This window comes from Streptomyces sp. NPDC047886, from assembly GCF_043204435.1.
Lineage (GTDB): Bacteria > Actinomycetota > Actinomycetes > Streptomycetales > Streptomycetaceae > Streptomyces.
The window spans coordinates 277,453-334,954 of the sequence record NZ_JBIDCF010000006.1 but is presented as its reverse complement, the minus strand read 5'-3'; the positions used below and the strand labels follow the sequence as shown (position 1 = coordinate 334,954).

Below are 57,502 nucleotides of genomic sequence, written 5' to 3'. Positions count from 1 at the left end.
GACGCCGGCAGGGCGTCCAGTTCGGCGGCGGTCTCCGGCGCGTCGAGCAGCACCACCGGTACGCCCGCCACGTCCGGGATCTTCCCGGCGACCGGCTCGGTGCCGACCACGAGGGCCGCGCCCGAGTCCTCGATCATGTACGTGAGGCGGTCGCCAGGGTGGACCAGGTCGAGCGGCAGGAACGCGGCGCCCAGCTTCAGCGCGGCGACCACCGTGGCCACCATGTCGACGGAGCGGGGCACGGCCACGCCGACCACGCTCTCGGCGCCCACGCCGCGCGCGGCGAGCAGCCGGGCGATGCGGTCGGCCCGGGCGTCGAGCTGGGCGTACGTCACCGAGCGGGACCGCTCGACGACGGCGACCGCGTCGGGCCGCTCGGCGAGCCGCTGGGCGAACAGGGCGGGCAGGGACGCCTCGTCGACCTGGCGGGGCGTGCCGTTGAAGCCCTCCAGGACGAGCCGCCGCTCGTCGCCGGCGAGGATCTCGGCCTGCGACAGCGGCTGCTCGGGCGCCTGGACGAGCGCCGCGGCCAGCCTGCGGAGCCGGTCGCCGATCCGCTCGGCGGTCTCCTGGTCGAACAGCTCGGTGGCGAACTCCAGTCGGCAGCTCAGGGAGCCGGTGTCGCCGTCGGCCGACGTCTGCTCCGTGAAGCTGAACACCAGGTCGAACTTGGCCGAGCGGATCCGGAACGGCACGTGGTCCACCCGGAGTCCGGGCAGCTCCAGTTCGCCGCCGGTGCGGGCGTGGTAGCCGACCATCACCTGGAACAGCGGGTTCCGGGAGAGGGAGCGCGTCGGGTTGAGCTTCTCCACGACCGACTCGAACGGCACGTCGGCGTGGGAGAACGCGGCCAGGTCGGTCTCCCGGACCCGGCCGAGCAGCTCGGTGAAGCTGGGGTCGCCGCTCAGGTCGGTGCGGAGCACGAGCGTGTTGACGAAGAAGCCGACCAGTTCGTCCAGCGCCTCGTCGCTCCGCCCGGCGATGGGCGAGCCGAGCGGGATGTCCGTGCCGGCGCCCATGCGGTGGAGGAGCGCGGCGACGGCCGCGTGGACCACCATGAACATGCTGGCGCCGGTGTCGCGGGCGAGCCGCTTCAGGCCCTCGTGGACCTCGGCGTCGAACGCGATGTCCAGTTCGGCGCCGGAGAAGGCGGGACGTGCCGGGCGCGGCCGGTCCGTGGGCAGCTCCAGCTCCTCCGGCGCGCCCTCCAGCGTCGTACGCCAGTACTCGAGCTGCCGGGCGGCGAGGCTGCCCGGGTCGGCGGGGTCGCCGAGCAGCCTCTGCTGCCACAGGGCGTAGTCGGCGTACTGGACGGGCAGCGGCTCCCGGTCGGGGGCGTCGCCGGTGCCGAGCCGGGCCGTGTAGGCGGCGGCCAGGTCGCGGAGGAACGGCCGGTCCGACCACTCGTCGGTGGTGATGTGGTGCAGCAGCAGGACGACGACGTGGTCCTCGGGCGCCACCTCCACGAGCGTGGCGCGCAGCGGCAGTTCGCGGGACAGGTCGAAGGGCCGGTTGATGGCCGCGTCGACGATGCCGGGCACCTCGTCCTCGGTGGCGCGCAGGTGCTCCACCACGGGCCGTGCCTCGTCGGCGGGGATCACGCGCTGGTACGCCTGGCCGTCGCGGGCGGCGAAGACCGTGCGCAGGGCCTCGTGGCGGGCCGTGACGTCGGCGAGGGCGGTGGCCCACGCCTCATGGTCCAGGGCGCCGCGCAGCCGCATCACCAGCGGGAAGTTGTACGCGGCGGAGGTGCACTCGATCTGCTGGATGACCCACAGCCGCTGCTGGGCGTGGGACAGCGGCAGCTCCTCGGGCCGGTCGCCGGCCGTGAGCGCCGGGCGGGCGGCGCCCGCGGAGCGAGCGGCGCGCTCGACCAGTTCGGCGACGGTGGGCGCCTCGAACAGGTCACGGATCGCCAGTTCGGCGTCGAGGGCGGTGCGGGCGCGGCTGACCAGGCGGGTGGCGAGGAGCGAGTGGCCGCCCAGTTCGAAGAAGTCGCTGTCGATGCCGACGCTGCCTCCGGGGAGCCCGAGCACCTCGGCGAAGAGCGCGCAGAGCGTCTCCTCGCGCGGGGTGCGGGGGGCCCGGCTCGGGCCCGTACCGCCGAAGTCGGGTGCGGGGAGCGCCTTGACGTCGAGCTTTCCGTTGACGGTCAGCGGCAGCGTGTCCACGGCGACGAGCGCGGACGGGACCATGTAGTCGGGCAGTAGGGCCTTCAGGTGGTCGCGCAGCCGCTGGAACAGTTCCTCGGAGTGTTCCGTGCCGTGCCGGGGCTCCTCCGGGACGACGTAGCCGACGAGGCGCTTCGTGCCGGTGCTCTCCGCCACGACGACCGCCGCGTGCGCGACGTCCGGGTGCGCGGACAGCGCCGTGGAGATCTCGCCCAGCTCGACGCGGTAGCCGCGGATCTTGACCTGGTCGTCGGTGCGGCCGAGGAAGTCCAGCAGGCCGTCGGGGCGCTGGCGTACCAGGTCGCCGGTGCGGTACATGCGCTCGCCCGGTGAACCGAACGGGTCGGCGACGAATCGTTCCGCCGTCAGGCCGGGCCGGTCGTGGTAGCCCCGGGCGAGGCCGGTGCCGGCGATGTACAGCTCGCCGGGGCAGCCGGGCGGGACGGGCCGCAGCATCGCGTCCAGGACGTAGGCGCGGGTGTTGCGGATCGGCACGCCGACCGTGGGGGTCGGGCTGTCGGTGGTGGAGCCGCCGAGGGTGTTGATCGTGTACTCGGTCGGTCCGTACAGGTTGTAGCCGTAGGTGCCCTCGGTGCGGCGCAGCCGGGTCCACACCGTGTCGGAGACGGCCTCGCCGCCGAGCAGGACGAGGGCGGGCCGGTGCTTGCCGGCCGTCTCGTCGTGGTCGAGCAGGCCCTCCTCGATGAGCAGCTGGGCGTACGTCGGCGTCACGTTGACCACGTCGACGCGGTGGCTGTCGCAGTAGGCGACCAGGGCCTCGGCGTCGCGGCGCAGTTCCTCGTCGCAGACGTGGACCTCATGGCCCTCGACGAGCCAGAGCAGCTCCTCCCACGACATGTCGAAGGCGAAGGACACGGTGTGGGCGATGCGCAGCCGCCGCCCGCCCGCCGAGGCGATCGCCGGGTCGAAGATCTCCTTCTGGTGGTTGAGCTGCATGTTCGTCAGGCCCCGGTACGGGGTGACGACGCCCTTGGGCCGGCCGGTCGAGCCGGAGGTGTAGATGACGTACGCGGGGTACTCCAGGCGGCCCGGCACGTCGTGGGCGAACGCGGGCCGCTCCGCGTCGGTGATCTCGTCGCCGGGCAGGGCGGCCAGTTCGGCGGCCACCGCCGTGTCGTCCAGCAGGAGTTCGGGAGCGACGGGGCCCTCGTCGCCGCGCAGCGTCGGGGCGACGGCGGTCGTGGACAGCAGGCACAGGGGCCCGGTGTCCTCGACCATCAGCCGCAGCCGGTCGGCCGGGTGGTCCAGGTCGAGCGGCAGGTAGGCGGCGCCGGTGCGCAGCACGGCGAACAGCGCGGCCACCATGTCGATGGAGCGCGGCAGGGCGAGCGCCACCACCTTCTCCGGGCCCGCGCCCCTGGCGAGGAGCAGCCGGGCCAGGCGGTTGATGTGGGCGTCGAGTTCGGCGTACGTGAGGGCGCGCTCGCCGAAGACCAGCGCCACCGCGTTCGGGGTGCGGGCGACCTGGGCGGCGAGCAGGTCGGCGACGGTCTCGTCCGGGACGGGCTCGCGGCTGCCGGCCCACTCGGCCGTGAGGGCGTCCCGCTCGCCGGGGAGCAGCAGGTCCAGGGCGCCGACCCGGGTCGTCAGGTCGCCGATGAGCCGCTCCACGAGGGCCCCGTAGCGGTCCAGGGTGGCCTCGGCCCGCTCGTCGTCGACCAGGTCCGGCCGGTACTCCAGCTTCACCTGGACGGTCTCGGCCGGGTTGACGATCAGCGTCATCGGGTAGTGCGTGGCGTCCACGCTGCCCACACCGGTGATGCCGTGCCGCTCGGTCAGGCGCGTGAACGCGCCCTCGTCGGCGAAGTTCTGGAGCACGTACAGGGTGTCGAAGAGCGTGGTGTGGCCGCCGGCCCGCTGGAGTTCGGCGAGCCCCAGGTACTCGTGGTCCATCAGGGCGACGCGCTCGGTCTGGACGCGGCGCAGCAGGTCGCCGACCGGCTCGGCGGGGTCGAGGGTGATCCGCTGGGGCACGGTGTTGAGGAACATGCCGATCGTCGTGTCGACGCCCGGCACGTCCGCGGGGCGTCCGGCGACCGTGGCGCCGAAGACCACGTCGTCGCGGCCGACGGTGGAGGACAGGACGAGCGCCCAGGCGGTGGAGAGTACGGCGTTGATCGTCAGCCCGTGCTCGCGGGCGGAGAGGCGCAGGCGGTCGCTCAGCGCCCGGCCGAGGCTGAGGGTGCGCCGGTGCGGGATGGTCGGTTCGTCGCCTCGGTCACGGGCGACGAGCGTGGGCTCGTCCAGTCCCCCGAGGGCGCGCCGCCAGGTCTCGCGGGCCGCGTCGATGTCCTGGCCGGCGAGCCAGGTCAGGTAGTCGCGGTAGCTGCCGGGGGTGGGCAGGGCGCTGTCGTCGCCGGCCGTCGCGTACAGCTCCAGCAGTTCGTCCAGGAAGACGGACTGGGACCAGCCGTCCCAGGCGACCAGGTGGTGGCTGAGCATCAGCCGGTCGGTGGTGTCGGTGAGCCGGATCAGGGTGAGCCGGAACAGCGGGGGCGCGGCGAGGTCGAACCGCTGCCGCCGGTCGGCGTCGGAGATCTCGGCGAGGCGGGCCTGCCGCCGCTGCTCGGTCAGACCGGTGAGGTCGACCTCGGTGAGCGGTACGGGGAGTTCGGCGGCCGCGCAGAGGAACTGGACCGGCTCGGGGAGGCCGTCGCTGGTGATGCCCGTGCACAGGCTCGGGTGCCGGCGCAGCAGTGTCGCGCAGGCGGCGCGGAGCCGGTCGGCGTCGAGCCGGTGGTCGAAGTCGAAGGTGTCCTGTGCGGTGTAGACGTCCAGCGCCGACGTGTCGTAGCTGGCGTGGAAGTAGATGCCCTCCTGGAGCGGGGACAGCGGCCAGATGTCGGCGACCGGGGCCTGGCCGACCCGCTCGATCAGGTCGATGTCGGCCTGGGTGAGGTCGACCAGCGGCACGTCCGACGGGGTGAGGGACGGCAGGGCGCCGGGCGTGGCGGTGCGGGCGACGAGCTCGCGCAGGACGTCGGCCCAGGCGCGGCCGAGTGCGTCGACGTCGGCGGCGGTCAGCGTGTCGCCGTCCGGCCACGTCCAGGTGGCGCGCAGCTCGGGTCCGCGCGGGGTGTCCGCGCACACGGCGTTGACCTGGAGCGGGTAGGGCATCGCGAGATCGGCGTCGGGCTCGACGGACAGCGCGTCGGACTCGACGGCGGGCGCCCAGTCGCGGGTCTGCTCGGCGGGGAGCCGGCCGAAGTAGTTGAACAGCACCTGTGCGGTGGACAGCTGGGCGAACACCGGGGCGAGCTGCGGGTTGAGGTAGCGCAGCATGCCGTAACCGGCGCCGGAGTCCGGGGCCGACCGCACGGCCTCCTTGATCTGCTTCAGCGCGTCGAGCGGGTCGTCGGCGGCGGGCAGGCGTACGGGGTGGAGGCTGGTGAACCAGCCGACGGTGCGCGACAGGTCGGCGTCGGTGCCGTCGCGGCCGTGCCGCTCCAGGTCGACCAGCAGGTCGCCGTCGACGGCGGTACCCCGGTCGGCGCGCCAGCGGGTGACGGCGAGGCGCAGCGCGGCGAGCAGGACCTCGGTGACGTCGGCACCGGCCGCCGCGGGCACGGCGGTGAGCAGGGCCCGGGTGTCGTCGGCGGGCAGGGTGACGGTGTGTTCCCGCGCCGCGCCCGCCGTGCCGGTACGGGTGGCGCCGGCCACGAGCTCGGCGCCGGGGGCCAGCGTCTTGGCCCAGTAAGGGAGTTCGGCCTGCCGCTGCGGTGAGGTGGCCTGCTCGGCGACGTCCCGGGCGAACCGGCGCAGCGAGGTGGGCACCGGTTCCAGGGCGGGCGCCTCACCGCGTACGACGGCGTCCCAGGCGGCGGCGAGGTCACCGATGAGGACGCGCCAGGACACGCCGTCGACCACCAGGTGGTGGACGGCCAGCAGCAGCCTGCCCGGCCGTTCGGTGCCCGCGTCGAACCACACGGCCCGCACCATGGCGCCGTTGTCGGGGTCGAGGCGGTTCGCGGCGGCGTCGGACTCCTCGGCGACGGCCGCGCGGAGGGCGGCGTCGTCGAGGTCCCGTACGTCCACGCGGTGGAGCAGCGCGGAGGCGTCGACCGAGCCGGGGGCGGTCGTCCGCGCGGACCACAGGGCCGGGATGGCCGGGCCGAGGTCCATGCGGGTGAGGGTGAGCCGGAGGCCGTCGTGGTGGTCGACGACCGCCTGGAGCACGCGGGTCAGCTTCTCGGTGTCCGCGTCGGCGGGCGCCTGCAGCAGCATCGACAGGTTGAAGCGCCCGATCGTGCCGCCGTCCTCGCGGAGCTGGTGGACGATCGGCAGGAGCGGCACGTCGCCGACGCCGTCGGAGTCGGCGGCCACCGCCGGGGCGGTCGGCTCGGTGCCGGTGACGGCGGCCGCCAGGGCGGCCGGGGTGCGGTGCTCGAAGACGTCCCGGGGGGTGATCCGCAGGCCCGCCTTGCGGGCTCGGCTCGAGACCGCCATGGAGAGGATGCTGTCGCCGCCCAGCACGAAGAAGTCCTCGTCCGGTTCGACGGCGTCGATGCCGAGGACGTCGGCGAAGACGGCGCAGAGCCGCCGCTCGTTGCCCTCGCGTGCCGTGGGGCCCGAACGGCTGTGCCGCCTGCGGGCCTCGGGCGCGGGGAGTGCCTTGTGGTCGACCTTGCCGCCCGGGGTGAGGGGCAGCGCACCGATCCGTACGAGGTGGCTGGGCACCATGGGCGCGGGCAGCGAGCCGCTCAGCGCGTCCCGTACGGCGTCGACGTCCAGGTCCGCGCCCGCCGCCGGCACCAGGTAGGCGACCAGCTGCTTGACTCCCCGCTCGTCCTCGCGGGCCACGACCGCGACCTCGCCGACGGCCGGCTCGTCGCGCAGCCGTGCTTCGATCTCGCCGAGCTCCACCCGGTTACCCCTGATCTTGACCTGGTGGTCGGTGCGCCCGAGGTAGGTGAGCACACCGTCTCCACTGAACTGAACCATGTCTCCGGTGCGGTACATCCGCCCGCCCCGACTGCCGAACGGATCGGCGACGAAGCGCTCCGCGGTGAGCGCGGCGCGTCCGTGATAACCGCGGGCGAGCTGTCCGCCCGCGATGTAGAGCTCGCCCGGCTCGCCCGCCGCGACGGGCCGGAGGTAGCGGTCGAGGACGAACAGCCGCGTGTTCCACACCGGCCGTCCGATGGGGACGGTGCCGCCGTCCTCGGGGCCGGAGCCCGCCTCCCAGCTGGTGACCTGGATGACGGCCTCCGTGGGGCCGTACACGTTGAACAGCGGGACCCCGGTGCGCTCGTGCCAGCGCCGGGCGAGCGGCGCGGGCAGCGCCTCGCCGCCGCTGAACGCGCGGCGCACGGTCGTCCACCACTCCCCCGCCTCGTCCTCGGCGAGCAGGGCGCCGTAGAGCGAGGGCACGAGGTCGACGCTGGTGACGCGCTCGCGGCGGATCAGCTCGATGAGGTACGCGGGATCCCGGTGCCCGTCCGGCCGGGCGATCACGACGGTGCCGCCGGTCAGCAGCGGGGTGAAGATCTCCAGTACGGACGGGTCGAAGCTGGTCGAGTACTGGTGCAGGACCCGCTCGTCCGGGCCGTATCCGAACCGGTCGGCGGTCCAGGCGAGCTGGCCGGCGACGGCACGGTGGGTGACCACGACGCCCTTGGGGCGGCCGGTGGAGCCGGAGGTGTAGATGACGTACGCGGCGCTGTCGGGGTGGACCGGCACGGCGACGGGCGACTCGGGCGCGGGGGCCCGCTCCTCGCCGGGCCTCTGGTCGTCGGGGGTCTGCTCGTCGAGCACGACATGCGTCACGCCGTCGAGTGCGGGCAGCCGGGTCCGGGACGCGGCGGTGACGACGACGGTCCGCGCCCCGGAGTCGGAGAGCATGTACCGCACCCGGTCGGCCGGGTAGTCGACGTCGACCGGCAGGTACGCGGCGCCCGCCTTGAGGACGCCGAGCAGGGCGACCAGGGTCTCGGCGGAGCGCGGGACGGCGACGGCGACGACGGACTCGGGCGTCGCACCGCCCGCCAGCAGCCGGTGGGCCAGGGCCTCGGCGCGCGCGTCGAGTTCGGCGTAGGTCGTCCGCCCGGCCTCGTGGACCAGCGCGGTCGCGTCCGGGGTCCGGTGGACCTGCCGGGCGAAGGCGCCGTGGACGGTGTCGTCGGGCAGCGAACGGTCGGCGCCGGTCAGCGCGGCGAGGGCGGTGCGCTCCTCGTCGGCCGTGTTGATGGCGAGCTGGGCCACGGGGCGCAGGGGGTCGCCGACGAGCTGGTCGACGACGCCCGTGAGCCGGTCGGCGAACCGGCGGGCCGCGGCCGAGTCGAGGCGGGCCGGGTCGTGGTCGAGGCGCAGCTGGAGCCGGTCGCCGGGCAGGACGGTGAGGGCGAGGGGGTAGTGGACGGCGTCCCTGATGTGGGAGCCGGTGATCCGGACCCGTCCGGCCGGGTCGGACGGTTCGCCCGCGTCGGGCAGGTTCTCCACGACGACCAGCGCCTCGAACAGGTCGCCGCGCCCCACGGCCCGCTGGATCTCGGCGAGCCCCACGTGCTGGTGGTCCAGCAGGTCGGCCTGCTCGTCCTGGAAGCGGGCGAGGACGTCCGCGAGCGACTGCTCGGGCTGCCACCGCAACCGTGCGGGGAGCGTGTTGATGAGCAGGCCGACGAGGGTCTCGACGCCGTCGACGGCGGCCTGGCGGCCCGAGACCGTGGTGCCGAACACGACGTCGCGGGAGCCGGTGACATCGCCGAGCAGCAGCCCGAACGCTCCTTGGAGGACGCTGCCGAGTGTCAGTCCGAGCCTGCGGGCGCCCGCCGCGAGGGCGGCGGTGTCCTCGGCGGACAGTTCCACGGTGACCGTTCCGGTGCGGTGCTCGCCCGCGTCCGCGCGCACCGGGAGCCGGGCGGGGCCGTCGTGGCCGGCGAGGGCGTCGCGCCACGCGTCGAGTGCGCCGTCCCGGTCGCGGGCGGCGAGCCAGCCCGCGTACGCCCGGTACGCCGGGTCGCCCTGCGGCCTGGGCGCCTCGGCGCCGGGCAGGTAGCCGTTCAGCAGCTCCCGCATGAGCAGCGACACGGACCAGCCGTCCACGACGATGTGGTGCAGCGTCAGCACCAGCTGCGACCGGTCGGCACCGTGGCGGATCAGCGCGGCCCGCAGCAGCGGGGCGGCGGCGAGGTCGAAGCCCTCCGCCCGCTCCTGGGCGGCGATGTCGTCGGCGGCGGCCGACCGGCTTTCGGCGTCCCGGCCGGAGAGGTCGGCGAAGCGCCAGGGGACGGTGACGCGCTCGCCGACGAGCTGCACGATCCTGCCGTCCGGGAGCTGGTGGAAGGCGGCGCGCAGCAGCGGATGGCGGTCGAGGAGGCCCTGCACGGCGGCCCTCAGCGCCTCGGGGTCGACGTCTCCCGCGAGTTCGACGGTGTCCTGTACGGCGTAGCCGTCGGCGCCGCCCTCGTCGACGGACGCGTGGAAGTAGAAGCCCTCCTGGAGCGGTGTGGCGGGCACGGCGTCGACCAGGTCGGGTACGGCGTCGACGCACTCGGCCCGTTCGGCGTCGCTCAGGGCGACGAGCGAGAAGGGGGCGGGCAGGTCGGCGGCCGTGGCCTGCGGGGTGTCGGCGGAGGCGTCGCCGGCGAGGCGGGCGAGCGCGGCGACCGTGCGGTGCCGGAACACAGCGCGCGGGGTGAGCGCGATGCCGGCCTCGCGGGCGCGGTTCACCAGCTGGATCGCGACGATGCTGTCGCCTCCCAGCTCGAAGAAGCTGTCGTGGACGCCCACCGACGGCAGGCCGAGTACGTCGGCGAACAGCCCGGCGAGCGCCGCCTCGGCGGGTGTGGTCGGCGCGTCGTCTCCGCCCATCGCCGTCCACTGCGGCGCGGGCAGGGCACGCGTGTCGAGCTTGCCGTTCGGGGTCAGCGGCAGGGGGCCGTCGAGGCGTACGAGGGCGGACGGCGCCATGTAGTCCGGCAGCGTCTCGGCGATGCGGGCGCGGGCCGCCGCGACGGCGTCAGGTCCGGTGTCCGTACCCGCGTCCGGTCCGGCGTCCGGTCCGGCGTCCGCGACGAGGTAGGCGACGAGCCGCTTCACGCCCCGGTGGTCCTCGCGGACGAGGACGGCGGCCTGGGCGATGCCGGGGCACGCCATGAAGGCGCTCTCGATCTCGCCGGGTTCGATGCGGTGGCCCCGGATCTTGATCTGGCCGTCCGAGCGGCCGAGGAACTCCAGGTTGCCGTCGGCGCTCCAGCGGACCCGGTCGCCCGTCCGGTACATGCGGGAGCCGGGAGCCCCGAACGGGTCGGCGACGAACCGTTCCGAGGTGAGTCCCGGCCGGCCCAGGTAGCCCCGGGCCAGGCCGCGCCCCGCGACGTACAGCTCGCCCTCGGCGCCCGCGGGAACGGGGCGCAGGGCCGAGTCGAGCACGTAGGCGCGGGTGTTGGGGTCGGGGCGGCCGATCGGCGCGGGCCCCGGGCGTTCGGCGTCGGCGATCCACAGCGTGGAGTTGACGGTCGCCTCGGTGAGGCCGTAGGCGACGACGACCTGGAGCCGTCCCGCCCAGCGTGCGATCAGCTCGCTGGGCACCGCCTCGGTGCCGACGATCAGCACCGCGCCGTCGGGCAGCTCGCAGTCCTGGGGCAGCGCCGAGACGAGGGACGGCGGAAGGATCATGTGGGTGGCGCGGTGGCGCGCGATGTAGTCGGTGAGCGCGGGCCCGGCGACGCGCCGCTCGGTGGGGACGACGATGATCCGGCCGCCGACGCACAACGACATGATCAGGTCCCAGACCGTCACGTCGAAGCCGACGGACGCGAACTGCACCACGCGGCTGTCGGCGGTGATGCCGATGCGGTCGGTGGCGGTGGCGATGAGGCTGCCGACGCCGTCGTGCGAGACCACGACGCCCTTGGGGCGGCCGGTGGAGCCCGAGGTGTAGATGACGTACGCGGCCTGGTCCAGGGCGACCGCCACACCGGGGTCGGAGGCGTCCAGGGCGGCGCACTCGGCGGCCGTCGACGGCTCGTCGAGCAGCACATGGGTCACACCGGGCGCGTCCGGCAGGTCGGCGGACAGGTCCCGCGTGGTCACGATCGTCCGGGCGCCCGCGTCGGACAGCATGTAGGCGATCCGGTCCTGCGGGTGGTCGGCGTCCAGCGGCAGATAGGCCGCTCCGGCCTTCATCACGGCCAGCAGGGCGATCACCAGCTCGGGCGAGCGCGGCAGCGCCACCGCGACGACGTCCTCGCCGCCCACGCCGCGGGCGGCGAGGAGCCGGGCGAGGCGGTTGGCGGCCGCGTTGAGCTCCGCGTACGACAGCTCACGGTCCTCGCACACGAGGGCGGTGGCGTCCGGGGTGCGCGCCACCTGCCGTTCGAAGGCGGCGGGCCAGGACAGCTCGGGCACCTCGCGGGGCGCCACGCCGAACTCGCCGAGGAGGCGGTCGCGTTCGGCGCCGGAGGTCAGCTCGACGCGGGCGACGGGGCCGCTCAGGTCGTCGGCGAGGGAGGTCAGCAGCATGAGGAGGCGCCGCTGGTGCTCCGCCAGCGTCGGCTCGTCGCAGACGTCGGCGTCCGCGTCGACGAGGACGCGCAGGCCCTGGCCGTCCCGGAAGTCGCTGATCGTGATCGCCAGGTCGCTGACCGGGCCGAGCCACTGCGGGACGAGGTCGGCCTCGTGGTCGCGGAAGCGGATCCCGTCGCCGATGGGCAGGACGTTGACGGTGGGACCGACGAGCTCCTGCACGCCGTCCACCAGTCCGAGGTCCCTGGCCAGGTCCTCGGCGCGGTAGCGGCTGTGCGCCACGGTCTCGGCGATCGCCGTGCCGACCGCGTCCAGCAGGCCGGCGCCGGTCATGTCGGGGCGGACGGTGAGGCGCAGCGGGAGGATGTTGGAGACCATGCCGGGGACGTGCCGGCTCGCGGGGTCCTGCCGGGTGGTGACGGGCAGTCCGAGGACGAGGTCCTGTTCGCCGGTGACGCGGTGCAGGTAGGCGGCCACGGCGGCGACCAGGAGCCGGGAGGGCCTGGCACCCGCGGCGACGGCCGCGGCGCGGAGCCGGGCGGCGGCGGACGCGGGGATCTCGGCCGTGCGGCGCAGGCGCCGCTTCGTCGGTCCCGACGAACGCTCGACGAGGCGTACCGGCTCGGGCCGGTCGGCCATCCGCTCCAGCCAGTACGCGCGGTCCTCCTCGTACCGCCGGGACGCGCGGTAGGCGGTGTCCGACGCGACCAGCCGGGACAGCGCCCATTCGGGGGCGGCGGTCGGCCCGTCGACCGTGTAGAGGTCTCCGGCGCGGCCGGTGATCTGGGCGATGCCGGTGCCGTCGATGACGATGTGGTGGTAGCGCTGGTACCACCAGAGGCGGTCGTCCGCGAGCCGGATCAGGACCTGGGCGAAGAGCGGGCCGCAGGCGAGGTCGGTGGGCCGGTCGCGGTCGGCCTCCATCCACCGGCGGGCGGCGGCAGTCGGATCGGGCTCGTCCCGGAGGTCGACCACCGGCACGTCGACGGGGAAGCGGGTGGGCACCTGGCGCGGGGCGCCGTTGTCGGTGACGACCCGGACGTGCAGGGATTCGGCCTCCTCCGCGGCCTGCCGGACGGCGGCGGTCAGCCGGTCCAGGTCGATGTCGCCACGCAGGTCCATCACGAACGAGACGTTGAAGGCCGAGCTGTCCGGCTCGATCTGCTGGGCAAGCCAGATGCCGGATTGCCCGCCGGTGACGGGTATCCCGGCAGCGGGTGTCCGGTCCGACTCGGCGTCAAACATCGTTCGCGTGGCCTTTCCCTGGTGGTGCGTCAGTGATGGGTTGTCGGCGGCTTCGGCCGTGGGCGGGGGTGCGTGCCGCGCCCGCCCGGCGGGACGGTCACCGGGCGGGCGCGGTCGTGCGGGCGGGTCGCCTTACTTGATGGCCTCGAGCATCGGCACGACCTGGTCGATGGCGTACGGGATCGACAGCACGGTGTTGAAGGAGAGCGCGGCGCCGATGTCCGGGCTGTCGTACGGCAGGAACAGGTCCCGCTTCTCCTGGTGCACCTTGGTCTTCTGGTACAGCGGGTCGGCCTTCATGGCCTTCTCCGTGTCGGGGGTGCCCAGCCACACCGTCCGGTCGGCCTCCATGACGTCGAACCGCTCGGCGCTGAGGTCGGCGATGTTGTCCTTGCCGAGGGCCTTGCGGTACGTCTCGGATGTGGTGAAGCCCATCTCCGCCAGGAAGATGACCTTCGGGTCCTTGGGCGAGAACGCGGAGAACTTGCCCGGCTCGTAGGGCTCGCCGACGGTGACGGTCTTGCCCTTCCACTCCGGGTGCTTGTCGCGGACGGCCTTGAAGCGGGCATCGATGTCGGCGATCAGCTTCTCGGTCTCGGTGTCCTTGCCCAGCGCCTTGCCGATCTGCCGGGTCATGTCCTGCCAGGGAGCCTGGTAGTCCTCGTGGCCCTTGGGCTGGGCGACGACCTTGGTGAACTTCGAGAGGGTGTCGTACTGCTCCTTCTTCATGCCCGAGTACTGGGCGATGACGAGGTCCGGCTTGAGCGCGGCGATCTTCTCGATGTTGTACTCGTCCCGCTCACCGACGATCTGCGGCGGCGTGGAACCCCACTTGTCCTTGGCCCACGGCCACTTGCCGTACGGCTGCTCCTTGAACCAGTCCACCGAGCCGACCGGCTTGACGCCGAGCGCCAGCACGGCGTCCTGGTCGGACAGGCCGAGCGTGACGACCGTCTTCGGCTCCTTGTCGATCGTCGTGCTGCCGTACTTGTGCTCGACCGTCACCGGGAAGGCGGCGGACGCGTCGCCGGCCTTGTCCGCGGGCTCGGCCGACTTCTCGGTGCCGCCCCCACAGGCGGTCAGGGCGAACGCGGCGACGGCGGCGACAGCGACGCGCGGGACGTTTCTGATGAGCCGCGTCAGCGCGGGGCGTGTACCAGTGGACACGGTTGTTCCTTTCACGGGGGTTTCACGGTGCGTGCCCCGTCCGCCGGGTATGACGGCGTTACCGGCGGGCAGGGCGGTGTGGGGGGCGACCAGGCAGGTCCCTGGCCCCGCCAGGGGAGCCCCTGGCGGAAGGGGCCCCTGGAGGGAGGACTTTTCGGAGGGAGCGGTTCCCTAGCGGGCCGTGCCGATACCGTCGGCGACCGGCCGGGCCTCGTCGAGGGTGGCCTTCAGATCCCGGTCGAGGATGGAGTCCAGGATCTCGCCGACCCTGATCGCCGTGTTGGACAGCAGGGGCGACGTGATGCCGTGGGTGTGCTCGGTGCCGCCCTGCAGGTAGATGCCGCAGCGCACCGCGGGGTCGGTCGTGACACGGTAGTCGCGCTCGACGCGTACCCGGCCCTGCTCGTCGCGCTCGCAGCGGTCGCCGATCTCGCCGAGGAGGCCGAACGGATCGGCCTGGCTGTAGCCGGTGCCGAACACCACGACGTCGGCGTCCAGCCGGGTCTCCTCGCCGGTGACCAGGGACGTCACGACGGCCTGGACCTTCTCGCCGCCCTCCTCGACACCGGTGAGGCGGGAGACGTTGAGGAAGCGCAGACGCTCGGTGCCGAGCACCTTCTCCTGGTACTCCTGCCGGTACAGGTCGTCGATCAGGTCGATGTCCACCACGGAGTAGTTGGTGTTGCCGTGGTAGTCCATCAGCTTGCGCTTGATGTCGTCGGGCGCCGTGAAGTACTCGTCGACCGCGGCGGGGTCGAAGATGCGGTTGGCGAAGCTGCTGTCGTCGGCGGGGCTGTAGCCGTACCGGGAGAAGACGGCGCAGACCTCGGCCTGCGGGAAGCGGCGGTGGAGGTAGGCGACGTTCTCGGCGGCGCTCTGGCCGGCGCCGACGACGACGAACCGGGCGGGGTCGGTGCCCTCCAGGCCCTCCACCTTGGACAGCAGGTCGGAGCTGTGCCAGACGCGGTCCGTCCGCTCGACGCCCTCCGGCATGAGCGGGCGCAGTCCGGTGCCGATGACGAGGTTGCGGGCCCGGTGGACGACGAGTTCGGCACCGGAACGGGCCGTGACGTCCAGGTACTCCACCACACCGTCGCGGACGACCGGCTCGACGGCGATGACCTGGTGACCGTACGACACCATGTCGTCGACCTTCGCCGCCGCCCACTCGAAGTAGTCGTGGAACTCGACCCGCAGCGGGAACAGGTTCTTGTGGTTGACGAAGTCGATCAGCCGGCCCTTGCTCTGCAGGTAGCACAGGAAGCTGTACTCGCTGGCCGGGTTGCGGAGGGTCACCAGGTCCTTGAGGAAGGACACCTGCATGGTCGCGTCGTCGATGAGCATGCCGCGGTGCCAGCCGAAGCTCGGCTGCTGCTCGAAGAAGTGAGCAGTGACCGCCTCCTGCCTGCCGACGCGAGCGTTGTGCTCGCTGAGCGCTATCGCCATGGCCACATTGGACGGGCCGAAGCCGATGCCTATGAGGTCGTGGACCAGAGGTGCGTCGCCAGGAAGAACCTGAGACATGTCACTCCCATCGTGCGGGACAGCCGCCTGTGAGGCGTGGGGGAAAACGGGGAGCCGGACACACCGGTGACGGCGGCCGAGCAGAACTTAGGTAAAGCTAACCTGATCTGGCCAACCTGTCGACGGGACAAAACCGACAAGTTGGAGGCCATGGCGCCAAACACCCTGAGAATCATGGCGTGTTGCACCCTTAGGTAAGGCTTGCTTTACTTATCGCCGGTCAATCGCTCTTCTGAGGAGGAACCCCCATGCGGGTCGTCATGTTCGGTTATCAGACCTGGGGGCACCGCACCCTCCAAGCGCTCCTGGACTCCGAACACGACGTCGTGCTGGTCGTGACGCACCCCAAGAGCGAGCACGCCTACGAGAAGATCTGGAGCGATTCCGTCGCCGACCTCGCCGAGGAGCACGGCGTCCCCGTGGTCATCCGCAACCGGCCCGACGACGAGGAGCTGTTCGAGCGGCTCAAGGAGGCCGACCCGGACATCATCGTGGCCAACAACTGGCGGACGTGGATCCCCCCGCGCGTCTACGGCCTGCCGCGTCACGGCACCCTGAACATCCACGACTCCCTGCTGCCCAAGTACGCCGGCTTCTCCCCCATCATCTGGGCCCTCATCAACGGCGAGCCCGAAGTCGGCGTCACGGCCCACATGATGGACGAGGAGCTCGACGCCGGCGACATCGTGGACCAGCGCGCGGTGAAGGTGGAGCCGACCGACACCGCGACGGACCTCTTCCACAAGACCGTCGACCTCATCGCCCCCGTCACCATCGGCGCTCTCGACCTGATCGCCTCGGGACAGACGGAGTTCACCAAGCAGGACCGCTCCCAGGCCAGCTTCTTCCACAAGCGGTCGGAAGAGGACATCCGCATCAACTGGGACTGGCCCGCCGAGGTCCTGGAGCGCCTCGTCCGCGCCCAGTCCGCCCCCTACCCGCCGGCCTTCACCTTCCACAAGGGCAAGCGCCTGGAGGTGCTCTCCGCCGTCGTGTCCGAGGGCCGCTACGGCGGCACTCCCGGCCGGATCTTCTACCGCGAGGGCGAGGGCGTGGTGATCGTCGCCGGCGCCGACGCCCGCACCGGCCGCAACCACGGACTGGCCGTCACGCGCGTACGCACCGAGGACGGCCGCGAGCTGCCGGCGACCGAGTACTTCACCTCCATGGGCGGCTACCTCACCAGCCGCCCCTGACACGGGCCGTGGGCGCGCCGAAACCGCGTCCGGACACCTGAGCACCGAACGCCCCGGACGGTCCCGGGGCTTCGGCAGACGGCGCCGCGTGGGCACGCCCCACGCGGCGCCGCCCTCTTCCGGCCTCTACTCGGCGGGCTCGGCGGGCTGGCGCCCGTGGCCGCGGAGGCCGGCAGCCGGAGGACTGACGACCCGTGACGAGCGGGCGAAATTCGGTGGCCGACGGGACCGAGGCGCACGACGATGCCCCCATGGACTCCGATGCCCGCACGGCCTCAGGCAGACACGTCGATGAAGCGTCGCCGACTCGGTGGACGCCCGCCACCGTCCACCCCGACATGTGGGTCGATCCGGAGGACGATCCGCGCGAGACCGATGCCGAGACTGCCGGTGAACGCGACACGCTGCTCGACAACCTGCGCTACTTCCGCCTCACCGTCGAGATGAAGTGCGCGGGGCTGGACGCCGAGCAGCTGGCCCGGCGCTCGTCCCCACCGTCGACGATGTCCCTGCTCGGGCTGGTGCGGCACATGGCCGAGGACGAGCGGCACGTCCGCCGGATGGCCGGCGAGGATTCGCCGAGGATCTACCGCACCGCCGAGGACCGCGACGCCGACTGGAACGGCGCGATCGCCGACCCGGCGGTCGTGGAAGACGCCTGGCGCCGGTGGCGGGCCGAGGTGGAACTGACCGACCGGTTCATCGCCGGCTTCGCCGACCTCGGCGCGCGCCCCGGTGGTGACGTGCCGCTGCGCGACATCCTGGTGGCGCAGATCGTGGAGTACGCGCGGCACTGCGGCCACGCCGACCTCCTGCGCGAGCGGATCGACGGCCGGGTAGGCCAATGACCGCCCACCCCGCGTCCCCTTGCGGGCCGGGGAGCACGGCCGGCCGGCCCCTGTCCGGGCGTGGGGCCGGTCAGTGGCGCCTGCGGCCACCGCGCCGGAACCGCACGGCGACGTAGGCGAACGCGACGACGAAGACGACGACGCCGATGACGAGCAGGTACAGCAGCCCCTCGACCACGGCGCCGATGATCCCGAGGGCCACCGCCACGAGGAGCAGAAACAGGAACAGCGCCATCACACCCACCTTCACTTCGCCCGATATGCCCATTGTTCCTTTCTGGTCACCCTAAGCACGATCTCCTCCCTTCGCCGGGGAAGGCGCCCGTCGTCGCGGCTCGGCGCCGCCGGTCAGGCGCGCCCCGTCACGCGGACGGCGGCGGCCTTCGGTGTGAACCGTCCTCCAGCACGGCGGCGCCGGCCTTCCGGCGCCCCGGCCCGGATTACGGTCGGTGTGCTGACGGCCCGTCCCGGCACCCCGAGCCCCCGAACCACCGAGGAGGCCGCGGTCGCCGGGCCAGGCCCCATTCCCATCTGGAGGACGGCACCCATGAGCAGCACCGAGACCGGCGGCGTCACCGGCACCAAGGACAAGGACTACAACCTGATCTGGTACGTGGAGGCGTGCCTGAGCAACGCCCTGCGGCTGGAGACCTACATCCAGGACGCGGAGCGGGAGAACGACAGCGAGGTGGCCGAACTGTTCCGTAAGGCGCAGAGCGACAGCCGCAAGGGCGCCGAGCTGGGCAAACAGCTTCTCCGCGGCCGTCTCGGCGGCTGACCGCGCACTCCCTCCCGCGTCGGCGCGGCGGACCGTCAGGTCCAGCGGAGCCGCGCGGGAGGAGACGCGGGGTCGCGTACCCGGCCCGTGAGCCGGAGTACACCGGGCGGACAACCGGGGCGGGACGACGAACGGGGGGGGGCGGGACGGCGCGCGCCCGCGCCACCGGGCCGTGAAGCTGGAGGCATGACGATCGACGTCACCGCGCGGCGCACCATCCCGCTGCCGCCCGAGCGGGTGGCCGCGTACGCCATGGACTGGCGCCACGACGCGGAGTGGACGCAGGGCATCCGCATGGCGGAGCTGACGAGGGAGGCGCCCGGTGGCGGGTTCGGCACGGGCGCCGAGGTCACCCGCACGGCCTACTTCCTGGGCCGCCGCATCGACTACGTGCTGCGCGTGGCGGCCCACGAACCCCCACGACTCCTGGACATGGTGTCCGTGGCCGGGCCGATGCCCATGCACATCACGTACACCTTCGAGCCCGCCCCCGAGGGGACCCGGGCGCGGATCCGCGTGCAGGGCGGTGGTGGCGGTCTCTACCGGCTGGCAGGACCGCTCCTGGCCCGACAGGTGCGCGGCCATCTCGACAAGGACCTGCGCGACCTCGAAGCCAGGCTGACCGGGCAGGGGTGACGGACCATGGCGTACGACCCGGGTCTGGCGGAGAGGATCCGCGAGCGGCTGGGCGCGGGCCCGGACGTCTCCGAGAGGCACATGTTCGGCGGGGTCGCCTTCCTCTGCCGGGGGAACATGGCCGTCGGCGTCGTCGGTGACGACCTGTTGGTCCGCGTCGGCCCCGACGCGGCCGACGAGGCGCTCACCCGGCCGGGTGCCGAGGTCTTCGACATGACGGGCCGCCCCATGCGCGGCTGGGTGGTGGTCGCCGGGGCCGCGGTCGCCGAGGACGGCGCGCTGGCGGAATGGCTCGACGCGGGCTGGGCGTTCGCCTCGGGTCTGCCGCCCAAGTGACGGGGAACCGGCGGACGCCGGCGGCCCGCCCGCCCCGTGGAGCGCCGACCCACCGGAGCGCCGCCCTCAGGGGTGTGCCGACGGGGACACCAGCATGTGGAACCCGGGGCGTTGGGGCAGGTCGGGGAGGTGGTGCACGGCCCAGCCACGGGCGTACGCGGGAACCGCCGCTCCCCGGGACAGCAGTACGGCGACCGGCTGCCGCTCGGCCGCCCGCGCGAGGCCGGCCGGGGTGATTCCGGCGTCGGGACCGGCGGGCTGGCGGGAGGCGCACCCCGCCCGGTACGCGATGCGGATCGCGTCCTCTCCGGTCACCACGCAGGGCGGACGCACCCCGACCGCCCGGAGTTCGGCGGCGATACCGGTGAGCGTGACGGTGTCGGCGCGCACCCGCCGCGTGACCGAGTCGAGCACCTTGTACTGGACCGCCAGGTGCCCCAGCAGCGCGAGCGCGCAGAGGGCGGGCACGGCGGGCCGCCACGAGGTCCGGATGCCCGCGAGCCGCACGAGGAGCACCGCGACCGGCAGGGCGAGCAGGGCGTACGCGGGGAGCAGGAAGCGGGGAGCCGCGTAGTCGATGGTGAACAGATACGGCAGCGCGAGCCCGCCGCCGGTGACGGCGGCCAGCACCGTGGCCGTGCGGTGACGCGTCCCGGCGGCCACCCGGAGTCCGCCGGCCACGAACAGCGGCAGGACGAGGAACCACAGCGCGGTGACCGGGCTCCGCCAGGGCACGTCGCAGGGGCGGCAGAGCGTACGGCCGCCCAGTGCCCGGACATGGTCGTCGACGGCGACGTACCAGCCGAGTTCGCCCTGGATCTCGCCGGCCCGGTCCAGCCGCGCGGCGAGGCCGCCGTAGCGGACGTACGCCTCGATCACCCATTCCGCGCCGCCGACGAGGAGACCGGCGGCAAGCACGCCCCACAGCACCGGCCGCCGCCAGGCTCGCACCGCCAGGGAACCCGCCGCCGACAGCAGCACGAGCGGTACGGCGTCCGGCGGCCGCATCAGCGCTACCCACGCCACGGCGGCGGCGAGTCCCGCCAGGGACCGGGAGTCGCCGGGGTCGCGGGCCGCGCGCAGGAAGAAGCCGACCGCGGCCAGAGCGCCGTACGCGGCCCAGAGGTTCGGCATCGCCTGCGGCCCGTAGTACAGCGTGATCCACAGGCTGGCGAACAGGCCGCCGGCCACCGCGAGCACCGGTGCGGGCAGCAGCGGGCGCCACACCCGCAGGGCGAGGAACAGGCCGAGGCCGGACAGGACGGCCAGCCACAGCCGCAGCGCCGGGACCGACGGGGTGAGCGCCGCGACGGGGGCGGCGAGGAAGGAGACGCCCCGGGCGCGGGGCGCGCTGAAGAACGCGGCGGGGCCCTGCCGCCCGACCTGGCTGACGTACACCGTCTCGTCCCAGCCCAGGCCCAGACCGGGCGCCACCAGCGCCAGCTGAGCCGACACGAACGCCACGGCGACGGCGCCGAGCCACAGCGTCGCCCGGCGGGACCGGTCCTCCGGGGCCGTGGTGCGTGGCGCCTCGCGCGTGACCGGACCACGGTCGGCGGGCTCGCCACGGGAGCCGGGCAGCAGATGCGGTTCCTGCACGGGGACCTCGCGGGTAAGGGGCCGGGGCGGTCCCGGCCTGCCCGTTCCACGCTGGGCGCGGCGGGGGCCGCCCGCCACACCGGGGCGGCGACAGGCGCAGCACCCGCGCCCGATGGTGTGACGTGCCCGTGGAGCCGCCGACGGCCGGTAAGGGGCGCGACGGCGCTCCCCGGCGGTCCCCCGTCCTGACGTCACTCGTCCACCGTGTCCCCGGGCCCCTTCGGCCACCTCGTCCGGACAGCTCGGAGCCCGTGCGTATGAATCGCGTCAAGCCCGCGTTCGCGGGCGTATGGAGCCCGTCAACAGGGGCCGGGTTCCCGCCAGGAACGGGATTTCCTCGGGAAGTCCCGTTCCGACCCTCTTTCTTAGGAGCTCGCGGTGGCCGACCTGGCCTTCGTCCTCACCACCGTCGCGGTGTTCGCGCTCGTGGTCCTCGTCGCCCGGGGGGTGGCGAAGCTGTGAGTGCCGAGAACGTCGTCGGGCTGCTCGTGGCCATAGCCCTCCTGGGCTACCTGGTCCTAGCCCTCGTCAAGCCGGAGAGGTTCTGAGCCCGTCCATGAGCCCCGTCCTCGCTGCTGTCGCCCAGGTGACCGCGCTCGTCGTCGCGCTTGCCCTGGTGCACCGACCGTTCGGCGACTACATGGCCGCCGTCTTCTCCTCCGACAGGCACCTGCGTGTCGAGAGGTGGATGTACCGCGCGGTCGGCGCGAACCCGGACACGCGGATGAGCTGGCCCGCCTACCTGCGGGCCGTCCTCGCCTTCTCCGGCGTCGGCGTGCTGTTCCTGTACCTGCTGACGCGGTTCCAGGACCAGCTGCCGCTGTCGCTCGGCTTCGCGTCCCTCACACCGGACCAGGCGTTCAACACAGCCGCCTCGTTCGTCTCGAACACCAACTGGCAGTCGTACTCCGGTGAGTCGGCGATGAGCCACCTCACCCAGACCGGCGGCCTCGCCGTGCAGAACTTCGTGTCCGCCGCCGTCGGCATCGCCGTCGCCGTCGCGCTCGTGCGCGGCTTCACCCGGTCGCGCACCGGCGATCTGGGCAACTTCTGGGCGGACCTGGTCCGGGGCGTCGTACGGATCCTGGTTCCGGTCTCCGTGGTCGCGGCCCTGCTGCTGGTCGCCGCGGGCGCGATCCAGAACTTCGGCGGCATCCAGGAGATCACCACCGTCACCGGGCAGACCCAGCACATCTCCCCCGGCGCCGTCGCCTCGCAGGAGGCCGTGAAGAACCTCGGGACCAACGGCGGCGGCTACTTCAACGCCAACTCCTCCCACCCCTTCGAGAACCCCGACGGCTTCTCCAACCTCCTGGAGATCTTCCTCCTCCTGGTGATCCCGTTCTCCCTGCCGCGCACCTTCGGAAGGATGGTCGGCTCGGTCAGGCAGGGGTACGCCGTCGTCTCCGCCATGGCGGTGATCTGGTTCGTCGGTGTGGTGCTGGTGACCTGGACCGAGTTCGCCCACCCCGGCACCGCCGCGCAGCTCGCGGGCGGGGCCATGGAGGGCAAGGAGCAGCGGTTCGGCGAGGGTGCCTCGTCTCTGTTCGCCGTCTCCACGACCATGACGTCGACCGGCTCGGTGAACTCGTTCCACGACTCGTACAGCGGGCTGTCCGGCGGTGTGCTGCTGCTGGGCATGATGCTCGGTGAGATCGCGCCCGGCGGGGTCGGCTCCGGTCTGTACGGCATGCTGATCATGGCGGTCATCGCCGTGTTCATCGCCGGTCTGATGGTGGGCCGCACACCCGAGTACCTCGGCAGGAAGATCGGCACCCGAGAGATCAAGCTCGCCGCCTGCTACATCCTGATCACACCCGCCCTGGTGCTCGTCGGCACCGCTGTGGCGATGGCCCTGCCCGACGGCGAGGAGGCCATGACCAACATCGGCGCGCACGGCTTCTCCGAAGTCCTCTACGCGTACACGTCCGCGTCCAACAACAACGGCTCGGCCTTCGCGGGCTTCGGCGCGAACACGCCGTTCTTCAACACGACACTGGGCCTGTGCATGCTGCTCGGCCGGTTCCTGCCGATGGTGTTCGTACTGGCGCTCGCCGGGTCACTGGCCGAACAGACGCCCGTACCGGAGACCGCCGGCACGCTCCGCACCGAGAAGCCGCTGTTCACCGGCCTGCTCGTGGGCGCGATCCTCATCATCACCGGCCTCACCTTCTTCCCCGCCCTCGCCCTGGGCCCGCTCGCGGAAGGGCTGGCCTCATGACCCTCGACACCACGAAGCACGAGGACTCCATGTCCACCGCCACCACCCTGACCCCGGCGCCGCACAGCGACATGCCGACCGGTCGCGGGCCCGCGGGCGAAGGCCGCGCCGGACGGGGCCTGTTCGACCCCGGACAGCTGCTCAGGTCCTTTCCGGACGCGCTGCGCAAACTCGACCCCCGGGTGATGGTCACGTCCCCGGTCATGTTCGTGGTGCTGACCGGGTCGGTCGCCACCACCGTCCTGGCGCTGAGGGACCCGTCCGACTGGTTCGGCTGGGCGATCACCGCCTGGCTGTGGCTGACGACGGTCTTCGCCAACCTGGCGGAGGCCGTCGCCGAAGGGCGCGGCAAGGCCCAGGCCGACACCCTGCGCAAGGCGAAGACCGACACCGTGGCCCGGCGGCTCCTCGTCCAGGACGGCAGGGGTGAGGAAGAGGTGCCCGGCACCGAGCTGCGCGTGGGCGACCTCGTGGTCTGCGAGGCCGGGGACGTCATCCCCGGGGACGGCGACGTCGTCGAAGGTGTCGCCTCCGTGGACGAGTCGGCCGTGACCGGCGAGTCCGCGCCCGTCATCCGCGAGTCCGGCGGCGACCGTTCGGCCGTGACCGGCGGTACGAAGGTGCTGTCCGACCGGATCGTCGTCCGTATCACCACCAAGCCGGGTGAGACGTTCATCGACCGGATGATCAGCCTGGTGGAGGGGGCGGCCCGGCAGAAGACCCCGAACGAGATCGCCCTCAACATCCTGCTGGCGTCCCTGACGATCGTGTTCCTGCTGGCCGTCGTGACGCTGAAGCCTTTCGCGATCTACGCGGGGGCCGACGGCCAGACCTCGCTCATCGTGCTGACGGCGCTGCTGGTGTGCCTCATCCCGACGACGATCGGCGCCCTGCTCTCGGCCATCGGCATCGCGGGCATGGACCGGCTGGTCCAGCGCAACGTCCTCGCGATGAGCGGGCGGGCCGTCGAGGCGGCCGGCGACGTGTCGACGCTGCTGCTCGACAAGACCGGCACGATCACGCTCGGCAACCGGCAGGCCGCCGACTTCGTACCGGTGAAGGGCACCACCGCCGCCGAGGTGGCCGACGCCGCGCAGCTGTCCTCCCTCGCGGACGAGACGCCCGAGGGCCGTTCCGTGGTCGTCCTCGCCAAGGAGCGGTACGGGCTGCGCGAGCGTCATCAGGGCGAACTCGCCCACGCGGCGTGGATACCGTTCACGGCCCGGTCCCGGATGAGCGGCGTCGACGTCGACGGCCGCAGGATCCGCAAGGGCGCCACCGCCTCGGTGGTCGCCTGGGTGCGGGAGCGGGGCGGCGAGGTCGCCCCGGACGCCGACGCGATCGCGGACCGGATCTCCGAGGCGGGCGGTACGCCGCTGCTCGTCGCGGTCGAAGACGCGGACGGCCCGCGTGTCCTGGGCGTCATCCATCTCAAGGACGTCGTCAAGGAGGGCATGCGGGAGCGGTTCGAGGAGCTGCGGCGCATGGGCATCAGGACCGTCATGATCACGGGCGACAACCCGCTCACCGCGAAGGCCATCGCCGAGGAGGCCGGAGTCGACGACTTCCTGGCGGAGGCGACGCCCGAGGACAAGATGGCCCTGATCAAGCGGGAGCAGGCGGGCGGCAGGCTCGTCGCGATGACGGGCGACGGCACCAACGACGCCCCGGCCCTCGCCCAGGCGGACGTCGGCGTGGCCATGAACACCGGCACGTCGGCCGCCAAGGAGGCCGGGAACATGGTCGACCTGGACTCCAACCCGACGAAGCTCATCGAGATCGTGCAGATCGGCAAGCAGCTCCTCATCACCCGGGGCGCGCTCACCACCTTCTCGATCGCCAACGACGTGGCGAAGTACTTCGCCATCATCCCAGCGATGTTCGCGGTCGCCTATCCGGGCCTGGACAGGCTCAACGTCATGGGCCTGACGTCCCCCGAGTCCGCGATCCTCTCCGCCGTCGTCTTCAACGCGCTGATCATCGTCGCCCTGGTGCCGCTCGCCCTGAAGGGTGTGCGCTACCGGCCCAGCGGCGCCGACAGGATGCTCCGCCGCAACCTCGCGGTCTACGGCGTCGGCGGACTGATCGCCCCGTTCGTCGGCATCAAGCTGATCGATCTGCTCATCTCCCTCATTCCCGGAATCGGCTAGGACCGGCCCTCATGAACAACTCCGCAGGAAACGCCGCCCGGCTCGTCTGGGCCGCGCTGCGCGCGCTGCTGGTGCTGACCGTCGTGACCGGCGTCGTCTACCCGCTCGCCGTGACCGGCATCGCCCAGGTCGCCTTCCCCGACAAGGCCGACGGCTCCCTCGTCGAGGACGGCGGCCGGGTCGTCGGCTCGGAGCTGATCGGGCAGACCTGGAACCGCCCGGGTACGGACGAACCCGACCCCAGGTGGTTCCAGCCACGCCCATCGAACAGCGGGTACGACCCGCTGGCGACCGGCTCCGGCCAGCTCGGCGCCTCGGACCCGACCCTGACCAAGGCGGTGGCGGACGCCAGGAGGGCCGTGGCGGCCTTCAACCAGGTACCCGAGTCCGAGGTCCCGAAGGACGCCGTCACCGGCTCCGCCTCCGCGATCGACCCGCACATCTCCCCGGAGTACGCGGCCATCCAGGTCGAGCGGGTGGCGGCGCACAACCGGCTCGACACGGCACGGGTCCGGCAGCTGGTCGCCGACCACACCGAGGGCCGCACCGCCGGGTTCCTCGGCGAACCGCACGTCAACGTGGTGAGGCTGAACCTCGCCCTCAAGGCCCTGGCCGGGCGCTGACGGCCGCACGGGCACGACGGCACGCGGGCCGGCGCCCGGGGGCCTTCACGGTCACCGGGGCGCCGGCTCCCGCCGTATCCTCCGGACGACGGAAGGCGCCCACTCGGCGACACGGCCGCTCGGCCGCTCGGCCGCTCGGCGACAGGACCACGCGGCCCCTCGGCCGCTCGATCACGAGACACCGGAACGGACAGGGCATGGGACGCGGCAGGCTACGGATCTACCTCGGTGCGGCGCCGGGCGTCGGCAAGACGTACGCGATGCTGTCCGAGGCGCACCGCCGCGTCGAGCGCGGCACGGACTGCGTGGTCGCCTTCGTCGAGCACCACGACCGGCCGCGTACGGAGGTGATGCTGCACGGCCTGGAACGGATCCCCCGCCGGGAGATCGCCTACCGCGACACCGCCTTCACCGAGATGGACGTGGACGCGGTCCTGGCCCGGCGCCCGGCCGTCGCCGTGGTGGACGAGCTGGCGCACACCAACGTGCCCGGCTCGCGCAACGCCAAGCGGTGGCAGGACGTCGAGGAGCTGCTGGCCGCCGGGGTCGACGTCATATCCACGGTGAACATCCAGCACCTGGAGTCCCTCGGGGACGTCGTGGAGTCGATCACCGGTGTCCGGCAGCAGGAGACCGTCCCCGACGAGGTGGTCCGGCGGGCCGACCAGATCGAGCTGGTCGACATGTCCCCGCAGGCCCTGCGCCGCCGCATGGCGCACGGCAACGTCTACCGGCCGGAGAAGATCGACGCGGCGCTGTCGAACTACTTCCGGCCGGGCAACCTCACGGCCCTGCGCGAACTGGCGCTGCTGTGGGTGGCCGACCGGGTCGACGAGTACCTCAAGCAGTACCGCACCGACCACGCGGTCTCGACGGTCTGGGGCGCCCGGGAGCGCATCGTCGTCGGACTGACCGGCGGCCCCGAGGGGCGCACCCTGATCCGGCGGGCCGCGCGGCTCGCGGAGAAGGGGGCGGGCGGCGAGGTCCTCGCCGTCTACATCGCCCGCAGCGACGGGCTGACGTCCGCCTCCCCGAAGGAGCTCGCCGTCCAGCGGAGCCTGGTGGAGGACCTGGGCGGAACGTTCCACCATGTCATCGGGGACGACGTCCCGTCCTCGCTGCTGGAGTTCGCCCGGGGGAGCAACGCCACCCAGATCGTCCTGGGCGCGAGCCGCCGCAAGGCGTGGCAGTACGTCTTCGGACCCGGGGTCAGCGCGATCGTCGCCCGCGACTCGGGCCCCGACCTGGACGTCCACATCGTCACCCACGACGCCGTCGGCCGGGGCCGCGGCCTGCCGGCGGCCCGCGGCACCCGGCTGGGCCGGCCCCGGCTGGTGTGGGGCTGGCTCGTGGGCGGCGCCGGCCCCTTCCTCCTCGCCTGGCTGCTGACCCTCATCGGCGACGGCGCCGGATTCGCCAACCAGATGCTGCTGTTCCTGGGGCTGACCGTGAGCGCGGCGCTCGTCGGCGGCATGTTCCCCGCCCTCCTCGCGGCCACCACCGGCTCCCTGCTGCTGAACTGGTTCTTCACCGAGCCCGTCCACACCTGGACCATCTCGGACCCCGAGAACATCGTCGCCATCTGCGTCTTCTTCGCGGTCGCCGTCTCCGTGGCGTCCGTCGTCGGCCACGCCGCCCGCCGCACCCAGCAGGCGGCTCGCCTGCGGGCCGAATCAGAGACGCTGTCCCTGCTCGCGGGCAGCGTCCTGCGCGGCGAGACCAGTCTGGACGCCCTGCTGGAGCGTGTCCGTGAGACGTTCCAGATGGAGGCGGTGGCCATGCTGGAACGGAAGAGCGACGTCGACCCGTGGACCTGCGCGGCCGGCGTCGGCACCGTGGAGGCGCGTCCCGCGCGGCCGGAGGACGCCGACGTCGACATGCCGGTCGGCGACCATCTGGCTCTCGCGCTGACCGGCCGCGTCCTGCCCGCCGAGGACCGCCGCGTCCTCGGCGCGTTCGCCGCGCAGGCCGCCGTCGTCCTCGACCGGCGGCGGCTGGTGGGCGAAGCGGCGGAGGCCCGCAAGCTCGCCGAGGGGAACAAGATCCGCACGGCCCTGCTGGCGGCCGTCAGCCACGACCTCCGCACTCCCCTGGCGGCGATCAAGGCGGCGGTGACGTCCCTGCGCTCCGATGACGTCGAGTGGTCCGACGAGGACCACGCCGAGCTGCTCGCCGCCATCGAGGAGGGCGCCGACCGACTCGACCACCTGGTGGGCAACCTCCTCGACATGTCCCGCCTCCAGACCGGCACCGTCACTCCGCTGCTGCGGGAGACGGACCTCGACGAGGTCGTGCCGATGGCGCTGGGCGGCGTACCGGAGGACAGCGTGGGACTCGACATCCCCGAGACCCTGCCGATGGTCACCGTCGACCGTGGCCTGCTGGAGCGGACGGTCGCCAACGTCGTCGAGAACGCCGTCAAGTACAGTCCGCGGGACATTCCGGTCATCGTCTCCGCGAGCGCGCTCGGGGACCGCGTCGAGCTGCGCGTGGTCGACCGGGGGCCCGGCATCCCCGACGAGGCCAAGGAGCAGGTCTTCGCCCCGTTCCAGCGGTACGGAGACGCACCGCGCGGCGCGGGCGTGGGCCTCGGCCTCGCGGTGGCGCGCGGCTTCGCCGAGGTCATGGGCGGCACGCTCACGGCCGAGGACACGCCCGGCGGCGGCCTCACCATGGTCCTCGCGCTGCCGAAGGCGGTCGGCCACCCGGTCGCACGGCCGGAGGTACCCGCCGCGACGACGACGTGACCGGACGGGCACTCCCGGCGTCGGTCGCGGCGTCACTCCCGACGTCGGGACCGGCGTCGGTCGCGGCGGAGTCCGGCACGGGGCGCGGCCTGCGGCTCGTCGTACCGGACTCCGCCGTACCGGACTCCGCCGACAGGAGCGCTTGTCGGCGTGGGGTCAGCCCACCCTTCCCCGCGGTTTCAGCGCCACCGGCGGGAGTGCGGGGGCCGGCAGGCGGCCGCCGTCGTAGCCGGTGACCTCTCCGAAGCGGGTGCCCTTCATCCAGTCGTCGCGGGCCTGCTCGATCTCCTCGTGCGAGCGGCCGATGAAGTTCCACCACATGATGATCTCCTCGGCGAACGGTTCGCCGCCGAGGAGCATCAGGCTCGCGTCCGAATCGGCGCGCAGGGGGAGTTCAGTGCGGCCGCAGCCCAGGTAGAGCATCGAGCCGGGCAGGACGGGGACGCCGTCGACATGGGCCTCGCCGGACATGGAGAGGACCGCGTACTCGAAGTCGGGGTCCAGCGGGAGGCGGGCCGAGGCGCCTCGGGCGAGGGTCAGGTCGGCGCCGACGATCGGGGTGTACGTCGTGCCGGGGGACGTCGTACCGTCCAGGGTGCCCAGGATGACCGTGGCCGTCACGCCGGGGGCGGTGACGTGGGGCAGTTCGGCGTGGTACTCGAACCGGGGGTCGACCTGGCGGTGGGCGTCGGGCAGCGCCACCCACAGCTGGGCGCCGTGCAGGTAGCGGGCGTGCGGGCGGGGGCTCTCCTCGGAGTGGGCGATGGCCCGGCCCGAGGTCATGAGGCCCAGCTGCCGCGGGAGCACGGTCTGCAGGCTGCCGGTGCTGTCGCGGTGCAGGACCTCGCCCTCGTGGAGCCAGCTGACGGTCTGGAGCCCCATGTGCGGGTGCGGCGGTACCTGCATGCCGGGTTCGTCGGCGATGTCGTCGGGGCCGTAGTGATCGACGAAGGCCCAGGCGCCGACCATGCGACGGCCCAGGTTGGGGAGCAGTCGGCGGACCTCGGTGGATTCGCCGAGCTGTACATGGCGGGGGCTGAGGAGTTCCCGCACCGGTTCGGCGACGACGAAGCCCCGGCCGCCGCAGAGGGAGGGCGTGGCCTGACGGTCAAGATTGCTCATGCCGCACAACCTAGGGGATGGCGCCGCCGGCCGCCCTGCTCGGACCCGATCGGGTCCTGGCCCCGGCCGGCGGGGGCCCGTCCCGGGTGGTGGAATGTTCAACCGTCTGCGGGGGTTGCACGGGATGTGAGCGAGACCTACTACGAGTACGGCACGGCCGCCGAGCGCTGGGAGCGTGCGCGGCTGTTCTTCGACGCGAAGGAGTACGTCACCGCGGCCGGCATCCTGCGCGGCCTGGTCGACGAGGTTCCCGAGCAGACCGCGCCACGGCTGCTGCTGGCCCGCGCGTACTACCACTCGGCGCGGCTGGGCCTGGCCGAGGCGGAGCTGCGCGCCCTCCTGGAGCGGGATCCGGTGGAGCACTACGCCCGTCTGATGCTGGGCCGCACCCTGGAGCGGCTGGGGCGGGCGGCGGAGGCCGCACCGCATCTGCGCCTCGCCGCCGCGATGGCCGGGGAGTTCCCGGACTGATCTCCCCGGCGCGTCGGGCACGTGGCCCCCACGTCTTCCCGGCGCGATCCGCCGTCATCAGCCGTGATCAGCCGTGATCCGCGCACGGTACGTGTGCGGCGCGGCCGGCCGGGCAGTCGACACAGCGGGAAGACCGCACGGCGGCGGCAGCGGCTCGGCGGCACAACGGAATACGACGACCCCGGGCACCGTTCTCCGGGGCACCAACGGACAGCCGGAAGAGGCGGACAGCATGAGCACTGTTGAGCTCACCAAGGACAACTTCGACCAGGTCGTCACGGACAACGAGTTCGTGCTGATCGACTTCTGGGCTTCCTGGTGCGGTCCGTGCCGGACGTTCGGCCCGATCTTCGAAGGCGCGTCCGAACGCCACCCCGATCTGGTCTTCGGCAAGGTCGATACCGAGGCGCAGCAGGAGCTCGCCGCCGCGTTCGGCATCCAGTCGATTCCGACCCTGATGATCGTCCGTGACAAGGTCGCCGTCTTCGCCGAGCCGGGCGCCCTGCCCGAGGCCGCTCTGGAGGACCTGATCGGGCAGGCGCGCAAGCTCGACATGGACGCGGTCCGCGCGTCGATCGCGAACGGCGGGCCGAAGGAGGCCTGACGCCTCCCCGCCACTCGGCGGCGTTCAGGGCTCCGGGACCGGTTCAGCGCTCCAGGACCAGTGCCAGGCCCTGACCGACGCCGATGCACAGGGCCGCCAGGCCCGTGCCGGAGCCCGCGGCGGCCAGCTGGTGGGCGACCGCGCCCGCCAGCCGGGCGCCGGAAGCGCCGAGCGGGTGGCCGATGGCGATGGCACCGCCGCGCGGGTTGACGACCGACGGGTCGAGGTCCGGCCACTCGGCGAGGCAGCCGAGCGACTGCGCGGCGAACGCCTCGTTCAGCTCGAACGTGGTGAGGTCGGCGAAGGTGCGGCCGGACTTCGCCAGGGCCCGCTGGACCGCCTCCACCGGGCCGAGCCCGAACAGCTGCGGTTCGATCCCGGTGACGGCGGAGGCCCTGATCCGGGCGAGCGGCTCACGGCCGCTCGCGCGCAGCCCCTCCTCGTCGACGAGGAGCAGCGCGGCGGCGCCGTCGTTGAGCGGTGAGGCGTTGCCGGCGGTGACCGTGCCGTCGGCGCGGAACGACGGCTTCAGCTTCGCCAGGGCCTCCATGGAGGTGGTGTCGCGTATGCACTCGTCGCGCGTCAGGTCCACGCCGTCGTACGGGACGACCTCTCCGTCGTACAGGCCCTTCGCCCACGCGGCGGCGGCCTTCTGATGGCTCGCCAGCGCGAACGCGTCCTGCCGCTCCCTGCTCAGCGCGTGCTTGTCGGCGATGAGTTCGGCGCCCTCGCCGAGCGAGACGGTCCACTCGGCGGGCATCCTCGGGTTGGTCATGCGCCAGCCGAGCGTGGTCGAGTGCAACTGCTGGTGACCGGCCGGGAAGGCGCGTTCCGGCTTCTGGAGCACCCAGGGCGCGCGTGACATGGACTCGACGCCGCCCGCGACCGCGACCGAGGCGTCACCGAGCGCGATCGCCCGTGCGGCCTGGATGACGGCTTCGAGGCCGGATCCGCAGAGCCGGTTGACGGTCACGCCGGGCACCGTCACGGGCAGACCCGCGAGGAGCACCGCCATGCGGGCCACGTCGCGGTTGTCCTCGCCCGCGCCGTTGGCGTCGCCGAAGTAGACGTCGTCGATCCTGGCGGGGTCGAGGTCCGGGGTGCGGTCCACGAGCGCCCGGACGACATGGGCGGCGAGGTCGTCGGGGCGTACGGAGGAGAGCGCGCCGCCGAACCTGCCGATCGGCGTGCGGACGGCGTCCAGGACGTAGACGTCGCGGGTGGTCATCGGGTCGCTCCCCCTGCCTCGGCCGCTCGTCCGTGAACGGCCGTTCATCGTCGGACGGGCCCGAGTCTCCGTTTCCTCGGCGCCGCTGTCAACGGTCCTGGTCCCCCGTCGGGTCGCCCGGTGCGCCGACGTCCGTGATCCGTGCCGACAGGCCGTAGTCGAGCTCCGCGCCGTCCACCAGGAGGGCCTCGACGGTACGGGTCTCCGGGTCGATGTCCGCGACGAGGCCCTCGCCCGCATACCGGGGGTAGCCGGAGGCGCCCGTCTCGCCGGTGGCCTCCACGACGGCCGAGCGGATCGCCACCTCGGCGAGGTGCGCGGCGTCCCGGCCCTCGGCGTGCTGGGGGACGACCAGGATCTCGAAGCGCTGCGGATGTGTCCTCATGCACGCGACGCTAGAGACGTTCGGCGTGCCGCGCACGTCGGACGCACGGCGGACGGCGATGACAGCGGACGGCGGAGGGCGGACGGCGGTGACGGGACGGGGGCCGCGGGCGGAGGCCCCGGCGCTGGCGGGGGTCAGCCGCGCGCCAGGACCGGCCAGACCTCGGGGTCCTCGAAGTCGAGCGCCCACAGCGCGGTGTTGCGTACGCCGTGGCGGCGCAGCACCGGCAGATGCGCGGCGACGCCCCGCGCGTCCTGGTACCAGACGTGACGGGTCCCGCCGCCTTCCCGGTAGCTGAAGTGGGGTGTCCCCGAGGCCGGGTCGAGGTGGTACGGGCGGTTGTGCGCCGTGCGCAGCGCCTCCGCCTCCCGCCAGGTGACATGGGTGGCCCGGCCGCCGTCGGCGGGCCAGTTCCAGCCGTATCCGGGCAGGGCCAGTTCGATCCGGTCGCGCGGGACGAGCGAGGTGGCGCGGCGCAGCGTCTCGTCGTACCACTGCGGGGTCGCCAGGGGTCCCGGTTCGCCGCCCTTCCAGTGCAGGTCGTAGCCCATGATCCGGAGCCGGTCGACGGCGTGGCCGAGCCGTGCGTAGTCCCAGACCCGCCCGGTCGTCGCGGTCTGCGGTGAGACGGTCACCACGCACAGTTTGCGCAGGGCGTGGAGCCGTCGGCAGACCTCGGCGACCAGGTCCGCGTAGCCCGCGCGGACGGCGGGGCGCTCCGCGTCACCGGTCGGCGCGATCGACTCGTAGTCGAGGTCGAGCCCGTCGTACGCACGGCCGCGCACGGTCCGTACGAGCGCCGCGGCATGGGCCGTGCGGCGTTCGGGGCTGGTCACCAGGGCGGCGAGCGCGCCGGGTGCCATGGTCTCGCTGACGGTGGGGACGACCTTGATGCCGGCCCGGCGCAGACCGTCGATGACGCGCCGCTCGCCCGCGCCCGGGTACGGCTCGATCTCGCCGGTCGGCAGGGCGCGGTACCAGAACGGGCTGACGGTGTGGAGCTGCCGGGCGTGGCGCAGGGCGTCCTGGTAGGCGGCTTCCTGGTTCCAGTACGGCAGCCAGGCGGAGACCGTCCGTACATCCGGAGGAGCGGCGGGCGGCGGGGTCAGCGCCGGAGGTACGGCGTGTGCCGCACGCGCGGCGGCGCCGGGGCCGTGCCCGGCATGGGCGCCGGGGCCTGGTGCGGACCCGGGGCCGGGCGCGGCGTGGGCGCCGCGCGGCGCGGACGGGCCGACGACGGCGACGGTGACGGTCAGGACGGTCAGGGCGAGGGCGGCAGGCAGCCTACGGGCCCTGCGGGCGGCACGGGCGGGGCGCGCGGCCGGGGTGGTTTCGGTGATCATGCCCTGAGGGTGCGGCCCCGGCGGCCGGCGCGCCCCGTGGAGTGGGCCGGACAGCCGCTACGGTGCCCCCTGCCGGAGCCGAGCGCTACCGCCGAGCCGGGCGCCCGTCGGCGAAGACGTCGCGGAACGCGCCGAGGGTGGTGGTGCGCGGGGTGCGGTCGAGGATGGCGAACACCACCTCGTCGAAGTGGCCCGCGAACCGGCCCGGCGCGGCTCGTCCGTCGGCCGTGAGCAGCGTCGCGAACGCCTCGGCGACCGTCTTCGGGTCGTTGCGGAAGACGCCGCAGCCCCAGGCGCCCAGTACGAGCCGGCGGTAGCCGCACACGGCGGCGGTCTCCAGCACGCGTTCGGCGCGCGAGGCGAGCGCCTCGGGTATGCGCGGGGCGGCATCGGGCGTACGCCGGACGATCACACCGGCGTTGGGCGCGGGCGAGGTGAGGAACCCGACCCGGTACGGGGTGTCGAGGAGCCCGCCCCGGTCGTCGCGGAAGACGGGGACGCCGGGTGAGTGGACGACCCGGTCCGAGTAGAAGGGGTCGCGGTCGGCGCGGTGGTGCTCGTAGAACCCCGGTACGCGCAGCAGCGTGGCGTACAGCGCCGATGCCCGGCAGAGCGCCTCCTCCTGCGCCTGCGCGCCGTTGAGGTAGCCGCCGCCGGGGTTGCGGGCGGACGAGAAGTTGAGCACCGCGACCGGCTCGGGCGCGGCGCCGGTGAGGCGTCGTGCCGCCTGCGTGCTGGACTCCCCGGTGACCTCGACGCGGGTCGTGCGGCCGGTGTCGGGGGTGACGGGGACGGGCTCGGGTCCGTACATCCGGGTGCCGGCCAGGGCGGTGGCCACCGCGTCGGCGATGCGGACCTCGCGGCCGCCGGGTGACGTGTAGCGGCCGGCGGCGACGATCGCCTCGGTGTCCTTCGCGATCTGACGCAGACGTGCACTCATACCCGGCATCCTGCGGGGCAATCCGGCGTCCGGCAACGGGTTTTCGTTCCCGGACGATCCGGGGCACGGCGGTGGCCGGGGCGCGAACACCGTTACCCGGTGGCACTCTTGTGCGATCAGTGGTGCTTTGGTTTAGGTGGATCGGCACGTACGTCCATCGATCCGAGGAACCCACCATGTCACCGAGCGACGTCAACGACGGCGGAGCCCCGCTGTCCGAGGACGAGGCAGAGGACCTGTTGCGGTGCATCTGCTTCAAGACGGGCCCGCCCCGCACGGTCGGGGTAGAAGTCGAATGGTTCGTCCACGATCTGCGAGACCCGCACATCCCCGTACCCGCCGACCGGTTACGCACCGCCTTCGCGGTCCTGCGGACCGTGCCCCTGCGGTCGGCCCTCACCCTCGAACCAGGCGGGCAGCTGGAGCTCAGCTCGCCGCCCGCCGCCTCCCTCGACGACTGTGTCGGCATCGTCTCGGCCGACCTGACCGCCGTGCGCACCGCGCTCCGCGCTCTCGGCCTCACCCTCACCGGACACGGAACCGATCCCTGGCTCTCGCCGCGCGAGCGGCTGCTGCGCGAGCCCCGTTACGACGCCATGGAGGCGTATCTGGACCGTTCGGGCCCCGCCGGGCGGGCCATGATGCGGGACTCCGCCTCCGTGCAGATCTGTCTGGACGCCGGGCACGAGGGGCCGGGTCCCCTCGGCTTCGAACGGCGCTGGCGGCTGGCCCATCTGCTGGGCCCCGTCCTGGTCGCGTCGTTCGCCAACTCCCCCACCCTGCACGGCAGACCGACCGGTCTGCGCTCCACCCGGCAGTGGCTGTGGGCCGAGCTCGATCCGGTGCGCGGCGTCGCCCCGGACCTCGACGGCGAGCCCCGTGCCGCCTGGGCGGCGCACGTCCTGGACGCTCCGGTGATGTGCGTCCGGGCCGAGCGCGGCCCCTGGGCCGTCCCGGACGGGCTGACGTTCCGCGGCTGGCTGCGCGGCGGGCGGCGCAGACCGCCCACCCGCGCGGACCTCGACTACCACGTGTCGACGGTGTTCCCGCCGGTGCGGCCGCGCGGCCACCTCGAACTGCGCATGGTCGACGCCCAGCCGGGCGAGGACGGCTGGATCGTGCCGCTCGCGGTCACCACCGCGCTGTTCGACGACCCGGAGGCGGCGGAGGCCGCGTACCGGATCGTGGCGCCGCTCGCCGGGGCGGCCGGGGCGCCGCGCCCGCCGCTGGACGCGCACTGGCGGAGCGCGGTACGCGACGGCCTGGCCGCGCCCCGGCTGCACGAGGCCGCCGTCGCCTGCTTCGCGCTGGCGGGCGAGGCACTGGCACGGAGCGGCGCCGACGCGTCCGTACGCGAGGCCGTCGCCGCGTTCGCCGAACGCCATGTCGCACGGGGCCGATGCCCCGCCGACGAGCCGCCGACCCCGACCCCCGTACTCGGGAAGGACCTCCGCGCATGACCGACCCCGAAGAGCTCAGGCGGCGCGCGCTGGCCGCGCTGACGGCCGCCCGGGCCCGGACCACCCTGCTCACCGACTGTGTCGACGAGGACGACCTCACCGCCCAGCACTCGCCGCTGATGTCACCGCTCGTCTGGGACCTGGCCCACATCTCCAACCAGGAGGAGCAGTGGCTGCTCCGCGCCGTCGCCGGTCGCGAGGCGATGCGCCCCGACATCGACTCCCTGTACGACGCGTTCGAACACCCCCGGGCGGCCCGGCCCTCGCTGCCGCTGCTGGCGCCCGCCGAGGCCCGGGGCTACGCCGCCGACGTACGCGACCGGGTCCTGGACGTCCTGGACCGCACCCCGCTGGAGGGGCGCCCGCTGGTGGACGCGGGGTTCGCCTTCGGGATGATCGCCCAGCACGAGCAGCAGCACGACGAGACCATGCTGATCACGCACCAGCTGCGCCGGGGGCCCGCCGTGCTGACGGCGCCCGAGCCGCCGCCGGCCGGGCCCGACGCGGCGGGGCTGCCCGCCGAGGTACGGGTGCCGGGCGGCCCGTTCACGATGGGCACGTCGGCCGAGCCGTGGGCCCTGGACAACGAACGGCCCGCCCACGTCCGCGACGTACCGGAGTTCTTCATCGACACCGTGCCGGTCACCAACGGCGCGTACCTGCGGTTCATCGAGGACGGCGGTTACCGCGACGCCCGCTGGTGGGCGCCCGAGGGCTGGGCCCAGATCCGGGAACACGGCATCGGCGCGCCGCTCTTCTGGCAGCGGGACGGCGGGCCTGGCGGGCGGTGGCTGCGGCGCCGCTTCGGCGTCGTCGAGCCGGTGCCCGACGACGAGCCGGTGCTCCATGTGAGCTGGTACGAGGCGGACGCGTACGCCCGCTGGGCGGGCCGGCGGCTGCCGACGGAGACCGAATGGGAGAAGGCGGCCCGCCACGACCCGGTCTCCGGCCGTTCGCTGCGCTTCCCGTGGGGCGACGCGGATCCGACGCCGGACCACGCCAACCTGGGCCAGCGCCATCTGCGCCCGGCACCGGCGGGGTCCTACCCGGCGGGCGGCTCGCCGCTCGGGGTGCGGCAGCTGATCGGTGACGTGTGGGAGTGGACGTCCAGCGACTTCCTGCCGTACCCGGGCTTCGTGGCCTTCCCCTACCGGGAGTACTCGGAGGTGTTCTTCGGCCCGGCGCACAAGGTGCTGCGCGGTGGCTCGTTCGCCGTGGACGCGGTCGCCTGCCGGGGCACGTTCCGCAACTGGGACCTGCCGGTGCGGCGGCAGATCTTCTCCGGATTCCGCACCGCCCGGGACGGGGGTGGCGCCTGATGTGCCGCCATCTGGCGTTCGTCGGGCCCGCGACCGCGCTCGGGGAGCTGCTGGTGAGCCCCGCGCACGGGCTGTACCGGCAGTCCTGGGAGCCGCGCCGGCAGCGCCACGGCACGGTGAACGCGGACGGTTTCGGGGTCGGCTGGTACGCGCCGGGCGACCCGGTACCCGCGCGCTACCGGCGCGCGGGCCCCATCTGGGCCGACCGGTCGTTCGCCGATCTGGCCCGGGTGGTGCGCTCCGGTGCTCTGCTGGCCGCCGTGCGGGACGCCACGCTGGCGGGCGCCGACGCGGAGGCGGCGGCGGCTCCGTTCGCCGGCGGCCGGTGGCTGTTCAGCCACAACGGGGCGGTCACCGGATGGCCCGGCTCCGTCGCGGCACTCGCCGGCGGGCTGCCGGGCGACGAGTTGCTGTCGCTGGAGGCGCGCAACGACTCGGCGCTCGTGTGGGCGCTGGTGCTGCACCGGCTGCGGGCGGGCGAGGCCCCGGACGCGGCACTCGCGGCGACGGTGCTCGGCGTCGCGGCGGCGGCCCCGGGTTCCCGGCTGAACCTGCTGCTCACCGACGGCGCGACGGTCACCGCGACGACCTGGGGCGACACCCTGTGGTACCTCGCGGACGCGGAGGCGGGCCGCACGGTGGTGGCCTCGGAGCCGTACGACGACGATCCCCGCTGGCGCGAGGTGCCGGACCGCGTCGTGCTCACCGCGACCCGTACCGCCGTCTCGCTCGTGCCGCTGGCGTCCCGCGCGCCATCGGGCGGCCGCCCCGCCCCTTCCCCTTCGTTCAGCCCGCTCGAGGAGTCCCCCGCGTGAGCCCGTTCCTGCTGACCCGCACCCTGCCCGAGGGTGCCACCGCCGCCGACCTGCGCGCCGACGTGCGCAACGGCCTGACCCGCACGCCGAAAGAGCTGCCGCCCAAGTGGTTCTACGACGCGCGGGGCAGCGAACTGTTCGAGGAGATCACCCGACTGCCGGAGTACTACCCGACCCGGGCGGAGCGGGAGATCCTGATCGCCCGGGCGCCCGAGATCGCCGCCGCGACCGGCGCCCGGACCCTGGTCGAGCTGGGCTCGGGGTCATCCGAGAAGACCCGCCATCTGATCGACGCGCTGCTGCCGGGCCTGGACAGCTATGTGCCCGTCGACGTCAGCGAGAGCGCGCTCACCGGCGCGGCCGAGGCGCTGACGACGGACGTGCCGGGGCTGCGGGTGCACGCCCTGGTCGCCGACTTCACCCGGGGCCTCGCCCTGCCCGGTACGCCGGGGCCCCGGCTGGTCGCCTTCCTCGGCGGCACGCTGGGCAACCTGCTGCCGAGCCAGCGGGCGTTGTTCCTGCGGTCGGTGCGGGCGCTGCTGGCACCCGGTGACGCGCTGCTGCTCGGTACCGACCTGGTGAAGGACGAGGAGACACTCGTCGCCGCGTACGACGACGCGGCGGGTGTGACCGCCGCGTTCAACAAGAACGTCCTGTCGGTGCTCGCGCGGGAGCTGGGCGCGGACGTGGACCCGGCCGACTTCGACCATGTGGCGGTGTGGGACCGGGAGCGCGAGTGGATGGAGATGCGGCTGCGGGCGCGCTCCGCGCTGACCGTGAAGATCCCCGAACTGGCGCTCGCGGTGACGTTCGAGGCGGGTGAGGAGATGCGTACGGAGGTCTCGGCGAAGTTCCGTCAGGAGGGCGTGCGGGCCGAACTCGCGGCCGCCGGGCTCGAACTGGCCCGGTGGTGGACCGACGAGCGCGGACGGTTCGCGGTGTCGCTGGCGACGGCCGTCTGAGCCGCCCAAGCCAGGGAGCGGCGGTCGGTCCCGGGCGCCGCGGGGATCGGGTCCAGGATCCGGATCTCCGCGGTCAGCCCGCCGGCCGCCGCGACCCGCCACAGCGACGCCGGGAGCGGGTCGTCGCCGACGAACGCGGCGGGTCCGACGGGCAGATAGGCGATCCGTACGGGCTGGACGGGCGCACCGGCGTCCAGGGCCGCCTGGAACGCGGCCGGCCGGAACCGGCCCGACGCGCGCCCGCACCAGGTGGAGCCCTCGGGGAAGACCACCACGCGCGCCCCCGATGTGAGCGCGTCCGCCAGCGCGCGGACCGTGCCGGGCAGGCTCCGCAACCGGTCGCGGGCCACGAAGAGGGTGCCGCCCCGGGCGGCGAGCGGGCCGAGGAGCGGCCAGTGCCGTATCTCGCTCTTGGCGACCATCCGGCCGGGCAGGACCGCCGCGATGAGCGGTACGTCCAGCCAGGAGATGTGGTTGGCCACCACGAGCTGTGGCCCGCCCCTTGGCGTACCCACCACTCGGATACGGACGCCGAAGGCGCTGAGTACGGCCCCGCACCACAGCCGGGTGAGGGCATGGCGTGCGGCGGCGGCGAACAGCGCGGTGAGCGGGGCGAGGAGCACCCCGGTGAGCACGACGAGGATGCCGGCCGTGAGCCGTACGGCCGCCCACACCGGGGGCACCGGGCATGCGCCGTCCGACGTGGTCGCGCAGCCCCGCGGGGTGCACGGCGATGTGGGCAGCCAGGGCGAGCGGTCCCGCCCCGGGGCGGAGAGGGGCCGGGGGGTCATGCCAGCGGGGCGAGGGAGAGGAAGTGGCGCAGGTAGCGGGGGTCGGTGCGGCGCAGTGACAGCAGGACGTACAGGTCGGCGACGCCGAAGTCGACGTCATGGGCGGGCGCGCCGCACACCCAGGCGCCAAGCCTGAGGTAGCCGCGCAGCAGCGGCGGCAGCTGGGTGCGGCCGGCCGGTACGTCGATCCCCTCGGGGGACCAGAGCTTGTGCGGGGTGACCCAGTACTCCTCGGGCGCGAGGTGCCTGGCCTTCACGGTCCGCCAGGTGGCGGCGGCGAGGGCGCCGCCGTCGGAGAGCGGGACGGAGCAGCAGCCGGCGAGCCACTCGTGCCCGGTGCGGGTCATGTAGCGGGCGATGCCGGCCCAGATGAGGGAGATGACGGCGCCGTTGCGGTGGGCGGGGTGGACGCAGGAGCGGCCGACCTCGACGAGGTCGTCGCGGACGGGGGCGAGGCGGGTCAGGTCGAACTCGCCCTCGGAGTAGAGGCGTCCGGCTATGCGGGCGCGGTCGGGCGGGAGCAGCCGGTAGGTGCCGACGATCTCGCCGGTCGTCTCCTCGTGGACGAGCAGGTGGTCGCAGTACGCGTCGAACGCGTCGCTGTCGAGACCGGGTTCGGGTCCTTCGACGCGGGCGCCGAGTTCGCCCGCGAACACCAGGTGGCGCAGCCGCTGGGCGGCCCGTACCTCGTCCTGGTGCCGGGCGAGGCGCACCGCGTACCGGGGCTGGGCCTCCTCGTCCGGGGCGGGGGCGGCGGTGGCCGGCGGGACGAGCCGGGGCGCCCCGGTGTCGAGGGGCCGGGGCGTCTCGGGGGCGAGGGGCGGGACGAGCGCGGTGGCGGGTGAAGCGGGCATGGCGGTCTCCTGTGGCCGGGCGGTGGGGCCGGACCGCCGCTGCGGCGGCCCGCTCCCTACTTCTCCCGCCGCCGGCTGGATTCGGAATGACGGTCCGGCGGAGCGGGGATGTGCGCCCGCTGAATGCCCGGTACGCCGCGCCCGGCGGCCGCGGTGGTGTCCACCGCGGCGGGGACGGTCAGTCGCGCAGCGCCTCGGTGATGCGCTGCGACGCCGCCTTCGCCGCCCGTTCGGGGTCCTCGCCCCGCAGGACCGCCGTCATGTACGGCTTGATGGGGTTGTCCGCCTCGACGGCCGCCCAGCGGGGCGAGTTGGGTGTGGCGCGGCCGTGCGCGGCGCCCGCCGCCATCGCCGCGGTCGCCTCCTCGCCCGCGACGGCGGACGCGAGGGACGCCTTGTTGGGCACGTACTTCATGGTGCGGGCCAGATCGGTCTGCCACTTCTCGCCGGCGAGTGCCTTGACGACGCCGATCGCGGCGTCCCGGTCCCGTGAGTTCACCGGGACGACGAGGTCGGATCCGCCGGTGAAGACGGCGCACGGCTTGTCCGGGGTCCGGCCGGGGATGGGGAAGAAGCCCAGCTTCCCCTTGAGCGCGGGGTTGGCCTCCTCGATGGCGACGGCGGCCCCGGGCGGCGCGATGATCTGTGCGACGTCCCCGGTGGCGAAGACGTCGGTCTGCGGCGGTGTCTGCTCGTCGGCGTCCTTGGGGCCCGAGCCGAGCGACTGGAGCTCCTTGTAGAAGTCCATGCCCTTGAGCGCCTCGGGGCTGTGGAGCGTGCCGGTCCACTCGCCCGCCTTCTCGACCGCGAGGTCGCCGCCCTCGTCCCAGACGAAGCCGGCGAGCGTGTACCAGTCCTGTCCGGAGAGGTAGATGCCCTGCGTGCCGATCCGGTTGAGCTTCTCGGTGTCGTCCAGCCACCGGTCGCGGGTCTTCGGGGGCGTGCGGATGCCGGCGTCGGCGAAGTGGTCCTTGTGGTAGATGACCACCCGGTTGGCGGCGTACCAGGGGATGCCGTACTGGGAGCCCTTGATGCTGCCGGGTTCGGCGAGTCCGGGCAGCCAGTCCTGGTGGCCGAGGTCCCGTACGGCCTCCAGTGTCAGTTCGTACAGGTTGTCGGTCTCGGCGTACTGGGCGACCTGGGTGTTGCCGACCTCGATGACGTCGGGGGCGTCGTCGCTCTCCAGGGCGGCGGTGACCTTGTCGACGATGCCGGTCCACTCCTGGAAGGCCACGTCGAGCCGTACGGTCGGGTTCTCCTTCTCGTACGCCTCGGTGAAGCGCTGCAGGAAGTCCTCGGAGACGCTGTTGCGCATCAGCCACACGGTGACCGTGCGGCGCGCGCCGCCGTCGGATCCGGGTACCAGTCCGCATCCGGCCAGGGCCGTCAGCGTCAGGAGGGCGGCGGTACAGGCGAGCGGGCGGCGTTTCTTCACGTAGGTCACCTTCGGCACGGCATGCGGAGGACGGACCCGACGTGGGGGGAGCGAACCGGGTTCGCACGGGCGGATGGCTGGATTTTGGTATGGACCAATGCCCCGGTCAAGCCCCGGCCCGGCCCCGACCTCGTCCGCCTCGCGGACCGGGGCGACGTGGGGCACGGTGGAAAGGACCACCACCGGGCGACGAGGAGGCCCCATGTCCCACCACACGTATCGCGTCACCGAGATCGTCGGCACCTCGCACGACGGCATCGACGACGCCATCCGCAACGGCATCGCGCGTGCGTCGCAGACCCTGCACAACCTGGACTGGTTCGAGGTGACCCAGGTCAGGGGCCATCTGGAGAACGGGCAGATCGCGCACTACCAGGTGGGACTGAAGGTCGGTTTCCGGCTGGACGAGGCCGGCGACGTCCACGAGGGCTGACGCCGGACACCTCACCCGGTACGCCGGCGGGGCCGGGGCCGGTCCCGCGGTCCGTCCCTGCCCTACGTACGGCCCTCCTTCTCCTGGGCCGCCTTCAGCGCCTCGGAGCTCGTGGCCCAGCGAGCGCGGACGACCCGGAAACCGGCGCGCTCCGCCGCGTCGCACACCAGCTCGTCGTCGTCCACCAGCATGCGGATCTCCCGTGCGCGGCCGATCCTGCGCAGGACCTCCAGTTTGGTCGTCCGGGCGGGCCGGCGGTCGTCGTTCCCGCGCATGTGGACGCGCCCCTCGGGGAGCCCGTGCGCGGCCAGCCAGTCCAGGGTGTCCTGGCGGCAGCGTTCGGGGCGGCCGGTGAGGTAGCGGATCTCACACTCCGCCGCCGCGTCCAGGCACAGCGCCACGCCTTCGGCGAGCGGCGGGTCCTGGGGCGCCGCGGCGAAGAACGCGTCCCAGTCGCGCGGCCCGCGTTCCAGGAACCGCTGGCGGTGGCGGGCGTCGGAGAGGGTGTTGTCGAGGTCGAACACGGCGAGTGGCCGCCGCGCGGCGGATGTGGTGCTGTCTCCTGTCACACGGCCAGCCTAGGGACCGCCGCCGTCGGGAATCCTGGCGCACCGCGGATGTTGAACCGAGCGTGAACGCCATGACCGCTCCGCTCCGGCTGTCCGTCCTCGACCGCTCCCGCACCCGTGAGGGGCGGGAACCGGCGCGGGCGCTGCGTGACACGGTCGACCTCGCCCGGGAGGCGGAGGCGCTCGGCTACCACCGCTTCTGGGTCTCCGAGCACCATGGCGTGCCGGGGGTCGCGGGGTCGGCGCCGACCGTCCTCGCGGCCGCCGTCGCCGCCGCGACGTCCACGATCCGGGTCGGTACCGGTGGCGTGATGCTGCCGAACCATCAGCCGCTGGTGGTCGCCGAGCAGTTCGGGGTGCTGGAGGCCCTGTTCCCCGGCCGGATCGACATGGGCCTGGGGCGTTCGGTGGGGTTCACGGACGGGATACGGCGGGCGCTCGGCCGTGGCAAGCGGGACGCGGACGGCTTCGCTGAGCTGCTGGACGAGCTGCTGGGCTGGTTCCGGGGGACGCAGCGGGCCCATCCGCAGGTGCACGCCCGTCCGGCGGAGGGGTTGAGGGTGCCGCCGTTCGTGCTGGCGACGGGCGAGGGCGCGGATGTCGCCGCGGCGGCCGGGCTGCCGCTGGTCATCGGGGACCTCAGGGGCCGTACGAAGGTGCTCGCCGCGATCGACCGGTACCGGGCGGGTTTCCGGCCGTCCGTGTGGGCGGAGGAGCCGTACGTGGTCGTGGCGGGCACGGTGGCGGTGGCCGCGACGCGGCGGGAGGCGGCGCGGCTACTGGTCCCGGAGGCCTGGGCGCTGGCGTACTCGCGGACGCACGGCGAGTTTCCGCCGCTCGCGCCGCCGGAGGAGGTCGAGGGGCGGACGATGACGGCCCGGCAGCGGGAGTTCTACGAGGCCGGGCTGCGCGGCCACATCCACGGCACCGAGGACGAGGTGCGGGACGCGTTGGAGGACGTGGTGGAGGAGACGGGCGCCGACGAGATCCTGGTGACGACGAGCACGTACGACCGGGTGGCGCTGCGGGACTCGTTCAGGAGACTGGCCCGGCTCGCGGGGCTGAGGGAGCGCTGAGGGACCGAGGCGCTGAGGGCTGAGGCACTGAGGGGCTGAGGGACCGAGACGCTGCGGCACTGAGGGGCTGAGGGACCGAGACGCTGAGGGACGGAGGCGCGGGATGAGCGGTGCCGGGGCGGACGGATGAGCGGTGCGGGGGCAGCCGCACCGCGTGGGTGTACCGCTCGGGCCTACGGGGTGTCGTAGGTGTAGTGCGGGGTGTGGTCGAGCATGTCGGCCGGGGTCACGTCGTTCCACGGCCGCATCGTGTCGTTCAGGTCCACGACGTCCCGGGTGCCGCCGGCGGGCAGGTAGGGCGAGTTCGGGTGGAGCTTCTGCCAGTCCGACCACAGCTTGTCCACGAACGCGTGGTGCAGCCAGAACACCGGGTCGTTCGGGGAGACTCCGGTTCCCATCTGTCCGCCCACCCAGACGTGGACGCGGTTGTGGAGGTTGACGCCGCGCCAGCCCTCAAGATGGTTGCGGAACCCGTCCGAGGCGCTGTTCCAGGGAGGCGTGTCATAGGTCTCCATGGCGAGGACGGAGTCGACCTCGGCGCGGGTCGGCAGCTGCCGACCGCCGGAGCCCAGGGACCGGCGCAGGAAGTCGCGGCCGTCGACGCGGACACCGATCGTCCAGCGGTTGCCTGAGCGGGCGAACGGGCCGTCCATGACCTGCCCGTCCCTGCTGCGGCCGGTGCCGCCGAGGAAGTCGGGCGCCCACAGGGACGCTCGGGGGGTGCGGTCGACCGTCCAGTCCCAGTAGGGCAGGGCGACGGCCGGGTCGACGGACTGGAGGGCCCGTTCGAACTCGATCAGGTACCTGCGGTGCCAGGGCAGGAACGACGGTGAACGGTGCCCGACCCGGTCACCGTTGTCGGTGTCGCTCATGATGAAGGCGTTGTGGGTGGTGACGAAGGTGTCGTACCGCCCGGTGCGCTTCAGCTCCAGAAGAGCGTCGATGAAGCGGCGCTTCTCGGTGGCGGTGAGCTGCGCCTGGTTCTTGCGTACGGTCATGGTGGTGCTGCTCCCGGATCAGGCGGTGACGAGGGGGACGAGCGGGGCGCCCTGGAGTTCCAGGACGGCGGCGCGGGCCGCGGCGCGCGGCGAGGCGACCGGCTCGTAATGGGAGATGACGCTGATCCAGGTGCCGTCGGCGTTCTGCATGACGTGCAGTTCCTCGCCGTCTATGTGCACGGTCCAGGCGCCGTGCCCGCCGTGCCCGCCGTGGCCGCCATGGCCCCCGTGGCCGCCGCCCTGTGCGGGCCTGCCCTGTATGCGGCGGCCCTTGTAGACCTCGTCGAAGGCGGCCGCGTCGCGCGCGGCGCCCGTCCGCCGCGTGGGCCGGTCCGCGGCAGGGCGGGCCAGTGACGCCGCGACCGCGGGGCCGGCGACCGTCAGGCCGGCTGCGGCGCCGGCGACGGCTCCCAGGGCATGGCGGCGAGTGATTCCGGACATGAGAAAAGAACCCCCAAGTGAGTGACTGCGGTGGTCGAACACACCCGGGGCTGTGGTCGGCAGCCCCGGCGGCATATGCCTACCGGGGCCTGTCGCATGGGGGAAATTTCCGGCATCGCGTTGGCCCGGATACGGACATCTCCCCATCTATAGTGCAGAGTTGAACGAGGTTGATCTTGTTGTCCGGGCAGCCGGAACCGGCACCCCGGAGGAAGTCCTGCACGAAATGTGTCCATCACGTGTAGATTCTTCGGCTCCGGGGCGCCGGATGTGGTGGGCCTCACGCCCGCAAACTGTCCTTAAACCGTCCGGCGGCGGGCCGCCCGCAACCACTCCCTGTTCATCGCCGCGATCGACGGCAGCGGGATGCCCTTCGGGCAGGCGGTGGCGCACTCGCCGGTCAGCGTGCAGCCGCCGAAGCCCTCCTCGTCCATCCGCGCGACCATGTCCAGGACCCGGGTCTCCCGCTCGGGGGCGCCCTGCGGGAGGACGTTGAGGTGGTTGACCTTGGCGGAGGTGAACAGCATCGCCGAGCCGTTGGGGCAGGCGGCCACACAGGCACCGCAGCCGATGCACTCGGCGTGCTCGAACGCGGAGTCCGCGTCGTCCTTCGGCACCGGCGTGGCGTGCGCCTCGGGTGCCGAACCGGTGGGGACGGAGATGTAGCCGCCCGCCTGGATGATCCGGTCGAACGCGGACCGGTCCACCACCAGGTCCTTCACGACGGGGAAGGCGGCGGCCCGCCAGGGCTCGATGTCGATGGTGTCGCCGTCCCGGAAGGACCGCATGTGCAGCTGGCAGGTCGTGGTGCGCTCCGGGCCGTGGGCGTCGCCGTTGATGACGAGGCTGCACGCGCCGCAGATGCCCTCGCGGCAGTCGTGGTCGAAGGCGACCGGGTCCTCGCCCCGGAGGATCAGGTCCTCGTTCAGGGTGTCGAGCATCTCCAGGAAGGACATGTCGGCCGAGACGCCGTCGACCTCGTACGTGGCCATGGCCCCGGGGGCCTCGGCGTTCTGCTGGCGCCAGACGCGCAGGGTGAGCCTCATGCGTAGCTCCGCTGGGTGGGGTGCACGTACTCGAAGACGAGGTCCTCCTTGTGGAGGACGGGCGCGGCGCCGGGCCCCGCGCCGTGGCCACCCGGGGACCGGCCCCCGGAACCCCGGTACTCCCAGGCCGCCGCGTAGGAGAACTCCGCGTCGTCGCGGGCGGCCTCGCCGTCCGGGGTCTGGGACTCCTCGCGGAAGTGGCCGCCGCAGGACTCGGCGCGGTGCAGCGCGTCGAGGCACATCAGCTCGGCGAGCTCCAGGTAGTCCACGATCCGGTTGGCCTTCTCCAGCGACTGGTTGAACTCCTCGCCGGTGCCCGGCACCTTGACGCGGCGCCAGAACTCCTCGCGGATCTCCGGTATCCGCTCCAGGGCCTTGCGCAGCCCGGCGTCGGTGCGGGCCATGCCGCAGTGCTCCCACATGAGTTCACCGAGCTCGCGGTGGAAGGAGTCGGGCGTACGGTCGCCGTCGACGGCCAGCAGCAGCCGCAGCCGGTCCTCGGTCTCCGCGACGGCCTCCTCCACCGCGGGGTGGGCGGCGGTGACCGGCTCCAGGCGCGGGAGGCGCGCCAGGTAGTCGTTGACGGTCGACGGCAGGACGAAGTAGCCGTCGGCGAGGCCCTGCATCAGCGCGGACGCGCCGAGCCGGTTGGCGCCGTGGTCGGAGAAGTTGGCCTCGCCGATGGCGAACAGGCCCGGGACGGTGGTCTGGAGGTCGTAGTCGACCCACAGTCCGCCCATCGTGTAGTGCACGGCCGGGTAGATCCGCATGGGGACCTCGTACGGGTTCTCCGCGGTGATCCGCTCGTACATGTCGAAGAGGTTGCCGTACTTCTCCTCGACCTTCTCCCGGCCCATCCGCCGGATCGCGTCGGCGAAGTCCAGGTAGACCCCCTGCCCGCCGGGGCCGACGCCGCGCCCCTCGTCGCAGACGTTCTTCGCGGCGCGGGAGGCGATGTCGCGCGGGACCAGGTTGCCGAAGGAGGGGTAGATCCGTTCCAGGTAGTAGTCCCGCTCGGCCTCGGGGATCTCGTTCGGCGGCCGGCGGTCGCCCTGGGCCTTCGGCACCCAGATGCGTCCGTCGTTGCGGAGCGACTCGCTCATCAGCGTCAGCTTGGACTGGTGGTCGCCGGTGCGCGGGATGCAGGTGGGGTGGATCTGGGTGAAGCAGGGGTTGGCGAAGTACGCGCCGCGCCGGTGCGCCCGCCACACGGCGGTGGCGTTGGAGTTCATGGCGTTGGTCGACAGGTAGAAGACGTTGCCGTAGCCGCCGGTGGCCAGCACGACGGCGTCCGCGAAGTGGCTGGAGATCTCCCCCGTGACCAGGTCGCGGGCGACGATGCCGCGCGCCCGCCCGTCGACGACGATCAGGTCGAGCATCTCGGTACGGGCGTGCAGTTCGACGTTGCCCGCCGCGATCTGCCGGGACAGCGCCTGGTAGGCGCCCAGCAGCAGCTGCTGCCCCGTCTGGCCCCGGGCGTAGAAGGTGCGGGAGACCTGGACGCCGCCGAAGGAGCGGGTGTCCAGGAGCCCCCCGTACTCGCGGGCGAAGGGCACGCCCTGGGCGACGCACTGGTCGATGATCTCGACGGAGATCTGGGCGAGCCGGTGCACGTTCGACTCGCGGGCGCGGAAGTCGCCGCCCTTGACCGTGTCGTAGAACAGCCGGTGGACCGAGTCGCCGTCGTTGCGGTAGTTCTTCGCGGCGTTGATGCCGCCCTGCGCGGCGATCGAGTGGGCGCGGCGCGGCGAGTCCTGGTAGCAGAACTGGACGACGCGGTAGCCCTGTTCGGCGAGCGTCGCCCCGGCGGAGCCGCCGGCGAGGCCGGTGCCGACGACGATGACGGTGTGCTTGCGGCGGTTGGCCGGGTTGACCAGCTTCGCCTCGAAGCGGCGGGTGTCCCAGCGTTCGGCGATCGGCCCGCGCGGGGCCTTGGTGTCGGCGATCGGCGCGCCGGTCTCGTATGCGAGGAAGCTCATGTCAGCTCACCACTCCGGTCATGACGGCGACGGGTACCGAGACGAAGCCGGCGGTCAGCACCAGCGCGAGGGTGTTCGCGACGGCCTTCAGGGCACGGTCGCGACGCGCGCTGCCGACGCCGAGGGTCTGCGCGGCGCTCCAGAAGCCGTGCCGGACGTGCAGCCCGACGGCGAGCATCGCGACGATGTAGACGGCGTTGCCGTACCAGGTGGAGAAGGTCGCGACGACGTTCTCGTACGGGTGGCCGGGCTGGGCGTTGGGGTTGACGGTGAGGGTCGTGAGGTCGAGCAGGTGCCAGACGATGAACAGCGCGACGATGACCCCGCCCCAGCGCATCGTGCGGGTGGCGTAGCTCGCCCGGCGGCGCCTGCGCGCGTAGCCGACGGGCCTGGCCCGCAGATCCCGCCGGCTCAGCTGGTACGCGGAGACGGCGTGCGCGACGACGGACACGAGGAGTACGGCGCGGACGATCCACAGCGCCCATTCGCGGTGGAGCACCGGGTCGCCCATGGTGCGCAGCCAGTGGCCGTACGCGTTGAACTCCGCCGGGCCGAAGAACACCTTGAGGTTGCCCAGCACATGGGCGACGAGATAACCGAGCATGATCAGGCCGCTCACGGCCATGACCGTCTTCTTGCCGACGGTCGACCCCCAGAGCGTGCGGAGGAGGGACGGTTTTCGGTCCGTCCGCGTCGCGGATCGCGTTGCAAGAGCCATGGGTCACGACGCTAGGGCCGGAGGTCCCCAGAGGTCCAAGACATGGTTCGGCTCATGTCCATAGGCATCGCCTATGGTGGAGGGGTGCAGTTCCAGCAGCTCCAGTACTTCGTCGCGGTGGCCGAGACGCGTCACTTCACCCGGGCCGCCGAACGCGTCCATGTCTCCCAGCCCTCGCTGTCCCAGCAGATCAGGGCCCTGGAGAAGGAGCTGGGCGCCGAGCTGCTGCGCCGCGCCAGGGGCAACATCACGCTCACCGACGCCGGTGAGGCGCTGCTGCCGCTGGCCCGCCGGATCCTCGCCGACGCCGACACGGCCCGGCACGAGGTGCAGGAGCTGGCGCAGCTGCGCCGGGGCCGGGTGCGGCTCGGGGCGACGCCCAGCGTGTGCACCGGTCTGCTGCCCGGGGTGCTGCGCGCCTTCCACGACCTGCATCCGGGCATCGAGCTGCTCATCGAGGAGGGCGGCTCGCACGATCTCGTACGGGAGCTGGCGCGCGGCGCGCTGGACCTGGCGCTGGTGGTGCTGCCGCTGCCCACGCCGTCGCCCGCCCTGACCACCGTCGAGCTGCTCCGCGAGGACCTGGTGGTGGTGTCGTCGGCCGGGGAGCCGCCGCCGCCACGACCCGTGCGGATCGCCGATCTGGAGGGCCGGCCGATGGTGATGTTCCGGCACGGCTACGACCTGCGGGACCTCACGGTCGCCGCGTGCCGCGCGGCCGGGTTCGAGCCGTCGTTCACGGTGGAGGGCGGCGAGATGGACGCCGTGCTGGGTTTCGTACGGGCGGGCCTCGGCCTCGCCGTCGTCCCCGGCATGGTCGCCGCGAGCGCGGGCCGCGACCTGCGGGTCACCGCCCTCGCCCCGCCGGGGCTGCGCCGGACGATCGCGCTCGCGCACCGCAGCGACGTGGCACCGCCGCGGGCGGCGCGCGAGCTGCGCCGGGTGCTGCTCGGCTCGCTGCCACCGGGCGGCGCGGGCGCGTGAGCACGCGGCACGGGGTGACCCGGCGGGCGGGCGGGAGGGCCCGCCGCCCGGGTCCGCACCGCGCACGCGTCCGGGTCCGCGTCTACACCGCGTCCGCCAGGAGCAGGGAGTGGATGCGGTCCGGGGCCCCGGGGCGGGCGTAGTACCAGCCCTGGGCCGTGTCGCAGCCGAGTTCGCGGAGCTGCTGCGCCTGGGCGCCGGTCTCGACGCCCTCGACGGTCACGGCGAGCTCCAGACTGTGCGCCAGCGACACGATGCCCTCAACGATCTTGAGGTCGACCGGGTCGGCGGGGTGCTGCTGCATGCCCCGGGTGAAGGAGCGGTCCAGCTTCAGCACGCTCACCGGCAGCCGGCGCAGGTTGGCGAGGTTGGAGTAGCCCGTGCCGAAGTCGTCCAGCGCTATGTCGACACCCATCTCGGCGAGTTGCCGCAGCGGCTTCAGCAGGTCCTCCTCGGCGCCGATCAGCGCGGACTCGGTGACCTCCAGGCACAGCGCGCCCGGTTCGAGCCCGGAGCGGTCGAGGACGTCCACGATGTCGTTGACCAGGCCGGGGTGGTGCAGCTGGGTCGGCGACAGGTTGACGTTGATGCGCAGCGGACCGCCGTCGGCGTGCCGGTCCTGCCAGAACCTCGCCTGCCGTACGGCCTCCTGGAGCACCCAGCGCCCGAGCGGGACGATCAGCCCGGTGTGCTCGGCGAGCGGGATGAACCGGTCCGGGCCGAGGACGCCGTGCTGGGGATGGCACCAGCGCACCAGCGCCTCCGCGCCGTGCACGCTGCCGTCGCCGAGGTGGACGAGCGGCTGGTACTCGATGAAGAACTCGCCCCGCTCCAGGGCGGCGGGCAGCGCCGTCGTCAGACCGTGCCGGGTGATGGCGCGGGCGTCCGCCTCGGGGTCGGCCCGCTCGAACCGGTTGCCGCCCGCCGACTTGGCCCGGTACATCGTGATGTCGGCGCTCCGCAGCACCTCGGCCGAACCCTGCTCGCCCGCGCGGCCCTCCACGATGCCGATGCTGCCGCGCACCGTCAGCTCACGGCCGTCGAGCCGGATGGGGGTCGCGAGGGCCGCCAGGATGCGGTGCGCCAGCTCCTCGGTGGCCCGTTCGGTGTCGGGGCCGGTGGTGAGGGCGACGAACTCGTCGCCGCCGAGCCGGGCGACCATCTCGCCCGGCGCGGTCGCGCAGCTCTGGAGCCGGTCGGCGACCTCGACGAGGAGCCGGTCGCCCGCCGAGTGGCCGAGGCTGTCGTTGATCGCCTTGAAGCCGTCGATGTCCAGGTAGCAGAGCCCGAAGTGGGTGCCGTCGCCCGCGGACAGCGTCTTGTCCAGCCGTTCGAAGAACAGCGTCCGGTTGGGCAGCCCCGTCAGCGCGTCGTGCGTCGCCTCGTACCGCAGGCGCAGGTTGAGCAGCCGGCGTTCGGTGGTGTCCTCCATCAGGGCCAGCTGGTACTGCGGCCGGCCGTCGGCGTCCCGGAGCAGGGAGACCGTCAGATTGGTCCACAGGGCCGTGCCGTCGGTCCGGTAGAACGGCTTCTCCACCCGGAAGTGCTCGCGTTCGCCGCGGACCAGTTCGCCGTAGAGCTTCCAGACGTGCGGGGCGTCCTCGGGGTGGACCCATTCGCTCACGTTGCGGCCCCGGACCAGGGAGTCCAGGCCCCCGAACATCCGGGTGAGGGCCTCGTTGACCTCCAGGACGTTCCCCTGCAGGTCGGCGATGCCGATCCCGATGGCGGCGCCTTCGAAGACCGCTCGGAAGCGGGCCTCGGTGGCGTGCAGCGCCTGTTCGGCGAAGCTGCGCGCGGCGAGGGCGGAGCGGGCGATGGCCTCCTGTTCGGCCAGGGTGCGTTCGCGCAGCGCCTGGGCGAACCCGGCCGCCATGGCGTGCTGGAGCCGGGCGCAGCGGGCGCGCAGCTCCTCGGCGGGGAGCGGCGACGCGGCGCCGCAGTAGAGCACCAGGTACGCGTCGACGACCCCGAGGGTGCGGCTGAGCGCGTCGGGGTCGGTGCAGTGCGCGGCGACCAGGGCGGCGCCGACCCGGTGCGCGGCCGCCGGGTCGAAGGGCCGCTCGTGCAGGGCGGCGCTCAGCTGCCCGGCGAGCGGCCGCAGATGCTGTTCGAACTCGGTGCGGGTCATCGACGTGGCCGTGACCGGGAAGATGGCCCGGCTCCAGATGGTCGCGAACCGCCGGAGTCTGTCCTCGGGGCCGTCCGGTTCCGCCGCGGAGCCGGACGCCTGCGCCGGGATGCTCACCCCTTGCGCCCCACCCCTGCGAAGCCCGAGAAGGCGAATGGATCCTCCTGCTCGGACGGGGTCTCGGGCCGCCAGCGCGGCATGGACACCAGGCCGGGTTCGACGATCTCGTATCCGTCGAAGAAGCGGGTGACCTCCTCGCGGGAGCGCATCACCAGCGGGTTGCGGATGTCGCGGTAGACGCCGACGGTGCCGCCCGCCTGCTCCTCGGGCACCGGAACGCCCTCGAACGAGGCGTGGGTGAGGATCAGGAGGCTGCCGGGCGCGAGGGCCTCGGTCAGTTCGGCCACGGCCCGCTGCGGTTCGTCCTCGTCCTCGATGAAGTGCAGGACGGCGACGAGGAGGAGGGCGACGGGCCGGTCCAGGTCGAGGAGGCCGGTCACCTCGGGGCTGGTGAGGATCTCCCCGGGCTTGCGGAGGTCGGCGGCGACGACGGTGGACCGGTCGTCGCCCGCGAGGACGGCGCGGCTGTGGGCGACGGCCACCGGATCGTGGTCGACGTACACGACGCGGGCGTCGGGGGTCGCCGCCTGGGCGACCTCGTGGACGTTGCCGAAGGTGGGTATGCCGGAGCCTATGTCCAGGAACTGGGTGATGCCCTCGGCGGCGGCGTGGCGCACGGCGCGGCGCATGAACGCCCGGTTGGCCTGCATGATCTTGGGCAGTCCCGGCATGAACTCCATGGCCTTGCGGGCTGCCTCCCGGTCGACCTCGAAGTTGTGCGAGCCGCCCAGGTAGTAGTCGTAGATGCGGGACACGCTCGGCACCGAAAGGTCGATGCCCGGCGGGGCCCAGGCGGGACGCTCCATCGTTGTCTCCAACAGTCGCCACGGAGGAAGTGGCCATGTGCATGGCCGGTGTTCGAGCCGAGGCTACTGATCGCCCGCCGAGAGAGCGAGTGGAACCGGAAAATAGCGATCCGTTCTTGGTCACACGCCACTGGCACGTGCGGGCGCGCGGAACCGGCCCGCCGGTCACGCGGGGGGCGTGAGACGGCGGGCCGGCGGGTCGAAGACGCGCGTGGGGGACTCTACTTGGGCGCTCCGACCAGCTTGCCTTCCGGCGACACGGCGTACCAGGTGCCACCGACACCCTGGCCGTTGGTGTCGCCGGGCTTCTTGTCACCGGCGAAGGTGTAGAGCGGCCAGCAGTCGATGGTCTGCTGCTTGATGCCGTCGGGCCGGCTGAAGGTCACGTACCCCTTCTTGGTGATGCCCTCGGTGTCGTTCTTGTCGACGGGCGCGACCACCGGCCACTTGTCCAGGCAGGCGTCGGTGCAGGCGGTCTTCATGGGCCAGGCCGAGTCCTTCTGGAACCGGTAGACGGTCATGCCCTCGCGGTCGACGACGATCTCGCCGAGCTTGGGGTCGTTGCGGACCGACAGGCCGGCCCGGTCGGCGGCCGAGGCGTCGCCGCCCTTGTCGCCTCCGGCGCCATCGCCGTACTCGTCGTCTCCGCCGCCCGCGGGCTGCTTCTCGTCGGACGCGTTGCCGGGAGCGGCCTTCTTGCCGTCCGGCGCGGCGGCGTACCAGGTGCCGCCGACGCCCTGGCCGTTGATGTCACCGGCCTTGGTGTCCTTGGCGTACCGGTACATCGGCCAGCCGTCGACGGTCAGCTGCTTCGTGCCGTCGGAGCGGGTGACCTCGCCCAGCAGCGAGGGGGCCACACCGGCGGGCGGCTTGGCGCCGTCCGCGGCCACCACGGGCCACGCCTTGGCGCATTCACCCTCGCAGGCCGACTTCGGCGGGCTCGCGGTGTCCTTGTCGAAGCGGTAGAGGGTGAAGCCCTTGCTGTCGGTGAGGACCTTGCCGAACTGGTCGCTCTCCCGGACGGCGAGCTGACCCGCCGCGGTGGCCGCCGTGGCGCCGGACGCCGATCCGTAGTCGCCGCCGTAGCCGTTGCCGTTCTCGGCGGGTGCTCCGGCCGGTGCGGCGGCACCCACGGACTGGCCGCCGAGGTTCTGGCCGCCGTTCTCCTGACCGCACGCCGTCGTCAGCGCGAGCACGGCCGCCGCGGTCACCGCGAGCGAGGCGTTCCGCCAGGTCTTCATGTCGACTCCCGTTGAATGCAGTTCGGTTGCGGCGACCGAGGTGCGCCGTTTCATGGCCTTGAGTACGGGTGCGGGGGCCGTCGGCGTTCAACGCGTACCGAAAGAATTTCTCCGGGGCCGTATGCACGGCTGTGCGAGACACCCACCATCAGGCGAATCGCGGCCGTTCCCCGGATACGCGGGGGCGGCTGTGCTCATGATCTCCGGCGTGTACGGAACCCTTGCCGCGCGGCTGCTGACGGCCGCGCTCCTCGTCTGGCTGTCGGTCAGCGGCCCACCGGCCGCCGCCGACAGCTGCGCCTACGCCTCCATCGGCCCCGGCGGTCCCGGCACCTCGGTCGCGCGCGCGGGCCCGTCGGCCGTCTGTACGCCGCCCGCGAGCCCCGTACCGACGCCCACACCGACGCCGACCCCCACTCCGACCCCCACCCTGGAGCCGCCCCCGCCCCCTCCCCCGCCGAAGCCCGCCCCGCCCACGGTGACGGCGGTGCCCGTACCGCCGCCCGCGCCGCCGCCACCACCGCCACCGCCGCCCCGGGCGCCCGTACCGCCGCCACCGGCGCCGGCTCCCCCACCGCCCTCGCCGTCACCGTCACCGTCCCGGTCGGCGTCACCGGCCGTACCGCCCTCGCCGCCGCCCGTGGCGCTGCCGTCCTACCGGCGTGCGGAGCGCCCGAAGCCGGAAGGGGGCCCGTCGTTGGTGTCGCTGACGCTCCTGCTGACCGCGCCCGCGGTGTTCGCCGCCGCCGTGCTGCGTCCCCGCTCCTCCCGCTGACCCGTCCGTACGGCCGCGTACGCACAAACACCTCCCCGCGCCTTCCTCCGCACGGCCTTCCTTCCCACGATCCCGTCCCCACGCCCCGTCCCCACGACCTCCCTTCCCACGCCATCCCTCCCCGCATCCGACTCACCGACGGAGAGATTCCCTTGTCGGAATGGCTTGTTCTGACCATCGCGATGGCCTCCGCCTGCGCGGTCGTCCTCACCATCGTCGCCATCAACCACCGCCGTGTCGGCGACGACGACGATCCGACCGAGACCCCGGACGTCATGGAGTACATGACGATGATGATCGGGGTCGTGTACGCGATCGTGCTGGGCCTCGCGATCGCCGGTGTCTGGGAGGGCCGCAGCGCCGCCCAGGAGAGCGTCCGGCAGGAGGCCCAGGCCCTGCACGAGGTACGGGTCCGTTCCGAGGTCTGGCCGGCGGAGGTCCATGCCAGGATCCGGGACGACGTCGACGCGTACGTCTCACATGTCGTCGGGTCCGAGTGGGACACCATGGCTGAGCGGGGAGAGCTGTCCGAGAAGGGCGGCGAGCTGCTGTACAAGCTGCGGCGCGACGTCACCGACTACCGGCCGGCGGACGACCACGAGGGCGAGGCGTACCAGCCGCTGGTCGACCAGGTGGCGCTGGTCGACGACGCCCGTACCTCCCGGGGCGAGAACGCGGGCGAGACGATGCCGGGGGTGGTCTGGTTCGGGCTCGTCACCGGGGCGCTGATCACGGTGGGGCTGATCTTCACGCTCCAGATCCGCCGCACCTTCCGGGAACTGCTGCTGGCGGGGCTGTTCAGCGCGCTGATCGCGTTCCTGCTGTTCCTGATCTGGGCCATCGACGCGCCCTTCGGCCGCGGCGTGTCCGCGACGGCGGAACCGTTCATGGCGTTGTTCCCGCATCTGGAATGAGCCCGTGCGGCGCACGGCGGGGCCCGGTCGCGGGTCGGGTTCGGCCGTCCGGGGGACCGCCGTGCCCCATTCGCCCTCCTACGCTCGCGGGTGTGGTAGGGCACTCCTAGCGTTTCGGGCATCGAGGGGTATGTCACGAGCTCAGCGGATAACGGTTCCGCAGCTGCCTCTCGGGACCCGGAGGACTCACCATGCGCGCGATAGGTGCCGCTTCCGCCGCTCTGCTCGGAGCGGCGGCTCTCGCTCTCACCGCCCCTACCGCCTCGGCGGTGCCTTCCTATGCCGTCAATCCGTCGACCGTGGCGCCGGGCGGCAAGGTCACCCTCACCGCGCCCGAGTGCGCGGGCACCGCGATGGCCTCGTCGGGGGTCTTCGACACGGTGACCATCCCGGCCGGCGGCTCAGCGACGGCCACCGTCGACTGGGACGCCAAGCGGGGCGCCGTCTACACCGTGTCGTTCACCTGCGCGGGCGGGGCGCCCGGCACGGCACAGCTGACCATCGCCACCGCGCCGACCATCAGCACCACCGCCGTGCCGACGGTGACGCGGACGGCCACCGTGGTCGCCCCGCCGACGCAGGGCGTGCGCGGCGGTGTGGGCGGCAGCGTCGGGGACGACTGGCACGCCGGCCAGATCGCCGCCGGTACCGCGCTGGTGGTCGCCGCGGCCACGGGCGTCGTCTACGTGGTGCGCCGCAGGGCCGACCAGCGCCGGCACTGACACCCGCAACCACCTGAAACAGCCTGGCACGCCCGTCGCCCCCGAAGTCCCGGCCGGGACTTCGGGGGCGACGGGCGTGGTCGGCCCGACCGG

At 73.1% G+C, this 57,502-nt stretch carries 44 protein-coding genes (1 of these 44 cut by a window edge); 22 read left to right on the top strand and 22 right to left on the bottom strand.

Annotation, left to right across the window (positions count from 1 at the left end; translation table 11 throughout):
* From ACGF5U_RS21980 to ACGF5U_RS21970, 3 genes are all read right to left on the bottom strand, one after another.
* Positions 1–12,902 carry the 5' portion of an amino acid adenylation domain-containing protein gene (locus tag ACGF5U_RS21980; RefSeq protein WP_392711667.1) on the bottom strand. It extends 2,686 nt beyond the left edge of the window, so only the first 12,902 of its 15,588 coding nucleotides appear in the window; it begins with the start codon at positions 12,900–12,902; the stop codon falls past the left edge of the window.
* A gap of 132 nt (positions 12,903–13,034) precedes the next feature.
* Positions 13,035–14,069 (bottom strand): iron-siderophore ABC transporter substrate-binding protein, encoded by a 1,035-nt coding sequence (locus ACGF5U_RS21975; protein WP_392711666.1) that lies wholly within the window; start codon positions 14,067–14,069, stop codon positions 13,035–13,037.
* Positions 14,070–14,240: 171 nt separating this feature from the next.
* Complete coding sequence (locus ACGF5U_RS21970) at positions 14,241–15,593, bottom strand: lysine N(6)-hydroxylase/L-ornithine N(5)-oxygenase family protein (RefSeq protein ID WP_392711664.1); 1,353 nt, start codon at positions 15,591–15,593, stop codon at positions 14,241–14,243.
* Positions 15,594–15,841: 248 nt separating this feature from the next.
* On the opposite strand from ACGF5U_RS21970, the gene ACGF5U_RS21965 reads away from it, so the two are divergent.
* Both ACGF5U_RS21965 and ACGF5U_RS21960 read left to right on the top strand, forming a co-directional pair.
* Positions 15,842–16,789, top strand: a complete 948-nt coding sequence (locus ACGF5U_RS21965) for a methionyl-tRNA formyltransferase (RefSeq protein ID WP_392711663.1) — start codon at positions 15,842–15,844, stop codon at positions 16,787–16,789.
* Between the two features lie 251 nt (positions 16,790–17,040).
* Positions 17,041–17,637: a DinB family protein gene (locus ACGF5U_RS21960; RefSeq protein ID WP_392711662.1), complete on the top strand. Its 597-nt coding sequence runs from the start codon at positions 17,041–17,043 to the stop codon at positions 17,635–17,637.
* Positions 17,638–17,707: 70 nt separating this feature from the next.
* Here ACGF5U_RS21960 and ACGF5U_RS21955 read toward each other — a convergent pair whose 3' ends face one another.
* Positions 17,708–17,872 carry a hypothetical protein gene (locus ACGF5U_RS21955; protein WP_392711661.1) on the bottom strand — a complete coding sequence of 55 codons (165 nt, stop codon included), beginning with the start codon at positions 17,870–17,872 and terminating at the stop codon, positions 17,708–17,710.
* 312 nt (positions 17,873–18,184) lie between these two features.
* On the opposite strand from ACGF5U_RS21955, the gene ACGF5U_RS21950 reads away from it, so the two are divergent.
* The 3 genes from ACGF5U_RS21950 (at position 18,185) to ACGF5U_RS21940 (ending at position 19,387) form a co-directional block, all read left to right on the top strand.
* Complete coding sequence (locus tag ACGF5U_RS21950) at positions 18,185–18,415, top strand: hypothetical protein (protein WP_392711660.1); 231 nt, start codon at positions 18,185–18,187, stop codon at positions 18,413–18,415.
* Positions 18,416–18,601: 186 nt separating this feature from the next.
* Positions 18,602–19,051, top strand: a complete 450-nt coding sequence (locus ACGF5U_RS21945) for an SRPBCC family protein (RefSeq protein ID WP_392711658.1) — start codon at positions 18,602–18,604, stop codon at positions 19,049–19,051.
* Positions 19,052–19,057: 6 nt separating this feature from the next.
* On the top strand, positions 19,058–19,387 hold the full coding sequence (locus ACGF5U_RS21940) for a TfoX/Sxy family protein (RefSeq protein WP_392711657.1): 330 nt from the start codon (positions 19,058–19,060) through the stop codon (positions 19,385–19,387).
* A 66-nt stretch (positions 19,388–19,453) separates the two neighbouring features.
* Here ACGF5U_RS21940 and ACGF5U_RS21935 read toward each other — a convergent pair whose 3' ends face one another.
* A complete protein-coding gene (locus ACGF5U_RS21935; RefSeq protein WP_392711656.1) occupies positions 19,454–20,986 on the bottom strand; it encodes a hypothetical protein in 1,533 nt (510 codons plus the stop codon).
* A gap of 458 nt (positions 20,987–21,444) precedes the next feature.
* Here ACGF5U_RS21935 and kdpF point away from each other — a divergent pair, with 458 nt between their 5' ends.
* From kdpF to ACGF5U_RS21910, 5 genes are all read left to right on the top strand, one after another.
* Positions 21,445–21,534, top strand: coding sequence for a K(+)-transporting ATPase subunit F (gene kdpF / locus ACGF5U_RS21930; protein ID WP_392711654.1), 90 nt, complete (start codon positions 21,445–21,447; stop codon positions 21,532–21,534).
* Positions 21,535–21,542: 8 nt separating this feature from the next.
* A complete protein-coding gene (kdpA, locus tag ACGF5U_RS21925) occupies positions 21,543–23,207 on the top strand; it encodes a potassium-transporting ATPase subunit KdpA (protein ID WP_392711652.1) in 1,665 nt (554 codons plus the stop codon).
* Positions 23,204–25,357: a potassium-transporting ATPase subunit KdpB gene (kdpB, locus tag ACGF5U_RS21920; RefSeq protein WP_392711651.1), complete on the top strand. Its 2,154-nt coding sequence runs from the start codon at positions 23,204–23,206 to the stop codon at positions 25,355–25,357. Before kdpA ends, kdpB begins: the two co-directional genes overlap by 4 nt.
* A gap of 11 nt (positions 25,358–25,368) precedes the next feature.
* Positions 25,369–25,980: a potassium-transporting ATPase subunit KdpC gene (kdpC, locus tag ACGF5U_RS21915; protein WP_392711649.1), complete on the top strand. Its 612-nt coding sequence runs from the start codon at positions 25,369–25,371 to the stop codon at positions 25,978–25,980.
* Positions 25,981–26,177: 197 nt separating this feature from the next.
* Positions 26,178–28,727, top strand: coding sequence for a DUF4118 domain-containing protein (locus ACGF5U_RS21910; RefSeq protein ID WP_392711648.1), 2,550 nt, complete (start codon positions 26,178–26,180; stop codon positions 28,725–28,727).
* A 156-nt stretch (positions 28,728–28,883) separates the two neighbouring features.
* On the opposite strand, the gene ACGF5U_RS21905 is transcribed toward ACGF5U_RS21910, so the two are convergent.
* Positions 28,884–29,849, bottom strand: coding sequence for a pirin family protein (locus ACGF5U_RS21905; RefSeq protein ID WP_392711647.1), 966 nt, complete (start codon positions 29,847–29,849; stop codon positions 28,884–28,886).
* Positions 29,850–29,975: 126 nt separating this feature from the next.
* Between ACGF5U_RS21905 and ACGF5U_RS21900 the strand changes: the two genes are divergently transcribed.
* The gene (locus ACGF5U_RS21900) at positions 29,976–30,320 is read left to right on the top strand and encodes a tetratricopeptide repeat protein (RefSeq protein WP_392711646.1); all 345 of its coding nucleotides are present in this window, start codon (positions 29,976–29,978) and stop codon (positions 30,318–30,320) included.
* A 232-nt stretch (positions 30,321–30,552) separates the two neighbouring features.
* The gene (gene trxA / locus ACGF5U_RS21895) at positions 30,553–30,924 is read left to right on the top strand and encodes a thioredoxin (protein ID WP_392711644.1); all 372 of its coding nucleotides are present in this window, start codon (positions 30,553–30,555) and stop codon (positions 30,922–30,924) included.
* Positions 30,925–30,967: 43 nt separating this feature from the next.
* Here the strand turns inward: trxA and ACGF5U_RS21890 are convergent, their stop codons facing one another.
* From ACGF5U_RS21890 to ACGF5U_RS21875, 4 genes are all read right to left on the bottom strand, one after another.
* A complete protein-coding gene (locus tag ACGF5U_RS21890; RefSeq protein WP_392711643.1) occupies positions 30,968–32,152 on the bottom strand; it encodes a thiolase family protein in 1,185 nt (394 codons plus the stop codon).
* Between the two features lie 88 nt (positions 32,153–32,240).
* On the bottom strand, positions 32,241–32,537 hold the full coding sequence (locus ACGF5U_RS21885) for a hypothetical protein (protein WP_392711642.1): 297 nt from the start codon (positions 32,535–32,537) through the stop codon (positions 32,241–32,243).
* A 134-nt stretch (positions 32,538–32,671) separates the two neighbouring features.
* Positions 32,672–33,880 (bottom strand): glycosyl hydrolase family 18 protein, encoded by a 1,209-nt coding sequence (locus ACGF5U_RS21880; protein WP_392711640.1) that lies wholly within the window; start codon positions 33,878–33,880, stop codon positions 32,672–32,674.
* Positions 33,881–33,965: 85 nt separating this feature from the next.
* A complete protein-coding gene (locus ACGF5U_RS21875; protein WP_392711639.1) occupies positions 33,966–34,820 on the bottom strand; it encodes a TIGR02452 family protein in 855 nt (284 codons plus the stop codon).
* A 176-nt stretch (positions 34,821–34,996) separates the two neighbouring features.
* Between ACGF5U_RS21875 and egtA the strand changes: the two genes are divergently transcribed.
* The 4 genes from egtA to egtD are packed head-to-tail and all read left to right on the top strand — an operon-like array spanning position 34,997 to position 39,376.
* Positions 34,997–36,280: an ergothioneine biosynthesis glutamate--cysteine ligase EgtA gene (gene egtA / locus ACGF5U_RS21870; RefSeq protein ID WP_392711638.1), complete on the top strand. Its 1,284-nt coding sequence runs from the start codon at positions 34,997–34,999 to the stop codon at positions 36,278–36,280.
* Entirely contained in the window at positions 36,277–37,599 is a 1,323-nt protein-coding gene (gene egtB / locus ACGF5U_RS21865) for an ergothioneine biosynthesis protein EgtB (RefSeq protein ID WP_392711637.1), read from the top strand. Before egtA ends, egtB begins: the two co-directional genes overlap by 4 nt.
* Complete coding sequence (gene egtC, locus ACGF5U_RS21860) at positions 37,599–38,414, top strand: ergothioneine biosynthesis protein EgtC (RefSeq protein WP_392711636.1); 816 nt, start codon at positions 37,599–37,601, stop codon at positions 38,412–38,414. The genes egtB and egtC overlap by 1 nt, the downstream gene beginning before the upstream one ends.
* Positions 38,411–39,376, top strand: coding sequence for an L-histidine N(alpha)-methyltransferase (gene egtD / locus ACGF5U_RS21855; RefSeq protein WP_392711635.1), 966 nt, complete (start codon positions 38,411–38,413; stop codon positions 39,374–39,376). Before egtC ends, egtD begins: the two co-directional genes overlap by 4 nt.
* Here egtD and ACGF5U_RS21850 read toward each other — a convergent pair.
* The 3 genes from ACGF5U_RS21850 to ACGF5U_RS21840 form a co-directional block, all read right to left on the bottom strand.
* Complete coding sequence (locus ACGF5U_RS21850; RefSeq protein ID WP_392711634.1) at positions 39,271–40,167, bottom strand: lysophospholipid acyltransferase family protein; 897 nt, start codon at positions 40,165–40,167, stop codon at positions 39,271–39,273. The genes egtD and ACGF5U_RS21850 overlap by 106 nt on opposite strands.
* A complete protein-coding gene (locus tag ACGF5U_RS21845; RefSeq protein ID WP_392711632.1) occupies positions 40,164–41,021 on the bottom strand; it encodes a GNAT family N-acetyltransferase in 858 nt (285 codons plus the stop codon). Before ACGF5U_RS21845 ends, ACGF5U_RS21850 begins: the two co-directional genes overlap by 4 nt.
* Before the next feature lie 178 nt (positions 41,022–41,199).
* Entirely contained in the window at positions 41,200–42,456 is a 1,257-nt protein-coding gene (locus ACGF5U_RS21840; protein ID WP_392711631.1) for an extracellular solute-binding protein, read from the bottom strand.
* A gap of 202 nt (positions 42,457–42,658) precedes the next feature.
* On the opposite strand from ACGF5U_RS21840, the gene ACGF5U_RS21835 reads away from it, so the two are divergent.
* The gene (locus ACGF5U_RS21835; RefSeq protein ID WP_392711630.1) at positions 42,659–42,889 is read left to right on the top strand and encodes a dodecin; all 231 of its coding nucleotides are present in this window, start codon (positions 42,659–42,661) and stop codon (positions 42,887–42,889) included.
* A gap of 62 nt (positions 42,890–42,951) precedes the next feature.
* Here ACGF5U_RS21835 and ACGF5U_RS21830 read toward each other — a convergent pair whose 3' ends face one another.
* On the bottom strand, positions 42,952–43,458 hold the full coding sequence (locus ACGF5U_RS21830; RefSeq protein WP_392711629.1) for a hypothetical protein: 507 nt from the start codon (positions 43,456–43,458) through the stop codon (positions 42,952–42,954).
* Positions 43,459–43,529: 71 nt separating this feature from the next.
* Between ACGF5U_RS21830 and ACGF5U_RS21825 the strand changes: the two genes are divergently transcribed.
* Positions 43,530–44,534 carry an MsnO8 family LLM class oxidoreductase gene (locus ACGF5U_RS21825; RefSeq protein WP_392711627.1) on the top strand — a complete coding sequence of 335 codons (1,005 nt, stop codon included), beginning with the start codon at positions 43,530–43,532 and terminating at the stop codon, positions 44,532–44,534.
* Between the two features lie 173 nt (positions 44,535–44,707).
* Here ACGF5U_RS21825 and ACGF5U_RS21820 read toward each other — a convergent pair whose 3' ends face one another.
* The 5 genes from ACGF5U_RS21820 to ACGF5U_RS21800 all read right to left on the bottom strand — a co-directional run bounded on the left by ACGF5U_RS21820 (position 44,708) and on the right by ACGF5U_RS21800 (position 49,716).
* Positions 44,708–45,532, bottom strand: coding sequence for a tyrosinase family protein (locus ACGF5U_RS21820; RefSeq protein ID WP_392711626.1), 825 nt, complete (start codon positions 45,530–45,532; stop codon positions 44,708–44,710).
* A gap of 18 nt (positions 45,533–45,550) precedes the next feature.
* Positions 45,551–45,973, bottom strand: a complete 423-nt coding sequence (locus ACGF5U_RS21815; RefSeq protein WP_392711625.1) for a tyrosinase cofactor — start codon at positions 45,971–45,973, stop codon at positions 45,551–45,553.
* 299 nt (positions 45,974–46,272) lie between these two features.
* Positions 46,273–47,019, bottom strand: a complete 747-nt coding sequence (locus ACGF5U_RS21810; RefSeq protein WP_392711623.1) for a succinate dehydrogenase/fumarate reductase iron-sulfur subunit — start codon at positions 47,017–47,019, stop codon at positions 46,273–46,275.
* On the bottom strand, positions 47,016–48,998 hold the full coding sequence (locus ACGF5U_RS21805) for a fumarate reductase/succinate dehydrogenase flavoprotein subunit (protein ID WP_392711622.1): 1,983 nt from the start codon (positions 48,996–48,998) through the stop codon (positions 47,016–47,018). The genes ACGF5U_RS21810 and ACGF5U_RS21805 overlap by 4 nt, the downstream gene beginning before the upstream one ends.
* A gap of 1 nt (position 48,999) precedes the next feature.
* Positions 49,000–49,716, bottom strand: a complete 717-nt coding sequence (locus ACGF5U_RS21800; RefSeq protein WP_392711621.1) for a succinate dehydrogenase cytochrome b subunit — start codon at positions 49,714–49,716, stop codon at positions 49,000–49,002.
* Between the two features lie 84 nt (positions 49,717–49,800).
* Here ACGF5U_RS21800 and ACGF5U_RS21795 point away from each other — a divergent pair, with 84 nt between their 5' ends.
* Positions 49,801–50,700: a LysR family transcriptional regulator gene (locus ACGF5U_RS21795; protein WP_392711916.1), complete on the top strand. Its 900-nt coding sequence runs from the start codon at positions 49,801–49,803 to the stop codon at positions 50,698–50,700.
* Positions 50,701–50,782: 82 nt separating this feature from the next.
* Here ACGF5U_RS21795 and ACGF5U_RS21790 read toward each other — a convergent pair whose 3' ends face one another.
* The 3 genes from ACGF5U_RS21790 to ACGF5U_RS21780 form a co-directional block, all read right to left on the bottom strand.
* Positions 50,783–52,948: a putative bifunctional diguanylate cyclase/phosphodiesterase gene (locus ACGF5U_RS21790; protein WP_392711620.1), complete on the bottom strand. Its 2,166-nt coding sequence runs from the start codon at positions 52,946–52,948 to the stop codon at positions 50,783–50,785.
* A complete protein-coding gene (locus ACGF5U_RS21785; RefSeq protein WP_392711619.1) occupies positions 52,945–53,757 on the bottom strand; it encodes an SAM-dependent methyltransferase in 813 nt (270 codons plus the stop codon). Before ACGF5U_RS21785 ends, ACGF5U_RS21790 begins: the two co-directional genes overlap by 4 nt.
* A 221-nt stretch (positions 53,758–53,978) precedes the next feature.
* Positions 53,979–54,998 (bottom strand): SCO0930 family lipoprotein, encoded by a 1,020-nt coding sequence (locus ACGF5U_RS21780; protein ID WP_392711618.1) that lies wholly within the window; start codon positions 54,996–54,998, stop codon positions 53,979–53,981.
* 208 nt (positions 54,999–55,206) lie between these two features.
* Here ACGF5U_RS21780 and ACGF5U_RS21775 point away from each other — a divergent pair, with 208 nt between their 5' ends.
* The 3 genes from ACGF5U_RS21775 to ACGF5U_RS21765 all read left to right on the top strand — a co-directional run bounded on the left by ACGF5U_RS21775 (position 55,207) and on the right by ACGF5U_RS21765 (position 57,409).
* Positions 55,207–55,773 carry a hypothetical protein gene (locus ACGF5U_RS21775; protein ID WP_392711617.1) on the top strand — a complete coding sequence of 189 codons (567 nt, stop codon included), beginning with the start codon at positions 55,207–55,209 and terminating at the stop codon, positions 55,771–55,773.
* A gap of 152 nt (positions 55,774–55,925) precedes the next feature.
* Positions 55,926–56,687 (top strand): hypothetical protein, encoded by a 762-nt coding sequence (locus tag ACGF5U_RS21770; protein ID WP_392711615.1) that lies wholly within the window; start codon positions 55,926–55,928, stop codon positions 56,685–56,687.
* Positions 56,688–56,878: 191 nt separating this feature from the next.
* Positions 56,879–57,409 carry a hypothetical protein gene (locus ACGF5U_RS21765; protein WP_392711614.1) on the top strand — a complete coding sequence of 177 codons (531 nt, stop codon included), beginning with the start codon at positions 56,879–56,881 and terminating at the stop codon, positions 57,407–57,409.
* Positions 57,410–57,502 lie beyond the last annotated feature (93 nt).

What these genes read in the sequence shown, in the direction of transcription:
- ACGF5U_RS21970 (WP_392711664.1), bottom strand. Translation starts at nt 15,593, where the DNA reads ATGTCTCAGGTTCTTCCTGGCGACGCACCTCTGGTCCACGACCTCATA.
- ACGF5U_RS21965 (WP_392711663.1), top strand. Translation starts at nt 15,842, where the DNA reads ATGCGGGTCGTCATGTTCGGTTATCAGACCTGGGGGCACCGCACCCTC.
- ACGF5U_RS21960 (WP_392711662.1), top strand. Translation starts at nt 17,041, where the DNA reads ATGGACTCCGATGCCCGCACGGCCTCAGGCAGACACGTCGATGAAGCG.
- ACGF5U_RS21955 (WP_392711661.1), bottom strand. Translation starts at nt 17,872, where the DNA reads ATGGCGCTGTTCCTGTTTCTGCTCCTCGTGGCGGTGGCCCTCGGGATC.
- ACGF5U_RS21950 (WP_392711660.1), top strand. Translation starts at nt 18,185, where the DNA reads ATGAGCAGCACCGAGACCGGCGGCGTCACCGGCACCAAGGACAAGGAC.
- ACGF5U_RS21945 (WP_392711658.1), top strand. Translation starts at nt 18,602, where the DNA reads ATGACGATCGACGTCACCGCGCGGCGCACCATCCCGCTGCCGCCCGAG.
- ACGF5U_RS21940 (WP_392711657.1), top strand. Translation starts at nt 19,058, where the DNA reads ATGGCGTACGACCCGGGTCTGGCGGAGAGGATCCGCGAGCGGCTGGGC.
- kdpA (WP_392711652.1), top strand. Translation starts at nt 21,543, where the DNA reads ATGAGCCCCGTCCTCGCTGCTGTCGCCCAGGTGACCGCGCTCGTCGTC.
- kdpB (WP_392711651.1), top strand. Translation starts at nt 23,204, where the DNA reads ATGACCCTCGACACCACGAAGCACGAGGACTCCATGTCCACCGCCACC.
- kdpC (WP_392711649.1), top strand. Translation starts at nt 25,369, where the DNA reads ATGAACAACTCCGCAGGAAACGCCGCCCGGCTCGTCTGGGCCGCGCTG.
- ACGF5U_RS21910 (WP_392711648.1), top strand. Translation starts at nt 26,178, where the DNA reads ATGGGACGCGGCAGGCTACGGATCTACCTCGGTGCGGCGCCGGGCGTC.
- ACGF5U_RS21905 (WP_392711647.1), bottom strand. Translation starts at nt 29,849, where the DNA reads ATGAGCAATCTTGACCGTCAGGCCACGCCCTCCCTCTGCGGCGGCCGG.
- trxA (WP_392711644.1), top strand. Translation starts at nt 30,553, where the DNA reads ATGAGCACTGTTGAGCTCACCAAGGACAACTTCGACCAGGTCGTCACG.
- ACGF5U_RS21890 (WP_392711643.1), bottom strand. Translation starts at nt 32,152, where the DNA reads ATGACCACCCGCGACGTCTACGTCCTGGACGCCGTCCGCACGCCGATC.
- ACGF5U_RS21885 (WP_392711642.1), bottom strand. Translation starts at nt 32,537, where the DNA reads ATGAGGACACATCCGCAGCGCTTCGAGATCCTGGTCGTCCCCCAGCAC.
- ACGF5U_RS21880 (WP_392711640.1), bottom strand. Translation starts at nt 33,880, where the DNA reads ATGATCACCGAAACCACCCCGGCCGCGCGCCCCGCCCGTGCCGCCCGC.
- ACGF5U_RS21875 (WP_392711639.1), bottom strand. Translation starts at nt 34,820, where the DNA reads ATGAGTGCACGTCTGCGTCAGATCGCGAAGGACACCGAGGCGATCGTC.
- egtA (WP_392711638.1), top strand. Translation starts at nt 34,997, where the DNA reads ATGTCACCGAGCGACGTCAACGACGGCGGAGCCCCGCTGTCCGAGGAC.
- egtB (WP_392711637.1), top strand. Translation starts at nt 36,277, where the DNA reads ATGACCGACCCCGAAGAGCTCAGGCGGCGCGCGCTGGCCGCGCTGACG.
- egtC (WP_392711636.1), top strand. Translation starts at nt 37,599, where the DNA reads ATGTGCCGCCATCTGGCGTTCGTCGGGCCCGCGACCGCGCTCGGGGAG.
- ACGF5U_RS21850 (WP_392711634.1), bottom strand. Translation starts at nt 40,167, where the DNA reads ATGACCCCCCGGCCCCTCTCCGCCCCGGGGCGGGACCGCTCGCCCTGG.
- ACGF5U_RS21845 (WP_392711632.1), bottom strand. Translation starts at nt 41,021, where the DNA reads ATGCCCGCTTCACCCGCCACCGCGCTCGTCCCGCCCCTCGCCCCCGAG.
- ACGF5U_RS21835 (WP_392711630.1), top strand. Translation starts at nt 42,659, where the DNA reads ATGTCCCACCACACGTATCGCGTCACCGAGATCGTCGGCACCTCGCAC.
- ACGF5U_RS21825 (WP_392711627.1), top strand. Translation starts at nt 43,530, where the DNA reads ATGACCGCTCCGCTCCGGCTGTCCGTCCTCGACCGCTCCCGCACCCGT.
- ACGF5U_RS21820 (WP_392711626.1), bottom strand. Translation starts at nt 45,532, where the DNA reads ATGACCGTACGCAAGAACCAGGCGCAGCTCACCGCCACCGAGAAGCGC.
- ACGF5U_RS21815 (WP_392711625.1), bottom strand. Translation starts at nt 45,973, where the DNA reads ATGTCCGGAATCACTCGCCGCCATGCCCTGGGAGCCGTCGCCGGCGCC.
- ACGF5U_RS21810 (WP_392711623.1), bottom strand. Translation starts at nt 47,019, where the DNA reads ATGAGGCTCACCCTGCGCGTCTGGCGCCAGCAGAACGCCGAGGCCCCC.
- ACGF5U_RS21805 (WP_392711622.1), bottom strand. Translation starts at nt 48,998, where the DNA reads ATGAGCTTCCTCGCATACGAGACCGGCGCGCCGATCGCCGACACCAAG.
- ACGF5U_RS21800 (WP_392711621.1), bottom strand. Translation starts at nt 49,716, where the DNA reads ATGGCTCTTGCAACGCGATCCGCGACGCGGACGGACCGAAAACCGTCC.
- ACGF5U_RS21785 (WP_392711619.1), bottom strand. Translation starts at nt 53,757, where the DNA reads ATGGAGCGTCCCGCCTGGGCCCCGCCGGGCATCGACCTTTCGGTGCCG.
- ACGF5U_RS21780 (WP_392711618.1), bottom strand. Translation starts at nt 54,998, where the DNA reads ATGAAGACCTGGCGGAACGCCTCGCTCGCGGTGACCGCGGCGGCCGTG.
- ACGF5U_RS21765 (WP_392711614.1), top strand. Translation starts at nt 56,879, where the DNA reads ATGCGCGCGATAGGTGCCGCTTCCGCCGCTCTGCTCGGAGCGGCGGCT.